51 protein-coding genes and 1 tRNA gene (2 of these 52 cut by a window edge) are annotated in these 56,739 nt (G+C 67.1%); 34 read left to right on the top strand and 18 right to left on the bottom strand.

Annotated elements, in window-relative coordinates:
* The 3 genes from modB to KY49_RS26300 form a co-directional block, all read right to left on the bottom strand.
* A protein-coding gene (gene modB / locus KY49_RS26290; protein WP_042587363.1) for a molybdate ABC transporter permease subunit crosses the window boundary here: on the bottom strand, positions 1-202 show its 5' end (the start). It extends 473 nt beyond the left edge of the window; the window shows 202 of its 675 coding nt (coding positions 1-202); the start codon lies at positions 200-202; its stop codon lies beyond the left edge, outside the window.
* A 15-nt stretch (positions 203-217) separates the two neighbouring features.
* Positions 218-1,018: a molybdate ABC transporter substrate-binding protein gene (modA, locus tag KY49_RS26295; RefSeq protein ID WP_042587364.1), complete on the bottom strand. Its 801-nt coding sequence runs from the start codon at positions 1,016-1,018 to the stop codon at positions 218-220.
* 143 nt (positions 1,019-1,161) lie between these two features.
* A complete protein-coding gene (locus tag KY49_RS26300) occupies positions 1,162-1,860 on the bottom strand; it encodes a phosphatase PAP2 family protein (protein WP_042587365.1) in 699 nt (232 codons plus the stop codon).
* A 248-nt stretch (positions 1,861-2,108) separates the two neighbouring features.
* Here KY49_RS26300 and KY49_RS26305 point away from each other — a divergent pair, with 248 nt between their 5' ends.
* Both KY49_RS26305 and KY49_RS36305 read left to right on the top strand, forming a co-directional pair.
* A complete protein-coding gene (locus KY49_RS26305; protein WP_042587366.1) occupies positions 2,109-3,221 on the top strand; it encodes an extracellular catalytic domain type 1 short-chain-length polyhydroxyalkanoate depolymerase in 1,113 nt (370 codons plus the stop codon).
* A gap of 81 nt (positions 3,222-3,302) precedes the next feature.
* Positions 3,303-3,479 (top strand): DUF3563 family protein, encoded by a 177-nt coding sequence (locus tag KY49_RS36305; RefSeq protein WP_010089117.1) that lies wholly within the window; start codon positions 3,303-3,305, stop codon positions 3,477-3,479.
* A gap of 129 nt (positions 3,480-3,608) precedes the next feature.
* On the opposite strand, the gene KY49_RS26310 is transcribed toward KY49_RS36305, so the two are convergent.
* From KY49_RS26310 to KY49_RS26330, 5 genes are all read right to left on the bottom strand, one after another.
* A complete protein-coding gene (locus tag KY49_RS26310) occupies positions 3,609-4,028 on the bottom strand; it encodes an organic hydroperoxide resistance protein (protein WP_010089118.1) in 420 nt (139 codons plus the stop codon).
* 139 nt (positions 4,029-4,167) lie between these two features.
* On the bottom strand, positions 4,168-4,620 hold the full coding sequence (locus KY49_RS26315; RefSeq protein ID WP_042588749.1) for a MarR family winged helix-turn-helix transcriptional regulator: 453 nt from the start codon (positions 4,618-4,620) through the stop codon (positions 4,168-4,170).
* Positions 4,621-4,735: 115 nt separating this feature from the next.
* On the bottom strand, positions 4,736-5,560 hold the full coding sequence (locus KY49_RS26320; protein ID WP_042587367.1) for a BPSS1780 family membrane protein: 825 nt from the start codon (positions 5,558-5,560) through the stop codon (positions 4,736-4,738).
* Positions 5,551-6,549, bottom strand: coding sequence for a homoserine kinase (locus KY49_RS26325; protein ID WP_042587368.1), 999 nt, complete (start codon positions 6,547-6,549; stop codon positions 5,551-5,553). The genes KY49_RS26320 and KY49_RS26325 overlap by 10 nt, the downstream gene beginning before the upstream one ends.
* Before the next feature lie 111 nt (positions 6,550-6,660).
* Positions 6,661-7,056 (bottom strand): hypothetical protein, encoded by a 396-nt coding sequence (locus tag KY49_RS26330; RefSeq protein ID WP_042587369.1) that lies wholly within the window; start codon positions 7,054-7,056, stop codon positions 6,661-6,663.
* Between the two features lie 131 nt (positions 7,057-7,187).
* Between KY49_RS26330 and KY49_RS26335 the strand changes: the two genes are divergently transcribed.
* Positions 7,188-8,714 (top strand): AMP nucleosidase, encoded by a 1,527-nt coding sequence (locus KY49_RS26335; RefSeq protein ID WP_042588750.1) that lies wholly within the window; start codon positions 7,188-7,190, stop codon positions 8,712-8,714.
* Between the two features lie 119 nt (positions 8,715-8,833).
* Here KY49_RS26335 and KY49_RS26340 read toward each other — a convergent pair whose 3' ends face one another.
* Together KY49_RS26340 and KY49_RS26345 are read right to left on the bottom strand one after the other, a co-directional pair.
* Positions 8,834-9,124: a hypothetical protein gene (locus tag KY49_RS26340; RefSeq protein ID WP_042587370.1), complete on the bottom strand. Its 291-nt coding sequence runs from the start codon at positions 9,122-9,124 to the stop codon at positions 8,834-8,836.
* A gap of 392 nt (positions 9,125-9,516) precedes the next feature.
* Positions 9,517-10,269, bottom strand: coding sequence for a TIGR00730 family Rossman fold protein (locus tag KY49_RS26345; protein WP_042587371.1), 753 nt, complete (start codon positions 10,267-10,269; stop codon positions 9,517-9,519).
* 1 nt (position 10,270) lies between these two features.
* Here KY49_RS26345 and polA point away from each other — a divergent pair, with 1 nt between their 5' ends.
* The 3 genes from polA (at position 10,271) to KY49_RS26360 (ending at position 15,865) form a co-directional block, all read left to right on the top strand.
* Positions 10,271-13,024, top strand: a complete 2,754-nt coding sequence (gene polA, locus KY49_RS26350; RefSeq protein WP_042587372.1) for a DNA polymerase I — start codon at positions 10,271-10,273, stop codon at positions 13,022-13,024.
* A 278-nt stretch (positions 13,025-13,302) separates the two neighbouring features.
* Positions 13,303-14,649: an NAD(P)/FAD-dependent oxidoreductase gene (locus KY49_RS26355; RefSeq protein WP_042587373.1), complete on the top strand. Its 1,347-nt coding sequence runs from the start codon at positions 13,303-13,305 to the stop codon at positions 14,647-14,649.
* Between the two features lie 340 nt (positions 14,650-14,989).
* Positions 14,990-15,865 (top strand): dienelactone hydrolase family protein, encoded by an 876-nt coding sequence (locus KY49_RS26360; RefSeq protein WP_042587374.1) that lies wholly within the window; start codon positions 14,990-14,992, stop codon positions 15,863-15,865.
* A 54-nt stretch (positions 15,866-15,919) separates the two neighbouring features.
* Here KY49_RS26360 and KY49_RS26365 read toward each other — a convergent pair whose 3' ends face one another.
* Both KY49_RS26365 and KY49_RS26370 read right to left on the bottom strand, forming a co-directional pair.
* The gene (locus tag KY49_RS26365) at positions 15,920-16,789 is read right to left on the bottom strand and encodes a sulfurtransferase (protein ID WP_042587375.1); all 870 of its coding nucleotides are present in this window, start codon (positions 16,787-16,789) and stop codon (positions 15,920-15,922) included.
* A gap of 110 nt (positions 16,790-16,899) precedes the next feature.
* Positions 16,900-18,006: an aromatic ring-hydroxylating oxygenase subunit alpha gene (locus tag KY49_RS26370; RefSeq protein WP_042587376.1), complete on the bottom strand. Its 1,107-nt coding sequence runs from the start codon at positions 18,004-18,006 to the stop codon at positions 16,900-16,902.
* A 270-nt stretch (positions 18,007-18,276) separates the two neighbouring features.
* Between KY49_RS26370 and KY49_RS26375 the strand changes: the two genes are divergently transcribed.
* From KY49_RS26375 to folE2, 4 genes are all read left to right on the top strand, one after another.
* Positions 18,277-18,570 carry an exodeoxyribonuclease VII small subunit gene (locus KY49_RS26375; RefSeq protein ID WP_042587377.1) on the top strand — a complete coding sequence of 98 codons (294 nt, stop codon included), beginning with the start codon at positions 18,277-18,279 and terminating at the stop codon, positions 18,568-18,570.
* Positions 18,567-19,451, top strand: a complete 885-nt coding sequence (locus KY49_RS26380) for a polyprenyl synthetase family protein (protein ID WP_042587378.1) — start codon at positions 18,567-18,569, stop codon at positions 19,449-19,451. The genes KY49_RS26375 and KY49_RS26380 overlap by 4 nt, the downstream gene beginning before the upstream one ends.
* An 81-nt stretch (positions 19,452-19,532) precedes the next feature.
* Positions 19,533-21,437, top strand: coding sequence for a 1-deoxy-D-xylulose-5-phosphate synthase (gene dxs / locus KY49_RS26385; RefSeq protein ID WP_042587379.1), 1,905 nt, complete (start codon positions 19,533-19,535; stop codon positions 21,435-21,437).
* 157 nt (positions 21,438-21,594) lie between these two features.
* Complete coding sequence (gene folE2, locus KY49_RS26390; RefSeq protein WP_042587380.1) at positions 21,595-22,404, top strand: GTP cyclohydrolase FolE2; 810 nt, start codon at positions 21,595-21,597, stop codon at positions 22,402-22,404.
* A 116-nt stretch (positions 22,405-22,520) separates the two neighbouring features.
* Here folE2 and tsaD read toward each other — a convergent pair whose 3' ends face one another.
* Positions 22,521-23,561 (bottom strand): tRNA (adenosine(37)-N6)-threonylcarbamoyltransferase complex transferase subunit TsaD, encoded by a 1,041-nt coding sequence (gene tsaD / locus KY49_RS26395; RefSeq protein ID WP_010089144.1) that lies wholly within the window; start codon positions 23,559-23,561, stop codon positions 22,521-22,523.
* A 116-nt stretch (positions 23,562-23,677) separates the two neighbouring features.
* Between tsaD and KY49_RS26400 the strand changes: the two genes are divergently transcribed.
* From KY49_RS26400 to KY49_RS26430, 7 genes are all read left to right on the top strand, one after another.
* Positions 23,678-24,904, top strand: a complete 1,227-nt coding sequence (locus KY49_RS26400; protein WP_256250301.1) for an NAD(P)/FAD-dependent oxidoreductase — start codon at positions 23,678-23,680, stop codon at positions 24,902-24,904.
* A 75-nt stretch (positions 24,905-24,979) separates the two neighbouring features.
* On the top strand, positions 24,980-25,192 hold the full coding sequence (gene rpsU, locus KY49_RS26405) for a 30S ribosomal protein S21 (protein ID WP_004190342.1): 213 nt from the start codon (positions 24,980-24,982) through the stop codon (positions 25,190-25,192).
* 163 nt (positions 25,193-25,355) lie between these two features.
* Positions 25,356-25,802: a GatB/YqeY domain-containing protein gene (locus KY49_RS26410; protein WP_042587382.1), complete on the top strand. Its 447-nt coding sequence runs from the start codon at positions 25,356-25,358 to the stop codon at positions 25,800-25,802.
* Between the two features lie 74 nt (positions 25,803-25,876).
* Complete coding sequence (dnaG, locus tag KY49_RS26415; RefSeq protein WP_042587383.1) at positions 25,877-27,754, top strand: DNA primase; 1,878 nt, start codon at positions 25,877-25,879, stop codon at positions 27,752-27,754.
* Between the two features lie 88 nt (positions 27,755-27,842).
* Complete coding sequence (gene rpoD, locus KY49_RS26420) at positions 27,843-30,254, top strand: RNA polymerase sigma factor RpoD (protein WP_071738010.1); 2,412 nt, start codon at positions 27,843-27,845, stop codon at positions 30,252-30,254.
* Positions 30,255-30,388: 134 nt separating this feature from the next.
* Positions 30,389-30,464 (top strand) — tRNA-Ile (locus tag KY49_RS26425).
* 173 nt (positions 30,465-30,637) lie between these two features.
* Positions 30,638-32,320: an adenylate/guanylate cyclase domain-containing protein gene (locus tag KY49_RS26430; RefSeq protein ID WP_042587385.1), complete on the top strand. Its 1,683-nt coding sequence runs from the start codon at positions 30,638-30,640 to the stop codon at positions 32,318-32,320.
* Between the two features lie 55 nt (positions 32,321-32,375).
* Here the strand turns inward: KY49_RS26430 and KY49_RS38270 are convergent, their stop codons facing one another.
* Together KY49_RS38270 and KY49_RS26435 are read right to left on the bottom strand one after the other, a co-directional pair.
* Entirely contained in the window at positions 32,376-32,561 is a 186-nt protein-coding gene (locus KY49_RS38270; RefSeq protein ID WP_197083607.1) for a hypothetical protein, read from the bottom strand.
* A 65-nt stretch (positions 32,562-32,626) separates the two neighbouring features.
* The gene (locus tag KY49_RS26435) at positions 32,627-32,968 is read right to left on the bottom strand and encodes a DUF4148 domain-containing protein (protein WP_042587386.1); all 342 of its coding nucleotides are present in this window, start codon (positions 32,966-32,968) and stop codon (positions 32,627-32,629) included.
* Positions 32,969-33,482: 514 nt separating this feature from the next.
* Here KY49_RS26435 and KY49_RS26440 point away from each other — a divergent pair.
* Positions 33,483-34,316, top strand: coding sequence for a hypothetical protein (locus KY49_RS26440; protein ID WP_231636489.1), 834 nt, complete (start codon positions 33,483-33,485; stop codon positions 34,314-34,316).
* Between the two features lie 357 nt (positions 34,317-34,673).
* Positions 34,674-36,500, top strand: coding sequence for an acyl-CoA dehydrogenase (locus tag KY49_RS26445; protein ID WP_042587387.1), 1,827 nt, complete (start codon positions 34,674-34,676; stop codon positions 36,498-36,500).
* Positions 36,501-36,525: 25 nt separating this feature from the next.
* On the opposite strand, the gene KY49_RS26450 is transcribed toward KY49_RS26445, so the two are convergent.
* Positions 36,526-37,344 (bottom strand): IclR family transcriptional regulator, encoded by an 819-nt coding sequence (locus KY49_RS26450; protein ID WP_042587388.1) that lies wholly within the window; start codon positions 37,342-37,344, stop codon positions 36,526-36,528.
* A 159-nt stretch (positions 37,345-37,503) separates the two neighbouring features.
* Here KY49_RS26450 and KY49_RS26455 point away from each other — a divergent pair, with 159 nt between their 5' ends.
* From KY49_RS26455 to KY49_RS26490, 8 genes are all read left to right on the top strand, one after another.
* Positions 37,504-39,189 (top strand): long-chain fatty acid--CoA ligase, encoded by a 1,686-nt coding sequence (locus tag KY49_RS26455; RefSeq protein WP_042587389.1) that lies wholly within the window; start codon positions 37,504-37,506, stop codon positions 39,187-39,189.
* A complete protein-coding gene (locus KY49_RS26460) occupies positions 39,186-40,166 on the top strand; it encodes an NADPH:quinone oxidoreductase family protein (protein WP_042587390.1) in 981 nt (326 codons plus the stop codon). The genes KY49_RS26455 and KY49_RS26460 overlap by 4 nt, the downstream gene beginning before the upstream one ends.
* A 124-nt stretch (positions 40,167-40,290) precedes the next feature.
* The gene (locus tag KY49_RS26465; protein WP_042587391.1) at positions 40,291-41,220 is read left to right on the top strand and encodes a LysR family transcriptional regulator; all 930 of its coding nucleotides are present in this window, start codon (positions 40,291-40,293) and stop codon (positions 41,218-41,220) included.
* 1,064 nt (positions 41,221-42,284) lie between these two features.
* On the top strand, positions 42,285-43,187 hold the full coding sequence (locus KY49_RS26470; protein ID WP_042587392.1) for an NAD-dependent protein deacetylase: 903 nt from the start codon (positions 42,285-42,287) through the stop codon (positions 43,185-43,187).
* Complete coding sequence (locus KY49_RS26475) at positions 43,184-43,822, top strand: DUF938 domain-containing protein (protein ID WP_042587393.1); 639 nt, start codon at positions 43,184-43,186, stop codon at positions 43,820-43,822. Before KY49_RS26470 ends, KY49_RS26475 begins: the two co-directional genes overlap by 4 nt.
* 97 nt (positions 43,823-43,919) lie before the next feature.
* Entirely contained in the window at positions 43,920-45,332 is a 1,413-nt protein-coding gene (gene gndA / locus KY49_RS26480; protein ID WP_042587394.1) for an NADP-dependent phosphogluconate dehydrogenase, read from the top strand.
* Between the two features lie 201 nt (positions 45,333-45,533).
* Positions 45,534-45,887 carry a DUF4148 domain-containing protein gene (locus KY49_RS26485; RefSeq protein WP_042587395.1) on the top strand — a complete coding sequence of 118 codons (354 nt, stop codon included), beginning with the start codon at positions 45,534-45,536 and terminating at the stop codon, positions 45,885-45,887.
* 389 nt (positions 45,888-46,276) lie between these two features.
* Positions 46,277-47,011 carry a peptidoglycan DD-metalloendopeptidase family protein gene (locus KY49_RS26490; RefSeq protein WP_042587396.1) on the top strand — a complete coding sequence of 245 codons (735 nt, stop codon included), beginning with the start codon at positions 46,277-46,279 and terminating at the stop codon, positions 47,009-47,011.
* Positions 47,012-47,063: 52 nt separating this feature from the next.
* Here the strand turns inward: KY49_RS26490 and KY49_RS26495 are convergent, their stop codons facing one another.
* Positions 47,064-47,705: a Pr6Pr family membrane protein gene (locus KY49_RS26495; protein WP_042587397.1), complete on the bottom strand. Its 642-nt coding sequence runs from the start codon at positions 47,703-47,705 to the stop codon at positions 47,064-47,066.
* 227 nt (positions 47,706-47,932) lie between these two features.
* On the opposite strand from KY49_RS26495, the gene KY49_RS26500 reads away from it, so the two are divergent.
* The 5 genes from KY49_RS26500 (at position 47,933) to KY49_RS26520 (ending at position 53,598) form a co-directional block, all read left to right on the top strand.
* Positions 47,933-48,469, top strand: a complete 537-nt coding sequence (locus tag KY49_RS26500; RefSeq protein WP_042587398.1) for a cytochrome b — start codon at positions 47,933-47,935, stop codon at positions 48,467-48,469.
* Between the two features lie 158 nt (positions 48,470-48,627).
* Positions 48,628-48,993, top strand: coding sequence for a DUF2946 domain-containing protein (locus KY49_RS26505; protein WP_042587399.1), 366 nt, complete (start codon positions 48,628-48,630; stop codon positions 48,991-48,993).
* 83 nt (positions 48,994-49,076) lie between these two features.
* On the top strand, positions 49,077-51,248 hold the full coding sequence (locus KY49_RS26510; protein ID WP_082062446.1) for a TonB-dependent copper receptor: 2,172 nt from the start codon (positions 49,077-49,079) through the stop codon (positions 51,246-51,248).
* A 220-nt stretch (positions 51,249-51,468) separates the two neighbouring features.
* Positions 51,469-52,563 (top strand): triacylglycerol lipase, encoded by a 1,095-nt coding sequence (locus tag KY49_RS26515; RefSeq protein ID WP_042587400.1) that lies wholly within the window; start codon positions 51,469-51,471, stop codon positions 52,561-52,563.
* A gap of 3 nt (positions 52,564-52,566) precedes the next feature.
* Entirely contained in the window at positions 52,567-53,598 is a 1,032-nt protein-coding gene (locus KY49_RS26520) for a lipase secretion chaperone (RefSeq protein WP_042587401.1), read from the top strand.
* Positions 53,599-53,617: 19 nt separating this feature from the next.
* Here KY49_RS26520 and pdxR read toward each other — a convergent pair whose 3' ends face one another.
* Positions 53,618-55,147 carry a MocR-like pyridoxine biosynthesis transcription factor PdxR gene (pdxR, locus tag KY49_RS26525; RefSeq protein ID WP_042587402.1) on the bottom strand — a complete coding sequence of 510 codons (1,530 nt, stop codon included), beginning with the start codon at positions 55,145-55,147 and terminating at the stop codon, positions 53,618-53,620.
* A gap of 109 nt (positions 55,148-55,256) precedes the next feature.
* Here pdxR and KY49_RS26530 point away from each other — a divergent pair, with 109 nt between their 5' ends.
* Both KY49_RS26530 and KY49_RS26535 read left to right on the top strand, forming a co-directional pair.
* Positions 55,257-56,363 (top strand): ABC transporter ATP-binding protein, encoded by a 1,107-nt coding sequence (locus KY49_RS26530; protein ID WP_010089166.1) that lies wholly within the window; start codon positions 55,257-55,259, stop codon positions 56,361-56,363.
* Positions 56,364-56,434: 71 nt separating this feature from the next.
* Positions 56,435-56,739, top strand: partial view of an ABC transporter substrate-binding protein gene (locus tag KY49_RS26535; RefSeq protein ID WP_042587403.1) — the 5' portion only. Its footprint extends 742 nt past the window's final position; the window shows 305 of its 1,047 coding nt (coding positions 1-305); its start codon is at positions 56,435-56,437; the stop codon falls past the right edge of the window.

Here is a 56,739-nt window from a genome sequence, read left to right on the forward strand (position 1 = left end):
CGAGCAGCACGAGCAGGTAATAGCCGAGCACCGTCGGCGGCAGCACGAGCGGCAGCGTCAGCAGCGAGTCGACCACGTCGCGCGCGGGCGAGCGCCAGCGCGACAGCCCGAACGCGGCGGCGACGCCGAGCACGATGTCGAGCGCGGTTGCCCAGCCGGCTACCTTCAGAGACAGCAGCAGCGGAATCCACGCGTCATGCATGTCGCAACTCGCTTGTTACTTGCCGGCGGCCGGCTTGAAGCCGAACGTCGCGAGCACCGCCTGACCTTGCGGCGACGTGACGAAATCGACGAACGATTGCGCCTGCGCGGCATGACGGCTGTCCTTGACCACCGCGATCGGGTAGGTGATCGCGGTCTGGGTCGGCACCGTCAGCGCGACCTTCACGCGGCCGGGCATGACCGCCGCGTCGGTGCCGAACACGAAACCGGCGTCCACCTCGCCGCGCGCGACGTAATCGAGGCTCTGGCGCACGTTGGCCGCCAGCACGCCCTTCGCGCTGATCGCGTCCCAGACGCCCGCCGCACGCAGCGCGCCTTCGGTGTAGCGGCCGACCGGCACCGATGCCGGATCGCCGTACGCGACGCGCTTCACGCCAGGCGCGGCCAGGTCGCGCAGCGACGCCGGCGCGGGAGTGCGGCTGTCGGCCGGCACGATCAGCACGAGCGAGTTCGCGGCGAAATCGCGCCGCGTGCCGGGCGCGATCACTTTCTCGTCCGCCGCGCGGTCCATCGCCTTCTGGTCCGCGGACGCGAACACGTCGGCCGGCGCGCCCTTGACGATCTGCTGCATCAGCACGTCCGATGCACCGAAGTTGAACAGCACCTTGGTCTCCGGATGCTGTTTCTCGTACGCGTCGCCGACGGCCTTGAACGCATTCGTCAGGCTGGCGGCCGCCGACACGACCAGTTCGTCGGCGGCGCAGGCGGGCGCGTTGAGCGCGATGCCGGCGGCGAGCGCGGCGAGCGGCAGCAGGCGAATCAGGGTGCGACGGAGCGGGCGGACGGGTGAGCGCATGACGAATCTGGTTCGGATGACGGAAACCGTAATCGTAATATAGGGCGGGTTATAACGCTCGGCATAATGCACATGCGGCGAACGGCATGGTCACGTTGCGGAGCGGGAAGTGTGTGGGCCCGGCGGCGGCGACGTGTCGCGGGCTACGCGTGCAGCGCGCCGGGCAGTGAGTCGGTACGCTGCAGCGACGATGGCTGAGACGCGGGGCGGTAGTTCGGATTGGCCTTCCAGCGCGCGCGCACGAACGGCCGCTCGTGGCCGGACAGGTGCAGCGCGACCTGGGTCACCCAGCGATGCGACGGCACGGTGACGCCGTGCAGCGCGACGGTGACGAGCACGAGGCTTGCGATGACGGCCGGCGCCGACCAGCGGTGCGGCTCGGCGCGCCAGGAAGCGGCGATGAAGACCAGCGCGGCGAGCGCGCCGACGATGCAGCCCGTGACCGACTCGGACGGCGAATGCGCGGCGAGCGCGACGCGCGACACGCCGACCGCAACGCCCGCCGCCAGCCCGAGCGCGACGCCGAGCAGCCGCAGCGGCGTGCGCGCGCGGATCAGCGCCAGGAAGATCGCAACCGGATAGACCGACGTGGACAGCATCGCGTGGCCGCTGAAGCCGGTGAAATCCCACGTGCGGATGCCAATGCCCCAGCCGAGGAACGCGATCTTCGTGAGGGCGACGATGCCGATCGCGCACGCGAGGACCGCGAGCCATCCGGCCGCGCGTTGCCACGAATAGCCGAGTGCGAGCCAGACGGCGATCGTGATGGCGAGCGGCAGCGTCAGGCCGGCGCCACCGAACGCGGTGATCGAGATCCACAGGTGAGACGGCAGGTCGAACATCGGGGCAGGAGAGCAAGCAGGGGCGGGACGAATGCTTAATTAACGCGCGAGCCGGGGAGAGCGACTACAACGGATACAAGCGGCGAAACACCAGTATAGCGTCGCGTATGCATGGCGCCCGATTTTTGCGCGGGCGGGAACTCTCCCTGCGCAGGATAAATCCCACAAAGAGTGTTATTGTGCATTGCACAAACCCAGAACGATGCGCTCTTTGTAGCGTCCCCAATTTCTGACTGCGAGCCCGATCGATGACCAAAAGTCTGACGAAGATGTGGCTGGGCGGCATCAAACGCATGCTGTCCCCGCCCGCCAAAGGTGCGGCGCGCGGCGCGCAGCGCATGGCGCTCGACGTGATCGAAGCCGCCGCGCCGCCCGCCGCCGCCGATTTGCCGCCCGTGCGCGAGTCGCGGGTCCGGCCACGTGCGGCCGCGTGGGCGGCCGGCGAGTGGATGCGCGGCGAACATCCGATGGCGCCCGCGATCGGGCGCCTCGTCCAGCAGCTCGCGTACGCGCTGTACGTGCCGCTCGGCCGCCGGCGCGGCGGCATGCCGCTCGTCGTGATGCTGCACGGCTGCACGCAGACCGCCGACGGATTCGCGCAGGGCACCCGGATGAATCTGCTGGCCGACCGGTACGGATTCGCGGTGCTGTATCCGGAACAATCGCCGCGCGCGCATTCGCACGGCTGCTGGCACTGGTACGAGGACACCGACCGCGCGGGCCGCGGCGAGGCCCACGCGGTCGCGTCCCTCGTCGATGCGCTGGTCCACGAGCGCGGCTTCGACGCGTCGCGCGTCTACGTCGCCGGGCTGTCGGCCGGCGCGGGCCTTGCGTCGCTGCTCGCACTGCATTTCCCGGACCGCTTCGCGGCGATCGCGCTGCATTCCGGGCCGGCGTTCGGCGAAGCGAATTCCGGCATCACCGGGATGGACGTGATGCGGCGCGGCCTGCGCCAGAACCCGGTCGCGGCCGTGGACGCACTGATCAGCGCGAACGACGCGCATCCCGGCATGCCCGCGCTGATCGTGCACGGCGACGGCGATCGCGTGGTATCGCCGAAGAATGCCGATCAGCTTGCGATCCAGTTCCTGCGGCTGAATGGGCTCGCGGACAGCCGCGGCGCATTGCGGGGCGGCGAGCGGGTCGACATGCCCGAGCGCGGCGCGCAGATCCGCGACTATCGCCGCGGCGGCGCCTCCGTCGTCCGGCTGTGTCACGTCAAGGGGCTCGACCACGCGTGGGCGGGCGGCGACGAAGCCGTGCCGTTCCATGCGGCGGTCGGTCCTGACGCGAGCGAGATGATCTGGTCCTTCTTCGACGCCCATCGCCGCACTGTGGTGGCAGAACGACGCACCGTATGATCGGTGCTGGTCAGATGCTAGGGTTTTCCCTATAATTCGGGAAAACCCTAGTCCAAGACCTTTAGATTTGCGAGATCGATCATGTTCATGCTGAGCCGTCTGTTCCTGATGCTGACCAAGAATGCCGAGCAGGCCGCCAAAGAGCGCGCCGATGCTTACCTCGCCGGCGCTTCCGACCTGTATGACCTCGAGTTCCGCATGCGCAAGCTCGATCGCGAAGGCGTGTCGGGCCGTCCGTCCTGGATGACCGCGCGTTAATCGTCGTCGGGCGGGGCGCAACCCGCCATCCGATCCGGCATTGCGCAAAAAGGGCGCGTGCGGCATGCAAGCCGCACGCGCCCTTTTTGCATTTGGCGCCGCGGGCGTCAGACAGCCATCAAACGGCCGTCAGATGACCGTCAGGCGCACCGGCACGTTGTTGCGCGTCGCGTTCGAGTACGGGCACACCTGATGCGCCTTGTCGACGAGCGCCTGCGCGGCGGCCTTGTCGAGGCCCGGCAGCGACACGCGCAGTTCGACGTCGAGCGCGAACCCGCCCGCGTCGTTCGGGCCGATGCCGACTTCGGCGGTAACCTGCGTGTCGGCCGGGATCGCTTGCTTGCTCTGGCCGGCGACGAATTTCATCGCGCTCAGGAAGCAGGCCGAATAGCCTGCCGCGAACAGCTGCTCGGGATTCGTGCCCTCGGCGCCGGTGCCGCCCAGCTCGCGCGGCGCGGCGAGCTTCACTTCCAGCTTGTTGTCTGCGGATACTGCGCGGCCGTCGCGGCCGCCCGTGCTCGTTGCGCTCGTCTTGTACAGAATGTTCATGGTGCAGCTCCTGTCGGGATAGAGGGAAGCGGTCCGGTCAGATGCGTGACTACCGGCCACGGACAAAATATAGAACACAAATGATTTGTGTGCAAATTAAATTTCAAAAAAATTGCCCGGCGAGGCCGGGCTCGGAAGGTCAGCGGTCGTTGGAGGCCGCCAGCGCGTCGCGCAGCTGCTTCAGATCCGTGCGCAGCCGGACCAGGAATTCCGGCGTCTGCTGCATTGCGCAAAACAGGTCGGCGGGGACCGAGCGCGCCTTTTCCCTGAGCGCGCGGCCGTCCGTTGTCAGGCGCACGTTCACGACGCGCTCGTCGGCCGCGCTGCGCACGCGTTCGACGTAGCCGAGCGCTTCCAGCCGCTTGAGCAGCGGCGTGACCGTGGCCGGATCGAGATCGAGCCGGGCGGCGATGTCCTTGACCGCGATGTCGTCGCGTTCCCACAGCACGAGCATCGCGAGATATTGGGGATAGGTCAGCGACAGCTTGTCGAGCAGCGGCTTGTACGCTTTCGTCATCGCGTGCGAGGTCGAGTAGAGCGCGAAGCACAATTGCTCGTCGAGCGTCTGCGGCAGGGTGGGTGGGCGGTCCATGATGCGGCGTGCGGTGTCGGCGCAAAAGATTTGCATGCAAATGATTTTGCGCGCAAATGATTCGCTTGAACAGGGGAGCGAAGCCGGCGACGGATGCGCCGGCCGTGGGGGAGGATCAGCGGCCCGACGACGGCGTGACCGGCGCATTCGGCTCCTGCACGCCGAAGCAGCCGCGATAGGTCGCGTAGAACGAGCAATAGACCATCGCGCCGATGATGGCCATCAACACCGGCATCATGAGCTTGAGCGTATCGATGCCCGCGCCGACCGCCTGCAAGACCAGCGACAGGACGAGCGACGTGCCGAGCATGACGCCGAACCACACCAAGCCGTAGACGACGAACGCGCCCCGGTTGCGCCAGCAGCTGACGATGCTGAAGAACATCGCCTTCACGGGCGGGATGTCGTGCCATGCGCTGAGCACGGGCGCGAACCAGAACAGCATCGAGACGGGCACGTAGACCAGCGACGCGACCAGCAGCGAGAGGAGCGAGCCCGGCGGCACCACGAGCGCGTCCGGGCTCGTGTTCGTGCTTGCGTCGCTCGTTGCGCCGACCATCGCGTTCAACATCGCGCCGCTGTCCACCATCGCCGCCGCCGCGACCACGAGCACCATCGCCGCGACATAGATCGCGCCGAGCACCAGCAGCCGCTGGGTCGCGACGGCGCCGTAGGAATGGAAGCCGTCGACGAGAATCGTCGGCAGCACGTGCTTGCCGGCCACGGTGTCGCGGCACGCGGCCATGAAGCCGACCGCGAGGCCGGGAATGAGCAGCGGCGGCAGCGCCGCGCCGATCACGGGCACTCTCGATACGAGCGCAATGGCCAGCATGTACGTCACGAACAGCGTGATGAATGCCAGCGGGTTCCGGCGGAACAGCCAGATGCCTTGACGGAACCAGACGTAGCCGGTCTTCGCGGGAACTTCGATCAGTTGCATGCGGGTTGGGTCTCGGGAAGCGCGGGCATATGCGCGATACGCTCGCGCAGGATGCGTTCGAAATGGCCGGGATCGTGCGGCTTCAGCATTTCGGCCGCACGGGGCAGGTAGAAGTCATACAGGCGCGACACCCAGAAGCGGTACGCGCCGGCGCGCAGCATGTCGCCCCAGTGGCGGCGCTCCTCGGCCGTGAACGGCCGCACCGTCTGGTACGCGCGCAGCAGCGCGTCGGCGCGTGCGTGGTCGAGGACGCCCGTCGCGAGGTCGACGCACCAGTCGTTGACGGTCACCGCGACGTCGAACAGCCACTTGTCGCAGCCGGCGAAATAGAAGTCGAAGAAGCCGCCGAGCCGCACGTTGTGGCCCGTGTCCGGCGCCGCGTGCGCGAACAGCGCGTTGTCGCGGAACAGGTCGCAGTGGCACGGCCCGCCCGGCAGCGCCGCATAGTCGGCGGACGCGAAGAAGCGCGCCTGATGCGCGAGTTCGCCTTCCAGCAGCGCGAGCTGCCCGGCGTTCACGAACGGCGCGATCGCCGGCACGTTCTCCTGCCACCACGGCAGGCTGCGCAGGTTCGGCTGCGTGCGCGGATAGTCGCGGCCCGCAAGGTGCAGCCGCGCGAGCATCTGCCCGACCTCGATGCAGTGCTCGACGCCCGGCGCCAGCTCGGCCGCGCCGTCGAGCTTCGTGACGATCGCGGCCGGCTTGCCGTGCAGCTCGCCGAACAGCGCGCCGTCGTTGCGCGGGACCGGGTCCGGCACCGGCACGCCGTGGCCGGCCAGGTGGCGCATCAGGTCGAGATAGAACGGCAGTTGTTCGGCCGTGAGCTTCTCGAAGATCGTGAGGACGTATTCGCCGCGGGTCGTCGTCAGGAAGAAGTTGCTGTTCTCGATGCCGGACGGAATGCCGCGGAACGCGACGACGTCGCCCAGTGCGTAGTGGCGCATCCAGTGCGCGAGATCGGAGTCGGAAACAGCGGTGAATACAGCCATGCGAGATGCGTCGAGTCAGGTTGGGCGGGCACGCGTGCCGCGTGCGGCGCGAAAGGGAAGCGGGGAGAGCCCGTGCGCCGCCGCCGGGGCCGGCGCGGCGCGGGCGGAGCGTCAGTAGTGCAGGTTGATCGACGGCAGGCGCGTGATCGGAATGCTCGCGTCGTGCGGCTTCGGCGACGTGTCCGGCGACGCGCTCATCTGGTAGCGGGTGCCGAAGTTCGATTTCACGTCGATCTCGACGGGCTTGCCGCGATCGCGATACTCGGTGACTTCGGTGCCGTTCTTGCTTTTTTCATGGAAGCTCGGCGTGCGGCGGACGTCGGCGAAATCGACCTTCGACGTGACTTCGGCGCCGGGCCGGTTGATCTTCCGGAGATCCGGCAGGCCGGCGGCTTCGTTGGCGTCGGCCTGGGCCTGAGCATCGGCGCTCGGCGTGCCGCCGGCGGCGTGGGCGACGCTGGCGACGGCAAACGCGGCGGCAGCGGCGACGAGAATGAGCGGCTTCATTGTGACTCTCCCAATTAACTGCTCAATTTTAGCAAATACTGCGCGCTGTCCGGCTGTCGGCTTGGCGGGGCGCGACCGTCTGCGCGACAAGGTTCCGTGGTAATGTCGGCTGATCAGACGAGGTGATGAACATGAAGAACGATTTGAGCCGCAGACACCGGATGCTGACCCCGGAAAGCCCGCCCGTCGAGGGATTCGACGACCCGATCGCCGCCGTCGCCCGGCTGTCCGCGATCTACGAGGCCAACGCCGGCTTCCTGCGCGACGCCTTCGCGCGCTATCGACGCCACGAACCGATCACCGAGCGCGTGCGCGCATGCTATCCGTTCGTGCGCGTTCGCACCGAGGTCAACACGCACGTCGATTCGCGCCGCTCGTACGGCTTCGTCGCCGGCCCGGGCGTGTTCGAGACGACGGTGACCCGCCCCGATCTTTTTGCGAACTACTATCGCGAGCAACTGCGGCTGCTTGCGAAGAACCACCAGGTCAAGATCGAGGTCGGCGTGTCGTCGCAGCCGATTCCGATCCACTTCGCGTTCCCCGAAGGCATCCACCTCGAAGGCGAGCTCGACCGCGACAGCCTGCTCGCGATGCGCGACGTGTTCGACACGCCCGACCTGTCGTATCTCGACGACCGCATCGTGAACGGCACGTTCGAGCCGGCGCCGGGCGAGCCGCATCCGCTCGCGCTGTTCACGGCCGCGCGGGTCGACTTCTCGCTGCACCGGCTGCGCCACTACACTGCGACGTCGCCGACGCACTTCCAGAACTACGTGCTCTACACGAATTACCAGTTCTACATCGACGAGTTCGTGAAGCTCGGCCGCACGATGATGACGGAAAGCGACGATCCCGAGGTGCGCGCGTACCGCAGCCAGTACAGCGCGTTCGTCGAGCCGGGCGATGTCATCACGTACAACGAGAACCTCGGCAGCGAGCCGTCGGAAGGCGCTGCGCCGCCGCGTCTGCCGCAGATGCCCGCCTACCACCTGAAGCGCGCGGACGGCAGCGGGATCACGATGGTCAACATCGGCGTCGGCCCGTCGAACGCGAAGACGATCACCGATCACATCGCGGTGCTGCGTCCGCATGCGTGGGTGATGCTCGGCCACTGCGCGGGCCTGCGCAACACGCAGCGCCTCGGTGACTACGTGCTCGCGCACGGCTATGTGCGCGAGGATCACGTGCTGGATGCCGACCTGCCGCTGTGGGTGCCGATTCCGGCGCTCGCCGAAGTGCAGCTTGCGCTCGAGCGCGGGGTCGCGGACGTCACGCGGCTCGACGGCGCGGAACTGAAGCGCGTGATGCGAACCGGCACGGTCGCGAGCGTCGACAACCGCAACTGGGAGTTGCGCGATCATCGCGAGCCGGTGCAACGCCTGTCGCAAAGCCGCGCGATCGCGCTCGACATGGAAAGCGCGACGATCGCGGCGAACGGCTTCCGCTTCCGCGTGCCGTACGGCACGCTGCTGTGCGTGTCCGACAAGCCGCTGCACGGCGAGCTGAAGCTGCCGGGGATGGCCGATCAGTTCTATCGCGCGCAGGTCGACCAGCATCTGCAGATCGGCGTAAGGGCGATGGAGATCCTGCGGACCAACGGGCTCGACAAGCTGCATAGCCGCAAACTGCGGAGCTTTGCGGAAGTGGCGTTCCAGTAACGGCGGACGCACCGGCATTCCGACCGCGCAATGACGAAGGCCGCTCGCGAACCTCGGTTCGCGAGCGGCCTTGTTGCTGGAGCACCGGGCGCGCACGGCGCCCGGGCGTCAACGGCGACTCAGCACTCGCCCTTCTTCGCGTGTCCCGGCGGGCAGTGGTAGCCGCCGTGGCCGCGATGGCGCTCGTGATCTTCCCATTCGCGGCGTTCCCAATAGCGGCGGCCGTCCCAGTAGCGGTCGCCGTGCCAGCCGATCACGACCGCGGGCGCCGGCGCGACCACGACGGGCGCAGGGGCAACGACGACCGGGGCGGGCGTGCCGATGTTCACGTCGACGTTCACGGCATGGGCGATGCCGGACAGCGAGATGCCGAGACCTGCGAGGGCGGCGGCGAGCAGCGAGCGTTTCATGTTGTTTTCCCGAATGGTGTGGAGATCGCGGGCGACGAAGCGGATCGCCGGAGGCAGCGGACCTGTTCCGAGCCGCAATGCGCACCGCTGGATCGCAGTGTGCCGTTGCACTGTGGGAAAAGCGAGCAGGTTCTGTTACCGCAGATTGACGGAGCGTCGCCGACGCGGGGCCGGGCGGGATCAGGTGATTTGACAATGGCGCGCGGCAACGCTGCATTTGCTGTAGCGCAGCATGCGGCGAACGGCAGCCGGATTTGACGTTTTCGCGCCGAACGGCTTCGCGCGGCGTTACAAAATGACGCAAATCGCCCGCTGCCGGGCGCGGCGTGGCGGGCGACCACCATGCCGCGCGTGCCCGGCGAGCCCCGGTAGCGAGGCTCGGGCCGGGCGATTTACAGGTAGAACATCCGGTCTTCTTCCGGACGCGGCGGATGCGCTTCCTCGCCTTCCTCTTCGCCGCGGTCCTCGTAGAATGCGAGCACGGCGTCGAGCACCTGGTCGGGATCGTCGATCACCTGCATCAGGTCCATGTCTTCCGCATTGATGAGGCCGTTCGGGATCATCTGGTCGCGGAACCACTGCAGCAGCCCCTGCCAGAACGTGCTGCCGACGAGGATGATCGGCACGAGGCGCGACTTCTTCGTCTGGATCAGCGTGAGCACTTCGGACAGCTCGTCGAGCGTGCCGAAACCGCCCGGCATCACGATCACCGCATCGGAATTCTTCACGAACGTGACCTTGCGCGTGAAGAAGTGGCGGAAGCGCAGCGAGATGTCCTGATAGTGGTTGCCGGCCTGCTCATGCGGCAGCTCGATGTTGAGGCCGACCGACGGCGCCTTGCCGGCGTGCGCGCCCTTGTTCGCCGCTTCCATGATGCCGGGGCCGCCGCCGGAGATCACCGCGAAGCCGGCGTCGGACAGCTTGCGCGCGATCTGCACCGCGAGCTTGTAGTGCGGCGTATCGGGCTTGAGACGGGCAGAACCGTAGATGCTGACGGCCGGGCGGATCTCCGACAGGTACTCGGTCGCCTCGATAAACTCTGCCATAATCGTGAACATCTGCCACGATGCGCGCGCCTTCTTGGCGGTCGCGCGTTCTTGATCTGCGAGCGAACGCAGACTCGGAATCACTTTTCTCTTGTTCATAATGCCTGAAGAACGAAATCTGGAAGGTAAGACCCTGCTATTGGTTGACGGTTCGAGCTATCTGTATCGGGCTTACCATGCGATGCCTGATTTGCGTGGCCCTGGCGGGGAGCCGACCGGAGCGCTCTACGGAATCATCAACATGCTGCGCCGTATGCGCAAGGAAGTCAGTGCAGAGTATAGCGCTTGCGTGTTCGATGCAAAGGGCAAGACGTTCCGCGATGACCTCTATGCCGACTATAAGGCAAACCGCCCGTCGATGCCGCCCGATCTCGCGTTGCAGGTCGAGCCGATCCATGGCGCCGTGCGCGCGCTCGGCTGGCCGCTGCTGATGGTCGAGGGCGTCGAAGCCGACGACGTGATCGGCACGCTCGCGCGCGAAGCCGAGCGGCACGGGATGAAGGTGGTCGTGTCGACGGGCGACAAGGATCTCGCGCAGCTCGTCACCGATCGCGTCACGCTCGTCAACACGATGACCAACGAGATACTCGACCGCGACGGCGTGACCGCGAAGTTCGGCGTGCCGCCGGAGCGGATCGTCGACTACCTGGCGCTGATCGGCGACACCGTCGACAACGTGCCGGGCGTCGAAAAGTGCGGGCCGAAGACGGCCGTGAAGTGGCTGACGCAGTACGACAGCCTCGACGGCGTGATCGAGCACGCGGGCGAGATCAAGGGCGTCGTCGGCGACAACCTGCGCCGCGCGCTCGACTTCCTGCCGCTCGGCCGCAAGCTCGTGACCGTTGAGACCGCCTGCGATCTCGCGCCGCACCTCGAATCGATCGAGGCGACGCTCGCGACCGACGGCGAGGCGCGCGAGCTGCTGCGCGACATCTTCGCGCGCTACGGTTTCAAGACGTGGCTGCGCGAGATCGACATCGCGCTCGAGCAAAGCGGCGACGCCGATGCGGCGGAAGGCGAGCCGGCGCCGGTCGTGACGGCGGGCGCCGTCCGCGAATACGACACGATCCAGACCTGGGCGCAATTCGACGCATGGTTCGCGAAGATCGACGCGGCCGCGCTGACCGCGTTCGACACCGAGACGACGTCGCTCGACCCGATGGTTGCGCGGCTCGTCGGCCTGTCGTTCTCGGTCGAGCCCGGCAAGGCCGCCTACCTGCCGGTCGCGCACCGCGGCCCCGACCTGCCCGAGCAACTGCCGCTCGACGACGTGCTTGCACGCCTGAAGCCGTGGCTCGAATCGGCCGATCGCAAGAAGGTCGGCCAGCACCTGAAGTACGACGCGCAGGTGCTCGCGAACTACGGGATCGAACTGAACGGCATCGAGCACGACACGCTGCTCGAATCGTACGTGCTCGAATCGCACCGCACGCACGACATGGACAGCCTCGCGCTGCGTCATCTGGGCGTCAAGACGATCAAGTATGAAGACGTCGCGGGCAAGGGCGCGAAGCAGATCGGCTTCGACGAAGTCGCGCTCGCGCAGGCCGCCGAATACGCGGCCGAAGACGCGGACATCACGCTGCAGCTGCATCACGCGTTGTACCCGCAGGTCGCGCGCGAACCGGGCCTCGAGCGCGTGTACCGCGAGATCGAGATGCCGGTGTCGATCGTGCTGCGCAAGATGGAGCGCACGGGCGTGCTGATCGACGACGCGCGCCTGCAGGCGCAGAGCACCGAAATTGCGACGCGCCTCATCGAGCTTGAAGCGCAGGCGTACGAACTGGCCGGAGGCGAATTCAATCTCGGTTCGCCGAAGCAGATCGGCCAGATCTTCTTCGAGAAGCTGCAGCTGCCGGTCGTGAAGAAGACGCCGAGCGGCGCGCCGTCGACCGATGAAGAGGTGCTGCAGAAGCTCGCGGAGGATTATCCGCTGCCGAAGCTGCTGCTCGAGCATCGCGGGCTGTCGAAGCTGAAGTCGACCTATACCGACAAGCTGCCGCGGATGGTCAACCCGGAAACGGGGCGCGTGCACACGAACTATGCGCAGGCTGTCGCGGTCACGGGCCGCCTCGCGTCGAACGATCCCAATCTTCAGAACATTCCGGTGCGCACCGCCGAAGGCCGGCGGATTCGCGAGGCGTTCATCGCGTCGCCGGGCCACCAGATCGTGTCGGCCGATTATTCGCAGATCGAACTGCGGATCATGGCGCACATCTCGGGCGACGCGTCGCTGCTGCGCGCGTTCTCGAACGGCGAGGACATCCACCGCGCGACTGCGGCGGAAGTGTTCGGCGTGACGCCGCTCGAAGTGACGACCGACCAGCGCCGGATCGCGAAGGTGATCAACTTCGGGCTCATCTACGGGATGAGTTCGTTCGGGCTCGCGTCGAACCTCGGCATCACGCGCGATGCGGCGAAGCTGTACATCGACCGGTATTTCGCGCGCTACCCGGGCGTCGCGCAATACATGGAGGACACGCGCGCGATCGCGAAGGAGAAGGGCTACGTCGAAACCGTTTTCGGCCGCCGTCTGTGGCTGCCGGAGATCAACGGCGGCAACGGTCCACGCCGCCAGGCGGCCGAGCGCGCGGCGATCAACGCGCCGATGCAGGGCACCGCGGCCGACCTGATCAAGCTGTCGATGATCGCGGTGGACGACTGGCTCACGCGCGACGGCCTCGCGTCGCGGATGATCATGCAGGTGCACGACGAACTGGTGCTCGAGGTGCCCGAGGCCGAGCTGCCGCGCGTGCGCGAGAAACTGCCGGAAATGATGTGCGGCGTCGCGAAGCTGAAGGTGCCGCTCGTCGCCGAGGTCGGCGCCGGCGCGAACTGGGAAGAGGCCCACTGACCGGCGCCGCTACGCGCCCCCTGTGACCTGCGACATATTGTTGCAGAGGCGTCACTTCTTGAAACTGTTTGCTTGTGGTCAACGCGCAGGCTCCCGGACAATGCATGTCAGGCATCGCCTGACGGCGAAGCGCGGCGCGCTTCGTGCGCCAGGAGCGGGCGCGCGGATGTCGTTCGAACTGCACATCAATGATGTTCGAACTGGTTCGCCACGGAGTCGCCCAGCCGCGATCGGTATCGCGCGGCCGAGGCCGGTTTTGAACAGCAAGGGGGAATCAGATGCATCGGATCATCATCGTAGGCGGGGGCGCGGGCGGCCTGGAACTGGCGACACGGCTCGGCGATCGGTATGGCGCGCGCGGCAACCGTCCCGCGCAGACGCTCGTCACGCTCGTCGATCGTTATCCGACGCACATCTGGAAGCCGCTGCTGCATGAGGTGGCGGCCGGCAGCATGGATCCCTTCACGCAGGAGCTCGAATATGCGGCGCAGGCGCGCTGGCACGGCTTCGAGTTCCAGCAGGGCGAACTGGTCGGCCTCGATCGCGCGACGAAGCGGATCACGCTGTCGCCCGTCAACGACAGCGACGGCGCGGAACTGCTGCCGCAGCGCACGCTCGACTATGACACCCTCGTGATCGCGATCGGCAGCACGACGCACTTCTTCGGCGTGCAGGGCGCGCAGGAGAATGCGATCGCGCTCGACACCGTCGCGGAGGCAGAGCGGTTCCGCAAGCGGCTAATCGCCGCGTGCATGCGCGCCGAGCATCAGAATCCCGCGCCGGTGGAGGTGTCGGGCGACCCGTCGGCGCCGGCCGAGCCGCGCATCCAGGTGGCGATCGTCGGCGGCGGCGCGACCGGCGTCGAGCTGTCGGCGGAACTGCGCAATACCGCGCAGGTGCTGTCCGCGTACGGCCTGCACAAGCTCGACCCGCGGCACGACGTCGGCATCGTGCTGATCGAATCCGGCCCGCGGATTCTCCCGGCGCTGCAGGAGCGCGTGTCGACCGCGACGGCCGAGCTGCTCGAAAAGCTCGGCGTGCGGCTGATGTTGAGCGAGCGCGTGACTGAAGTCGCGCCGGGCGTCGTGCGCACTGCAAGCGGCAAGTCCGTGCGCGCCGACCTGACCGTCTGGGCGGCCGGCATCAAGGCGCCGGCCGTGCTGGCGCGGCTCGACGGCCTGCAGGTCAACAAGCTCGGCCAGCTGGACGTGCGCCGCACGCTGCAGGCCGCCAATGACGACAACGTGTTCGCGCTCGGCGATTGTGCCGCATGCGCGTGGCCCGGCAACGAACGCAACGTGCCGCCGCGCGCGCAGGCCGCGCACCAGCAGGCGAGCTTCCTGCTCAAGGCGATCGGGTGCAAGCTGGAGGGGCGGCCGCTGCCCGAGTTCACCTATCGCGACTTCGGCTCGCTCGTGTCGCTCGGCCACTTCAGCGCGGTGGGCAATCTGATGGGCGGGCTGATCGGCGGCAACATGCTAATCGAAGGGCTGTTCGCGCGCTTCATGTACATGTCGCTGTACCGGCTGCACATCGCGGCGTTGCACGGCTATCCGCGGATGATGCTCGATACCGTCGCGCACTGGCTGCGGCGTACGACGCTGCCGCGCGTCAAGCTGCACTGACGCGCGGCGTGATGCGGTCCTGGCGGGCGGGGAATGCGCGACGAGCGGATTCCCCGCCCGCCGCCGTTTGAGGGCGTACGCGCGCGGCCGGCTTCAGTCGTTCCGGCGACGCGTGCCGAGTGCGTCGAGCCTGATCGGGCGATACGTCGATTGCACGTATCGAGATGGTCTCTTGCGTTCGGACAGTTGACGTGACAACCGATTATTGGGCATCGTGTGCGGGTTTCCGCTTGCGGCGTGTGCCAACAACCGCAGCGCCCGCGTCGTGGGCCGGCGCGATGCCCCGTCATGTCGAAGCCGTCGTCGGCGTGATGGCGGCGCTCAATCGAGGAGTGCATTCATGTTGAAACCCGAAGTCGACAGCCTGGTTCCCCACGTTCCGTTTTCGCGCCGCAAGTTCATGCAGGCTACGCTCGGCGGCGCCTTCGCGGCGGCGGTGCTGCCCGTGTCGGCGCAGACGATCATGACCGACAGCGCCGGGCTGGACGCCGGCGCCATCGAGATTCGTTCGGGCGACTCGAGCGTGCCGGCCTATCGCGCGCAGCCGGCGGACAAGACCAATCTGCCCGTGGTGATCGTGATTCACGAGATCTTTGGCGTGCATGCGCACATCGCCGACATCTGCCGCCGCTTCGCGAAGCTCGGCTATCTGGCGATCGCGCCCGACCTGTTCGCGCGGCAGGGCGATGCGTCGAAGTATCCGACGATCAAGGAACTCGTCGACCACGTCGTCAGCAAGGTGCCGGACCGGCAGGTGACCGAGGATCTCGATGCGACGCTCGCGTGGGCGGGCAAGAACGGCGGCGACCTGGCGCGCGTCGGCGTGACGGGGTTCTGCTGGGGCGGCCGTCAGGCGTGGCTGTATGCGGAGCACAATCCGAGCGTGCGCGCGGCGATCGCGTGGTACGGGTTCGTCGAAGGCAAGACCGACGAGATGACGCCGTTCAATCCGGTCGATCATGCGTCGATGCTCAAGGTGCCCGTGCTCGGCCTGTACGGGGAGAAGGACGCGAACATCACGCAGGCATCGCTTGCGGACATGCGTGCGCAGATCCGGAAGAGCGACTCGAAGCTTGCGCGCGAGTCGGAGATCGTCGTGTATCCCGATGCGGGCCACGCGTTCTTCGCTGATTACCGGCCGAGCTATGTGAAGGCCGATGCCGAGGACGGCTGGAAGCGCGCGATCGCGTGGTTCCGCAAGTATGGCGTGATGTAAACGAAACGCGGCGGCCGAGGCCGCCGCGTCGTCGACGTGCGTCCGTCGGATGGCTTACGGATTCGGGCCGGTCGCGATCGGTCGCGACGGATCGGCGCACCATTCGCTCCATGAGCCGGGGTAGAGCGACGCGCCGTGCAGGCCCGCGATTTCCATTGCGAGCGCGTTGTGGCAGGCGGTCACGCCCGAGCCGCATTGCAGGATCGCGAGGTTCGGCTCGGTGCCGGCCAGCAGCGCGGAAAACGTCTCGCGCAGTTCGTGGCCGGTCTTGAAGCGGCCGTCCGCGGCCAGGTTGTCCTTGAAGAAGCGGTTGCGCGCGCCCGGGATGTGGCCGCCGACCGGATCGATCGTTTCGTTCTCGCCGCGATAGCGGTCCGCCGCGCGCGCATCGATCACGACGCGCGCATGCGACGTCAGGTTCGCGAGCACGGCCTGCGCATCGACCGTCGATTCGAGCGGCGCCTGCGCGCGGAAGTCGCCGCGCGACGGATGCTGCGTTTCGGTCGTCAGCGGCTGGCCGGCTGCCTGCCACGCCTGCAGCCCGCCGTCGAGGACGGCAACCGAATCGTGGCCGAGCCAGCGCAGCAGCCACCACAGGCGCGCCGCATAGGAGCCGCCCTGCGCATCGTAGGCGACGACCTGCTGGCCTTGGTTGAGCCCCCGGTCGACGAGCGTGGCGACGAGCGCGTCGCGCGTCGGCAGCGGGTGGCGGCCGTTGGTGCCGGTCTTCCGGCCGGACAGGTCGCGATCGAGATGCAGGTACTGCGCGCCCGGGATGTGTCCGGCTGCATACGCGGTTTCGCCCGCGCCGGTATCGGCGAGATCGAAGCGGCAATCGAACAGCGCGACGCTGGCGGGCGCGGCCGCGAGGCGTTCGGCGAGATTGGCCGCGGAGATGAGCGTGGTGTAATGGGTATGTGGCATGACGGCTCCTGATTGAGCAAACGGCCTGATGTTCTAAGTCTAAACAAAAAAAGACGGGTCGCAGCCCGTCTTTTCGTCATGCATCGTGATGCTTGAACAGCATGCCGGCGTCAGATGTCGCCCAGCTGGCGCCGCAGGAATTCGTGGAAGTGCTGCATGCCGTCTTCCATCGGGCTCTGGTACGGGCCGACCTGCGATTCGCCGCGCTCCATCAGCGCGCGGCGGCCGGCGTCCATGCGCATCGCGATCTCGTCGTCCTCGATCGCCGTTTCCATGTATGCCGCGAGTTCCGCCTCGACGAACTCGCGCTCGAACAGCGCGATTTCCTCGGGATAATAGAATTCGACGATGTTGGTCGTTTTCTGAGGCCCGCGCGGAATCAGCCACGACACGACGAGCACGTGCGGATACCACTCGATCATCAGGCCCGGGTAGTAGACCATCCAGATCGCGCCGAACTCCGGCGGCACGCCGTTGCGGAACTTCAGCACCTGCTCGTGCCACTTCTTGTACGTCGCGCTGCCCGGCTTCGCGAGCGCGTTGTGCACGCCGACCGTCTGCACGCTGTACCAGTCGCCGAACTCCCACTTCAGGTCGTCGCACGACACGAAGCTGCCGAGGCCCGGGTGGAACGGGACGACGTGGTAGTCCTCGAGGTAGACCTCGATGAAGGTCTTCCAGTTATAGTCGCACTCGTGGACTTCGACGTGATCGAACTGGTACTCCGAGAAATCGAAGTGGTGTTTCGTGCCGAGGTTCGCGAGATCGCGCGCGACGTTGCGGCCTTCCGCCTCGAACAGCAGCCCCTGCCAGTTCTGCAGCGGCGACTTGCCGAGGTTCAGGCAAGGCTTGTCGGGGAAGTGCGGTGCGCCGAGCAGCTGGCCTTCCAGGTCGTACGTCCAGCGGTGCAGCGGGCACACGATGTTCTGCGCGTGGCCGCGTCCGTTCAGCATGATCGCCTGCCGGTGACGGCACACGTTCGACAGCAGTTCGACCTGGTTCGCCGGGTTGCGGACCAGCACGCGGCCTTCCTTCTCGGACGGCAGCGCAAAATAATCCCCCGCCTCGGGCACCATCAAATCGTGCCCGACGTAGCGAGGTCCTTTCTTGAAGAGTGTTTCGATTTCGCGCGCTAGCAGCGCCTCATCGAAGTATGCAGTGACTGGAAGCTGGCTGTGAGCCGACTTCAACTGAAGCGCATCGCTCAGATTGGACATTCCCACTCCCGGTGATAGCGTGAAAGCAGTGAACAACCCAACCATCGAAAAATCGATTTAGGGAAACGGAGAATTATACCCGGTTCCCTCGGCAAGGCCAGTATTAAGTGCCTGATTTGTGTCAATTTTTTGTCGGGCGGCCATCCGGAGGAGCACAATTTGCACCAAAGGTGGGGCCGGAGCGTGCGCCTGGCGCACCAAGTCGGCAGGTCGGAAAATTCTCTTTTGCCGTAGAATGTCCGACTTGTTTTGAAATTTGACACTTTGTCCATGGCGAAAACCGCATCCTCAGGCGCCACGCCGCCCGGCAATGGCAGCGAGCCGTTGCCGGACAATTACGAGATGGCGCTCGCGGAACTCGAGACGCTGGTTGCCCGGATGGAAGGCGGCGCGCTGAGCCTCGAGGATTCGCTCGCGGCCTATCGCCGTGGGGCCGCACTTGTTGCGTTTTGCCAACAGCAGCTCGAAAAAGTAGAGCAGCAGGTGCGCGTGCTTGACGGCGCGACCCTGAAGCCGCTTTCGGCCGGAGCGGCCGCCACGGACGGCGAAGACGACGATCTATGACATTCGAACAATGGATGCGGTCTGTGCTTGACCGTGTCGAGGATGCACTCGGCCATTACCTGCCGGCCGAAACTGTGGTGCCCGCACAACTCCACGAAGCGATGCGCTACGCGGTCCTCGGGGGCGGCAAGCGCGTGCGTCCGCTGCTGTGCCATGCAGCGGGCGAGCTGACCGGCGCCACCGAGGCGGCGCGCAACGCGGCTGCGGCGGCGCTGGAGATGATCCACGTCTATTCGCTCGTGCACGACGACATGCCCTGCATGGACGACGACGCGCTGCGGCGCGGCAAGCCGACCGTGCACGTGCGGTACGACGAGCCGACCGCGCTGTTGGTCGGCGACGCGCTGCAGTCGCAGGCGTTCGTCGCGCTGACGGATGCCGACGCGCTGGCGCCCGCGCAGCAGGCCGCGCTCGTGCGCGAGCTGGCGCTGGCGAGCGGCTCGATCGGCATGGCCGGCGGGCAGGCGATCGACCTGGCGAGCGTCGGCATGAAGCTCACGCGCGAGCAGCTCGAGACGATGCACCGGATGAAGACGGGCGCGCTGCTGCGCGCCGCCGTGCGGATGGGCGCGCTCGCGGGCGAGGCCCCGTCCGCGGACGCGATGGCCGCGCTCGACGTCTACGCTGCCGCGGTCGGCCTGGCGTTCCAGGTCGTCGACGACATTCTCGACGTGACGACCGATTCGGCGACGCTCGGCAAGACGGCCGGCAAGGACGCCGCGAACGACAAGCCGACCTACGTGTCGATTCTCGGCCTCGATGCGTCGCGCGAGCTGGCTGCACAGCTGCGCGCCGACGCGCACGCCGCGCTGCAACCTTTCGGCGCGCGCGCACAGCGTCTCGCCGAACTTGCCGACCTGGTGGTGAACCGGGTCAGCTGACGCGAAAGCCCGCCGCCGCGCACACGCTACGGTGCGTGCAAAAGAATGCGGGCGCGTTTGATTTCCTACAATGGAACGACGATGTACGACTTGCTGAAAACTATCGACGATCCGGCCGACTTGCGCCGTCTCGATCGCCGCCAACTTCAACCGCTCGCCGACGAGCTGCGCGCGTTCGTCCTCGACAGCGTGTCGAAGACGGGCGGCCATCTGTCGTCCAACCTCGGGACGGTCGAGCTGACGATCGCGTTGCACTACGTGTTCAACACGCCGAACGACCGCATCGTCTGGGACGTGGGTCACCAGACCTATCCGCACAAGATCCTGACGGGCCGCCGCGACCAGATGCATTCGCTGCGCCAGCTCGACGGCATCTCGGGCTTCCCGCGCCGCTCGGAATCGGAATACGACACGTTCGGCACCGCGCACTCGAGCACGTCGATCTCCGCCGCGCTGGGCATGGCGATCGGCAGCCAGCTGAACGGCGACGACCGCTTCTCGATCGCGGTGATCGGCGATGGCGCGATGACCGCCGGCATGGCGTTCGAGGCGATGAACAACGCCGGCGTGAGCGAGGACGCGAAGCTGCTCGTGATCCTCAACGACAACGACATGTCGATCTCGCCGCCGGTCGGCGCGCTGAATCGCCATCTCGCCCGCCTGATGTCGGGCCGCTTCTATGCGGCCGCGCGCGCGGGCGTCGAGCGCGTGCTGAGCGTCGCGCCGCCGGTGCTCGAGCTCGCGCGCAAGCTCGAGGAGCACGCGAAGGGCATGGTCGTGCCCGCGACGCTGTTCGAGGAGTTCGGCTTCAACTACATCGGGCCGATCGACGGCCACGATCTCGATTCGCTGATCCCGACGCTGCAGAACATCAAGGAACTGCGCGGTCCGCAATTCCTGCACGTCGTGACCAAGAAGGGGCAGGGCTACAAGCTTGCCGAGGCTGATCCGGTGCTGTACCACGGCCCGGGCAAGTTCAATCCGGCCGAAGGCATCAAGCCGTCGGCGACGCCCGCGAAGAAGACCTACACGCAAGTGTTCGGCGAATGGCTGTGCGACGAGGCGGAACGCGATTCGCGCGTCGTCGGCATCACGCCCGCGATGCGCGAAGGCTCGGGCATGGTCGAGTTCGAGAAGCGCTTCAAGGATCGCTACTACGACGTTGGCATCGCCGAGCAGCATGCGGTGACGTTCGCGGGCGGCCTCGCGACCGAAGGGCTGAAGCCCGTCGTCGCGATCTACTCGACGTTCCTGCAGCGCGCGTACGACCAGCTGATCCACGACGTCGCGCTGCAGAACCTGCCGGTCGTGTTCGCAATCGACCGTTCGGGCCTCGTCGGCGCGGATGGCGCGACGCACGCGGGTGCATACGACCTCGCGTTCATGCGCTGCATCCCGAACATGACGGTCATGGTGCCGTCCGACGAGAACGAATGCCGCCAGATGCTGCACACCGCGCTGCTGCAGCCGAACCCGACCGCGGTGCGCTATCCGCGCGGCGCGGGCACGGGCGTCGCGACGGTGAAGGAATTCACCGAGATCCCGCTGGGCAAGGGCGAAGTGCGCCGCCGCACGTCGCAGCCGCAAGGCAAGCGAATCGCGATCCTCGCGTTCGGCACGATGGTCGCGCCGTCGCTCGCCGCGGCAGAGGAACTCGATGCGACCGTCGCGAACATGCGCTTCGTGAAGCCGGTCGACGCCGCGCTCGTGCGCGAGCTGGCCGAGACGCACGACGCGCTCGTCACGATCGAGGAAGGCTGCGTGATGGGCGGCGCGGGTTCCGCGTGCGTGGAAGCCCTGATGGAGAGTGGGGTTATCCGACCCGTACTACAATTGGGCCTCCCTGACCGCTTCATCGATCACGGTGACCACGCGAAGCTGTTGTCGCAATGCGGCCTCGACGGCGCGGGCATCGCGAAATCGATTCGTGAACGCTTCCTGAGTCCGGCGGCCGACGTCGCCGACCAGGCCAAGCGCGTCGCGTAAGCCGGCGCCGCCGCAAGGCGGCGTCGACGCGACTGGCGCAGCACGGTCTTTCATTGATGCGGAAAACATGGGCCTGCGGGCCCATGTTGTTTTTCCGGCCTGCCGCTTGCGGCGGCGCGCGCGAAGTCCCGCGCGCGGCTTAAAAGGATTGAACAAGATGAACCAGATGAATCCCGCCTTCGTGATGCCCGACGTGCAGAGCACGGTGGATACCCGCCAGATTCCGATTCAGCGCGTGGGCGTGAAGGCGGTCCGGCATCCGTTGACGGTGCGCACGGAGAGTGGCGACGTGCAGCCCTCCGTCGGTCTCTGGAATCTCGACGTCCATCTGCCGGCCGACCAGAAGGGCACGCACATGTCGCGTTTCGTCGCGTTGCTGGAAGAGCATCGCGCGCCGCTGACGACCGGGTTGTTCCGCACGATGCTCGCGTCGATGCTGGAGAAGCTCGAGGCCGAGGCGGGCCGCATCGAGGTGACGTTCCCGTACTTCGTGAACAAGACGGCGCCGGTGTCGGGCGTGCAGAGTCTGCTGGACTACGAAGTGACGCTCGCGGGCGAAAGCCGCGGCGGTGTGACCCGGCTGTTCCTGAAGGTGCTGGTGCCGGTCACGAGCCTGTGCCCGTGCTCGAAGAAGATCTCGCAGTACGGCGCGCACAATCAGCGTTCGCACGTGACGATCGATGCCGAGCTCGCGGCCGACGTGCCGGTCGAGGCGCTGATCCGGATGGCCGAGGAAGAGGCGTCGTGCGAACTGTGGGGGCTGCTGAAGCGTCCGGACGAGAAGTTCGTCACCGAGCGCGCGTACGAGAACCCGAAGTTCGTCGAGGACCTGGTGCGCGACGTCGCGCAGCGGCTCGATGCCGACGAGCGCATCGTGGCCTACGTGCTCGAAGCCGAGAACTTCGAGTCGATCCACAATCACAGCGCGTATGCGCTGATCGAGCGCGACAAGCGGCTGGCCGCATAACACGCCGTTTCGCGCCGTTTCGCGCCGTTTCTTTCGCTCAGGCAGAAAGAGAAAGGCCGCTCGTTCGAGCGGCCTTTCGTTTGTGCGGGCAGCGTGCGCGACGCGGGTCGGCGCGCTCAGCGCGCGAGCGACGCGAGATCCCAGCGCGGCTTCACGGTGAACGCATAGTCGGCGTTCGCCTGCTCGGGCCAGCGCGCGAGCCGCAGCGCGCCCGCGAGCGCGATCATCGCGCCGTTGTCGGTGCACAGCGCGAGATCCGGGTAGTGCACGTCGAAGCCGCGCTTCGCGGCGGCGGCCGACAGCGCGGCGCGCAATTGTCGGTTCGCGCCGACGCCGCCTGCGACCACGAGACGCTTGAGCTTCGTCTTCTTGAGCGCCGCCAGCGACTTCGCGACGAGCACGTCGACGGCCGCGTCGACGAAGCCGCGCGCGAGGTCGGCCTTCGCGCGCTCGAGTGCGTCGCCGGTCAGTTTTGCGGCCTCGAACTTCTTCATCTGCGTCAGCACGGCGGTCTTCAGGCCGCTGAAGCTGAAGTCGAGATCGCCGGAGTGCAGCATCGGGCGCGGCAGCACGACGGCGCCCGGCGTGCCGGTTTCCGCGAGCTTCGACACTTCCGGGCCGCCCGGGTAGCCGAGGCCGATCAGCTTCGCGGTCTTGTCGAATGCTTCGCCGGCGGCGTCGTCGAGTGTCTCGCCGAGCGTTTCGTACACGCCGACGTCGGTCACGCGCATCAGTTGCGTATGGCCGCCCGACACGAGCAGCGCGACGAACGGAAACGGCGGCGGCTCCGCGACGAGCAGCGGCGACAGCAGGTGGCCTTCGAGATGATGGATGCCGACGGTCGGCTTGTTCCACGCGAGCGCGAGCGCATTCGCGATGCTCGCGCCGACGAGCAGCGCGCCGGCCAGCCCCGGGCCCTGCGTGAAGGCGATCGCGTCGATGTCCTCGCGCTTCGTGCCGCTTTGCGCGATGACTTCCTCGAGCAGCGGCAGCGCGCGGCGGATGTGGTCGCGCGATGCGAGTTCGGGCACGACGCCGCCGTAGTCGCGATGCATCGCGATCTGCGAATGGAGGGCGTGCGCCAGCAGCCCGCGCTGCGTGTCGTAGAGCGCGAGGCCGGTTTCGTCACAGGAGCTTTCGATGCCGAGAACGAGCATGGTATGGGGCAGGGCGTGCCGTGTCGCGCGGCGTCGCCGGAATGTCAACGTAACCGAAAAGTATAGCAGGCACGCGCTTCCCGCCGCTGGCCGCGGCGCGGGCCGGGCCGGGTACAATCCGCGCCATGGAAACTTTTGATATCGCCGTGATCGGCGCGGGCGCCGCCGGCATGATGAGCGCGGCGGTGGCCGGGCAGCTCGGCCGCCGCGTCGTGCTGGTCGACCACGCGCCGCGACTCGCCGAGAAAATCCGCATCTCGGGTGGCGGCCGCTGCAACTTCACGAACCTGTACGCGGGCCCCGACAATTACTTGTCGGCCAATCCCCATTTTTCCCGCTCGGCGCTCGCGCGTTATACGCCGCGCGATTTCCTCGGCCTGCTCAAGCGCCATCGGGTGACCTGGCACGAAAAGCACAAGGGCCAGCTGTTCTGCGACCACGGCAGCGACGCGATCATCGACGTGCTGAAGCACGAGTGCGACGCCGGCGGCATCGCATGGCGCCGGCCGGTCGTCGTCGACGCGGTGCGTCATGCGCCGGCCGACGGCTTCACGCTGGACACGCAAGCGGGCCCGATCGCGGCGCGCGCGCTGATCATCGCCACCGGCGGCCTGTCGATCCCGAAGATCGGCGCGACCGACTTCGGCTACCGGATCGCGAAGCAGTTCGGCCACAAGCTCGTCGATACGCGGCCCGCACTCGTGCCGCTCACCTTCGCGCAGCAGGACTGGGCGCCGTTCGCCGCGCTGTCCGGCGTGTCGCTCGAGGTGCGCGTGTCGACCGGCGAGCGCAAGCGCGGCGGCGAATTCGTCGAGGATCTGCTGCTGACGCACCGCGGGCTGTCCGGGCCCGGCATCCTGCAGATTTCGAGCTACTGGCAGCCCGGCGAGCCGATACGCGTCGACCTGCTGCCGCAGCGCGACGTCGTCGCCGATCTGCTCGAGGCCAAGCGCGCGTCGAAGCGCCAGGTCGGCTCGCTGCTCGCGGAGTGGGTGCCGTCGCGCCTCGCGCACGCGTGGCTCGACACGCATCGGGTGGCCGCCGACATGCGGCTCGCCGATCTGCCGGACAAGGTGCTGCGGCAGGTCGGGGAGGCGCTCGGCGGCTGGACGCTGACGCCGAACGGCACCGAGGGCTACAAGAAGGCCGAGGTGACGCGGGGCGGCGTGGATACCCGCGAGCTGTCGTCGGCGACGCTGATGAGCGCGCGGGTGCCAGGCCTGTTCTTCGTCGGCGAAGCGGTGGACGTGACCGGCTGGCTGGGCGGCTACAACTTCCAGTGGGCGTGGGCGTCCGGCGTGGCCGCCGGGCAGGCGGCGGCGGAGTTCGCACGCGGCGCTTGACGCAATAATGCGTTTGTGTAAAGGGTCTGCTATACTCAATAATCTTTCCCTGCAAACTTTTTTACGTGTCGGGTCATGACGATCATTCGCGTTAAAGAAAACGAGCCGTTTGAAGTTGCCATGCGTCGCTTCAAGCGCACGATCGAAAAGAACGGTCTGCTGACCGAACTTCGTGCGCGCGAGTTCTACGAGAAGCCGACGGCCGAACGCAAACGCAAGAAGGCTGCAGCAGTGAAGCGTCACTACAAGCGCATCCGCAGCCAGATGCTGCCGAAGAAGCTGTACTGAATGATGTAGCGCCGCGCGGTTCGCTGAGCGGCGCACCGGCGGTTCCGTCGCGAGTCGCCGATGCCGGATTCGAGCAACCCGCTTGAGACAGTGTCCCAAGCGGGTTTTTGTGTTGACGTCCGTCAATGGGCGTCGAATTCACGTTTCCATTCCCGGGTGAAAGATGAGTTTGAAAGACCAGATCAGCGAAGACATGAAGGCGGCGATGCGCGCGAAGGAAGCCGAGCGTCTCGCGACGATTCGCCTGCTGTTGGCCGCGATCAAGCAACGTGAGGTCGACGAGCAGATCACGCTCGACGATGCCGCCGTCACGGCCGTAATCGACAAGATGATCAAGCAGCGCAAGGATTCGATCAGCCAGTTCCAGGCGGCGGGCCGCGACGATCTCGTTGCGAAGGAGCAGGCCGAGCTGACGGTGCTGAGCGGCTACATGCCCGCGCAGCTGTCGGAGGCCGAGGTGGCCGCCGAAGTCCAGGCCGCGGTCGCGCAGACCGGCGCGGCAGGCCCGCAGGACATGGGCAAGGTGATGGGCGTGCTGAAGGGCAAGCTCGCCGGCCGTGCCGACATGACCGCCGTTTCCGCGCTCGTCAAGGCCGCGCTCTCGAAGTAAAGTCCGTGCCCGGCGCGCGCTGACATCGTGCGCGCCGGGTCGCTCCGCATCGTTTTTTTCCGTTCGATCCCACGGTGATTCCGCATTCGTTCCTGCAGGATTTGCTGAACCGCGTCGATATCGTCGACGTGGTGGGCCGGTACGTGCAGCTCAAGAAGGGCGGCGCCAATTTCATGGGGCTGTGCCCGTTCCACAACGAGAAGAGCCCGTCGTTCACCGTCAGTCCGACCAAGCAGTTCTATCACTGCTTCGGCTGCGGCGCCCACGGCACGGCAATCGGTTTCCTGATGGAGCATGCGGGGCTGTCGTTCCCGGAAGCCGTGCAGGAGCTCGCGCAGTCGGTCGGCCTGACCGTGCCGCACGAACCGTCGCCGATGCGTGGCGGCGGTGGGGGCGGTGGCGACTACCCGTCGCAGCCGGCCGTATCGAAATCGGTGGCGACCGCGCTCTCCGACGTGATGGCCGCCGCGTGCGACTACTACCGCAAGCAGCTGCGCGGCGCGCCCACGGCGATCCAGTATCTGAAGAAACGGGGGCTGACCGGCGAGGTCGCGGCCCGGTTCGGCCTCGGCTATGCGCCGGACGGCTGGCAGAACCTCGAGGCGGCGTTCCCCGACTATCGGGACGATGCGCTGGTCGAGTCCGGGCTCGTGATCGTCAGCGAGAAGACCGACGCGCAGGGCGTCGCGCGGCGCTACGACCGCTTCCGCGAACGGATCATGTTCCCGATCCGCAACGTGAAGGGGCAGGTGATCGGCTTCGGCGGCCGCGTGCTCGGCAGCGGCGAGCCCAAGTATTTGAATTCGCCCGAAACGCCGCTATTTAACAAGGGCAGCGAGCTGTACGGGCTGTTCGAGGCGCGGCTCGCGATCCGCGAGCGCAAGTACGTGCTCGTCGTCGAAGGCTACATGGATGTCGTCGCGCTCGCGCAGCTCGGCTTCCCGAACGCGGTCGCGACGCTCGGCACCGCGTGCACGCCGATCCACGTGCAAAAGCTGATGCGGCAGACCGACACGGTGATCTTCAGCTTCGACGGCGACGCGGCCGGGCGCCGCGCAGCGCGGCGGGCGCTCGAGGCATGCCTGCCGCACGCGGCGGACAACCGGACGATCCGGTTCCTTTTTCTGCCGACCGAGCACGACCCGGACAGCTACGTGCGCGAATTCGGCGCGGACGCGTTTTCCGAGCAAGTCGAGCGGGCGATGCCGCTGTCGCAGTTCCTGCTGAACGAGGCGATCGCCGGCAAGGCGCTCGACCAGCCGGAAGGCCGCGCGAAGGCGCTGTTCGATGCGAAGCCGCTGCTGCAGGCGCTGCCCGCGAATGCGTTGCGCGCGCAGATCATGCACATGTTCGCGGACCGGCTCGACATTCCGTTCGAGGAGGTCGCGGGGCTGTCGGACGTCGATACGCGGCTCGCTGCGCCGCCGCGCCAGGCGTCCGCGCGCAGCGATCGGCGCCGCGTGACGGACAACGAGAAGCGCGCGTTGCGCAACCTCGTGATGCATCCGCGCGTCGCCGTGCAGCTCGACGACGAGCAGGTTGCGACGCTGCGGGCGCTGCCGCGCATCGGCGAGCTGTTCGGCGAAGTCGTCGACCATGCGCGTGCGCTGGGCGACGGGGCGGAGTTCAGATTGTTGTCGGATGTGCTGAGGACATCCTCGAACGCGGCGACTTACGAGGAAATCTTCCGCGAAATTCTGGACTATGATGAAAACGTCCGCGATCTGCTGTTACAGAATCCGGACGACGAGACGGTGCCCGAGCGGCAGCGTGAGCAGGAACGGATCGCGGGGGAGGAGCTTCAGGCGGCTGTGCTCAAGATGCGCTACGACGCATGTTGCGACCGGCTCGACCGGCTTTCGCGGCAATCCACCTTCACACCCGAGGAGCTGGCTGAATTGACGGAATTGAACCAGCAGCGGGCCGACATGAAGCGTCGGCTCGGGCTGTAGGCGGCCGGGGCGCCAAGAGAGGGCTCCCCAGCGTGCTATAATATAAGGTTTCCAGCGGTTTGTTTTCTAAGCAGAGGCGAGATTCGCGATGGCAAAGACGACAGGCGGAAAGAAAGCAGCAGGCAAGGGCTCGACGGAGCCGACCAAGAAGGTCACAGCGGCCAAGTCTGCTTCTTCCGCCAGAACGGTGTCTTCCGCCACGACGGCCACAGCAAGAAGAAAAACCGCGGCCGGCACCGCTCAGGCTGCGCCGGCGCAGGCAGCCAGAACACGGGCTGCCGCCAGACCCGACTCCGGGCCGGCCAAGCCGGTGGCGAAGCGGGCAAGTGCGAAAAGCGCAAGGGACGCGGCTGCCGCGGCGGACGAAACGGCAGTACGTAATACTCATGCACCCACGGTTCAACCGGCTGTCGTCCAGCAGCCGCGAGTCGATTTAGCCGGTACGGCGAACTCCATGACGAAAAAGCTGAACGAAGTATCCGTCGATGACGACGCAAATCAGAGCGACGAGCAGCCGGCTGCGGCTGCCGCTGGCAAATCCAAGGTGCGCGATCGCCGCGCCAAGGAGAAGGCGCTGCTGAAGGAAGCGTTCGCGACGAGCACGCCCGGCACGGCCGAGGAGCTCGAAGAGCGTCGCGTGAAGCTGCGCGCGCTCATCAAGCTCGGCAAGGAGCGCGGCTTCCTCACGTATGCCGAAATCAACGACCACCTGCCGGACAACTTCACCGAGACCGAAGCCCTCGAAGGCATCATCGGCACGTTCAACGACATGGGCGTGGCGGTCTACGAGCAGGCGCCGGACGCGGAAACGCTGCTCTTGAACGACAACGCGCCGGCGGCGTCGTCGGACGATGAAGTCGAAGAGGAGGCGGAAGTTGCGCTGTCCACCGTCGATTCCGAATTCGGCCGCACGACCGATCCGGTCCGGATGTACATGCGCGAAATGGGCACGGTCGAGCTGCTCACGCGCGAAGGCGAAATCGAGATCGCGAAGCGGATCGAGGACGGCCTGCGCCACATGGTGATGGCGATTTCCGCGTGCCCGACGACGATCGCCGACATCCTCGCGATGGCCGAGCGCGTCGCGAACGAAGAGAGCCGTATCGACGAGCTCGTCGACGGCCTGCTCGACCCGAATGCGTCGGACACCGACACCGACGGCTTCTCCGCGAAGGCGGCGGAAGAGATCGAGAACGAGGACGACGAAGCCGAAGAGGAAGAGGAAGAAGAGGAAGAGGAGGACGATGACGGCGCCGCGCAGGCGACCGCCAACGCCGCCCAGCTCGAAGCCCTCAAGCGCGCATCGCTCGAGAAGTTCGCGCAGATCAGCGAATGGTTCGACAAGATGCGCCGCGCGTTCGAGAAGGAAGGCTACAAGTCGAAGTCCTACCTGAAGGCGCAGGAAACGATCCAGTCCGAGCTGATGACGATCCGCTTCACCGCGCGTACCGTCGAGCGCCTGTGCGACACGTTGCGTGCGCAAGTGGACGAGGTGCGTCAGGTCGAGCGTCAGATCCTGCACATCGTCGTCGACAAGTGCGGGATGCCGCGTTCGGAATTCATCGCGCGCTTCCCCGGTAGCGAGACGGATCTCGACTGGGCCGAGAAGGTCGCGGCCGAAGGGCATTCGTACAGCGCGGTGCTGTCGCGCAACATCCCGGCGATCCGCGAACAGCAGCAGCGCCTGCTCGACCTGCAGGCGCGCGTCGTGCTGCCGCTGAAGGACCTGAAGGAAACCAACCGCCAGATGGCGGCGGGCGAACTGAAGGCGCGTCAGGCGAAGCGCGAGATGACCGAGGCGAACCTGCGTCTCGTGATCTCGATCGCGAAGAAGTACACGAACCGCGGCCTGCAGTTCCTGGACCTGATCCAGGAAGGCAATATCGGCCTGATGAAGGCGGTGGACAAGTTCGAATACCGTCGCGGCTACAAGTTCTCGACGTATGCGACGTGGTGGATCCGCCAGGCCATCACGCGTTCGATCGCGGACCAGGCGCGCACGATCCGGATTCCGGTTCACATGATCGAGACGATCAACAAGATGAACCGCATCTCGCGGCAGATCCTGCAGGAGACCGGTCTCGAGCCGGATCCGGCAACGCTCGCCGAGAAGATGGAAATGCCGGAAGACAAGATCCGCAAGATCATGAAGATCGCGAAGGAGCCGATCTCGATGGAAACGCCGATCGGTGACGACGACGATTCCCATCTCGGCGACTTCATCGAGGACAACAACACGGTCGCGCCGGCGGATGCCGCGCTGCATGCGAGCATGCGCGACGTCGTGAAGGACGTGCTCGATTCGCTGACGCCGCGCGAGGCGAAGGTGCTGCGGATGCGATTCGGTATCGAGATGAGCACCGATCACACGCTCGAGGAAGTCGGCAAACAGTTCGACGTCACGCGTGAGCGGATCCGTCAGATCGAGGCGAAGGCGCTGCGCAAGCTGCGCCACCCGAGCCGTTCCGACAAGCTGAAGTCGTTCCTCGAAGGGAACTGATCTCCGGCGCTTCCCCTCTGAACGCCACCGGTATCGATACGGTACCGGTGGCGTTTGTCCCTTTTATTGATACAATGCCGGCCCGGCGTCTTCGCCCGGGTGGCGTGCAGCACGCTTCGCTTCTCTTCTCATCAGGGCCTGTAGCTCAGCGGTTAGAGCAGTCGACTCATAATCGATTGGTCGCGGGTTCGAACCCCGCCGGGCCCACCATCTCCTTCTTTCGCCGGGTTTCACAGCATTCCGCCAGGGGTTCCCAAGCCCTTGCTGCAAATGCGTTTTCGGGCATCCCCGGTTCTCGGGACGATTGGCTGGCTCCGTTGATTTCCTCCATTCGATGGGGGTAGCTTTAGCGGTAACTCGACGCGGTGGAAAGGAGTTGCCCCATGCGTCAACGGCTGCGGCAGGTGGGTATTCGATCGGTCCGGCTGACCACGGGGCTGGTCGTGTTCACCTACGTCGGTACGCACCTGGTGAATCATGCGCTGGGGAACGTCTCGCTCGCGTGGATGGAGCGCGATCTGCTCGTGCAGAAGTTCGTCTGGCAGGGATGGCTTGGCACGACCGTGCTGTATGGCGCACTGGCAACGCATTTCTTCCTCGGTCTATGGGCGCTATACGAGCGGCGCGCGTTGCACTGGACGCCGGCCGAGCTGGCGCAACTCATGCTCGGCCTGTGTATCCCGCCGCTGCTCGCCAACCATCTCGTGAACACGCGGATCGCCTTTGCCGAGTTCGGCCTGAACAAGGGGTATGCGCAGCTGCTATACGCATTCTGGATCGATTCGCCGTTCTTCGGCGGCGTGCAGCTGACGCTTCTGGTTGTCGCATGGCTGCATGGATGCTACGGCATCTGGTTCTGGCTGCGATTGAAGCCATGGTTTGGCGCATGGCGGAGCGTGCTGCCGAGCGCCGCCGTTCTGCTCCCGGTGCTCGCACTGCTCGGCTTCCTGCAGGGCGGACGGGAAGTGGTAGCGCTTGCGCGGGATCCCGTCTGGCGTGCCGTGGCGATTCGGCCGGCCAAGGTCGGCACCGGATTGCAGAACCGGTGGCTCGCCGAATTGCGCAACGACTTCCTGATATTCGATGGCGGGGCGCTGTTGCTGGTGCTCGGTGCGAGACTGGCGCGCACGGTGCGTGAACGCCGCGCAGGACGGTTCAGTGTCCTCTATCCGGATGGGCGAAAGGTGCGGGCGCCACTCGGATTCTCGGTGCTCGAGGCAAGCCGCATGGCCGGCATTCCCCATGCCAGCAGTTGCGGCGGGCGCGCCCGATGTACGTTGTGCAGGGTGCGCGTACTCAGCGATGTGCAACTGCCCGAGCCCGGCGAGACCGAGCGTCGCGTACTGGAGCGGCTGGGCGCCGATTTGCGGGCCGTGCGCCTTGCCTGCCAGTTGCGGCCAACCCACGATCTCTCCGTGTGGCCGCTGGTGCCGCCGGCGGCCTCTGCGGCCTTCCTGCAGCGGCGCCAGCGGGATGTCATGCCGCAAGAGCGATTCGCGGCGTTCATGTTCGTGGATATGCGAGATTCCACGAATCTTGCAGCGGCGCAACTGCCGTTCGACAGCCTGTTCGTGGTCAGCCGCTTCCTGAGCGCGGTCAGCTCCGCGGTGGTCCAGGCCGGCGGCCTGCCGAACCAGTTCATGGGGGATGCGGTGCTCGCGATATTCGGCTTGAGCAGCGATCCGGCCGCCGCGTGCCGCCAGGCGATCGACGCGGTGCCGCTGGTGGCGGCCAATATCGACGCGCTCAACGCAGCACTCGAGCAGCAGCTGAATGCGAAGATCCGGTTCGGCATCGGATTGCATTGCGGTCGCGCGGTCATGGGCGAGATCGGTTTTCGCGAGCATGTCACCTTCACCGCAATCGGCGATCCGCTGAACGTGGCGTCGCGACTCGAGCAATTGACCAAGGAAGTCGCCTGCGAGGCGATCATCTCGGACCTGGTCTTCGTGCATGCCGGAATTTCAGCCGAGGGTCTGCCGCAGCTTGCCGCGCGCGTAAGAGGCCGCGATGACCCGGTGCCCGTGCGGGTGCTGTCCAGGGCGGCGCAGATGCCTCGACGCTGATCCTTGATCGGCAGCACCGAGGCGATTTCGCGACGTCGCCCCGAGCGCGGCAAGGTCAATGGCCGGAATGGATGGAACGCACCGGACTCCTCACCGTTGGTTTCCCGGCTTCGGATGTGCCGTGCTCCGGCATTCCGCCCATCGATTCAGCCGCCACCTGCTGGTCGCTGCTGACAGCGTCTTGAGCGGCTGCCTTTGCCTCCGCGGCCTGGATATCCGCAGGATAGTTCGCGTCGTTCATGATACGGACTCCTTCCAATCAAGTGCTCAATTTTCAAGGAGATGAGCGGAACAGTGGCGTGCGGCTCAAGACCCGGAATATATGTCGCAGAAGCTGACCGGTCCGACGCAGGTCGCCGGATCGGACGGAGGCGTTTGCCGTTTGACGCGACCGGTCTCGCTTGTGCCAGTCATGGCGGCGCCCATGCCGCTATCGCTGTTTTGCTGCTTGAGCCGGTTGACTTGTTGTTCGAAGATCGGTGCAACGACGGGGTACGACGTGTCTGTTATGAAATTCAGGCCGTTGCGCTGAGCGTCGATCAGTTCCTGGCGTACCTGCGCTCGGGTCTTTTCCTGAGCGGGTGCGCCGACGGCAATTCCCGCTCCGGCAAAGAGAATCAGGGATGCAATCATGGTTCGCTTGTTCATTGTGGACTCCGATATAGACAACGGAAAGGTGGAAACTTTGAAACAGGAAGTGCGCGGAAAACACGAGCGGCTGCGCCTATAAAAGACAGACCCGACGCAAAGAGACCGTTCGCTGATACACGGATTGATTGAGCCACGGCACAAACACATATTCGTCGTATGCGTCGCAACCGATCAGAATCCAGTGGGACAGAACGTTGGACACGGCGGTCTCCTTTTCTCTGCGCGCATCGATGTGAGGAGCCGAAACGCTGCAGTCGTCATCCGGCGTGCTCACACGACGGTATACCCAGCACGGTCGCCACTTATTCCTTCAGTTCCGTGGGCATGTACAAGACTTAACGCGTGGTCCTGTCGATGCGGCCCGCAGTGCCGGCACATGAAAAATGCGCCAACACGTGCGACGGACGCCTTGGGTGCGAACTTCGTGCGCGGGACGCCGCACATCGCTGGAATAAATCGGCCCGCTCTCCGGTATGTCGATCAGGTGCCGAGAGCACTGGGGGATATGCCGATGAGCGACGAAAAGAGGCTGGCCGCCATGAAGCACGCGAATGGCTCCGATGCCGGAAAGCCGACATCGAGCCATGGAGTGATACGACAGGCCGCAAGAAGGCTGCAGCTCGGTTCGGGCATCTTGCTGTGGATTTATATTTCCGTTCACCTGATCAACCACGCGCTCGGCATCTGGTCGATCGATATCGCGGAGCGCGGCCTGACCCTGGCGATCGGACTCTGGCAAAGCCTGCCCGGGACGATCCTGCTATACGGCGCGGCCGGGCTGCATTTTGCGCTGGCGATCCGCACCATCTACAGCCGACGGCATTGGGCGCTGCCGCCCGCCGAATGGCTCCGCCTCTGGGCGGGACTCAGCCTGCCCATGCTGTTGATACGCCATGTAGTCGGAACGCGCGTCGCCACATCGTTTTACGGCTTCGATCCAAGTTACGAACGGGTCATTGTGTCGCTGCTCACGAGCGGCACGCAGGGCTTGCAGATCGCACTGCTCGCGCCAGGCTGGGTGCACGGCAGTCTTGGACTCTGGTTTCATTTGCGCCGCCAGGCGCTTGTGCGTCGCGCGAAGTTCGTGCTGCTGGCCGTGCTCGTTGTCTTGCCGCTGTTGTCGGCGGCGGGATTCGTTCACATGGCGCGCGCGATCGCGCCGGGAAGTCTCGCCGTACCGGCGCCCGACGCGGTGCTGGTCGCGCACCGCGCCGTGCTCGACACGTGGCGACATTTTCTCGTCATCGGCTATCTGTCGCTGATTGGGGCTGCCTTCGCAGCAGGCCTGCTGCGAAACGGGTTCTCCAGAGTCGATTCGCACGACGTGCGCAGCGAGCAACGGTGATCGGCGATTAGCAGGATAGTTTCGACAGACAAAACTAAAACGCTGCCGCGAGCTCTCATCCAGCTGGCCAAGAGAGGGTCAGCGGAATAATTGCAAAAGCGAAAATATCGTCGTGGTGAATCGAGCGTTGCGATTTTCGAACGACAGTGCTAAATTTTTCGCCAGCACTTCCAGCCGAAAAGCCATTCAAGAAGTTTCGACAAGCGGAACTATCAGGCCGTACGCCACCGTACCGCCCGACAGGAGACAACTGATGGAACATGCCCCGATCGAGCGCATGCAGGCCGACTCGTATGCCCATAGCGCACGATGCGAGCGACGGTCCGCAGCGATTCAGGCACGCCAGGAGGCTGCGCAATGAGCCTGCTGATGTCGCGGCGCGATCTCGCGTTCCTGCTGTACGAATGGCTCGATGCCGAAGCGCTCGCGGCGTTGCCGCGCTACGCGGAGCACAGTCGCGAGACCTTCGATGCGGTGCTCGACACCAGCGAGCGGATCGCGACCGACCTGTTCGCGCCGCACGCGGCGCGCGGCGATCGCGAGGAGCCGTATTTCGACGGAGAGCACGTCACGCTGATTCCCGAAGTCGAGCCGGCCGTGCGCGCATTTGCAGACGCCGGCCTGATCGCCGCGGGCCATGACGAGGCGCTCGGCGGCATGCGGCTGCCGAAGCTCGTCGAAGCGGCGTCGTTCCTGTTCTTCCAGGCAGCGAACGTCGCGACGTCGGCCTATCCGTTCCTGACCGCCGCCAACGCGAACCTGCTCGTCGCGCACGGCAGCCCCGCGCAGATCGACGCGTTCGCGCGCCCCGAGCTGGATGGGCGCTTCTCCGGCACGATGTGCCTGTCCGAACCGCAGGCGGGGTCGTCGCTGTCCGACATCGCGACGCGCGCGGACTTCGAGTGCGAATCGCCGCTCGGCCCGCGCTACCGGCTCACCGGCAACAAGATGTGGATCTCGGGCGGCGAGCACGAACTGACGGAGAACATCGTCCACCTGGTGCTCGCGAAGATTCCCGACGAACATGGCCGCCTGATGCCCGGCACGCGCGGCATCTCGCTCTTCATCGTGCCCAGGTACCTGCCTGGCGCCGGCGACACGCGCGGCGAGCACAACGACGTGGTGCTCGCGGGGCTGAACCACAAGATGGGCTATCGCGGCACGACCAACTGCCTGCTGAACTTCGGTGAAGGCACCCGGTATCGTCCGGAGGGCCGCGCGGGCGCGGTCGGCTATCTGGTCGGCGCGCCGAATCACGGCCTCGCGACCATGTTCCACATGATGAACGAGGCGCGCATCGGTGTCGGCGCGGGCGCGGTGGCGCTCGGCTACACGGGCTACCTGCATGCGCTCGACTATGCGCGCAACCGGCCGCAAGGGCGTCCGCTCGGGCCGGCCGGCAAGGATGCCGCCGCGCCGCAGGCGGCGATCGTCGCGCATCCGGACGTGCGCCGGATGCTGCTCGCGCAGAAGGCCTATGTGGAAGGCGGCCTTGCGCTGGTCCTGTACTGCGCACGGCTCGTCGACGACGGGCGCGCGCATCTCGATGCGGATGCCCGTGCCGAAGCCGGGCGCCTGCTCGACATCCTGACGCCGATCGCGAAGAGCTGGCCGTCGCAGTGGTGCCTCGCCGCGAACGACCTCGCGATCCAGGTGCACGGCGGCTACGGCTATACGCGCGACTATGCGGTCGAACGGCTCTATCGCGACAATCGTCTCAACCCGATCCACGAAGGCACGCACGGCATCCAGGCGCTCGACTTGCTGGGCCGCAAGGTCGTGCAGGACGACGGCGCCGCGTTGCGCGCGCTCGACGCGCGCATCGCCGCGACCGTCGCGCGCGCACGGGTGACGGACGGCGACGCGCGTGCGCAGGCCGATGCGCTGGCGCGGCGCTGGGCCAGGCTCTGCGCCGTCACGCATCAACTGGGCGCGCTCGGCGATCCGCAGGTGCGGCTCGCGAATGCGAGCGTCTATCTGGAGGCGTTCGGCCATCTCGTCGTCGCGTGGCTGTGGCTCGACGTGACGCTTGCCGCGCATGGGCGCAACGGCGACTTCCACGACGGCAAGCGTGCCGCCGCCCGCTATTTCTTCCGCTGGGAGCTGCCGAAGGTGGACGCACAGCTCGATCTGCTCGCGAGTGTCGACACGACGACGCTCGACATGCGCGATGAATGGTTCTGAGCGCGCGCCGATGCCTGCACGGCGATTAGAAATGCCCGCCGACGCGCGCGAACACCTCGTCGCGCAGCGCGACGAGCCGAGGGCCGAAATCGTCGATCAGGCGCGCGCGCGTGACGGTCGACACGCGGCCGCTGCAACTGAAGGCGAGGATGCGCGAGCGATCGGCCGACACCATCGGCACGCCCACCGCGAACAGGTCGGGCATCCAGTCGCCGAGCGACAGGCAGAAGCCGAGCTTTTCGTAGTCTTCGCGTGCGGCGACGATCCCGGCCTCGAGTTGCGGCCACTGGTCCGGCGGGCTGCTCGCGCGGGTGGTTCGCAGATAGCGCTCGAACAGCTCGTCCGGCAGCGCCGCGAGATGCGCGCGGCCGAGCGCGGTCGCGCCGTGCGGAACGCGCGAGCCGGGTTCGAACCGCAGCTGGAACAGCGGATCGCCCTGGCATACGTCGAGCAGGATCATCTGCTTGCCGTCGAACTCGCCGAGCATCGCTGCCGCCTGCGTGTACTCCGCATAGGACTGCAGGAACGGGCGCGCGATGTCGACGACCTCGTTGCTCTGCAGGAACGCGTGCCCGAGATTCAGCACGCCGATGCCGAGCGAGTATTTCTCCAGCTCGGCCGAGTAATGCAGGTAGCCGAGTTGCGTGAGCGTGAACGTGACGCGCGACACGGTCGGCTTCGGCAGGTGCGTGCGCCGGGCGATGTCCTGGTTGCCGAGAAAGCGCTCGCCGCGCGTGAAGCAACGCAGCACCGCCATCCCGCGCGCGAGCGCGGTGATGAATTGCGGATGGTCTTCGTTGGGGGCGGACAGCAGCGTGATGGCGTCGCGCTTCGGATTACCCATGCGTGTGCGGTGCGGGATCGAGATGGCCCGGCGCGGCCGGCGAGTGCCGGGCGGCGGGCTGCGAGGATTCTACCGGAAAGCGTCCGGCACGCGCGCGGGCGCCGTCGCGACGTCCGCGCTGCGATCGATCGCGCCCGCTACTGAAACAGGAGCCGAACCATGCCCATCGAAAGGTCGCCGAACTGGCCGGCGCATCTGCCCGGCCATCTGACGTTGCCGGAAACGAACCTGTTCCACAACGCGGAGGTGGCGGCGGCGCGCTATCCCGACAAGCCGTTCATCGTCTTCTACGACACGGCGGTCACCTTCGCGGAGTTCAAGGGCGAGGCCGAGCGCATCGCGGGTTTTCTGCAGCAGCGCTACGGCGTGCGCACGGGCGACCGGGTGCTGCTGTACATGCAGAACAGCCCGCAATGGATGATCGCCTACTACGGCATCCTGCGCGCCGGTGCAGTCGTCGTGCCGATCAATCCGATGAACCTGACGGACGAACTGCAGCATTACATCGAGGACAGCGGCGCGCGCGTGATGTTCGCCGCGCAGGACCTGTATCCGCGCGTGCGGCCGCTCGTCGGCGCGAGCGGGCTCGAACACGTGGTCGTCGCGACCTACAGCGATTACCTCAAGCGGCCGCCGGGCCTCGTGCCGCCGGATTTCATCACGGCGCCGCGGAACGCGAGCGGTCCCGGCGTGACGCACTGGTGCGACGTACTGGACGCGCAGCTCGCGCCGGGGCCGCTTACCACCGGGCCGGACGACCTGTGCGTGATGCCTTATACGTCGGGCACGACCGGCAGGCCGAAGGGCTGCATGCATACGCATCGCGGCGTGATGTGCACGGCCGTGGGCGGCGTTCAGTGGTTCGGCTGCACGCAGGACGCGACCATGCTGTCGGTGCTGCCGCTGTTCCACGTGACCGGCATGCAGGGCGGCATGAACGCGCCGCTGTACAGCGGCGCGACGGTCGTCGTGCTGCCGCGCTGGGACCGCGACGCGGCCGCATGGGCGATCGAGCGCTACCGCGTGACCAACTGGCAGTCGATCTCGACGATGGCGGTCGACTTCCTGTGGAACCCGCGGCTCGACGAATTCGACCTGTCGAGCCTGCGCTGGATGAGCGGCGGCGGCGCGGCGATGCCGGACGCAGTCGCGCAGCGACTCGCGGAGCGCATCGGTATCGACTACATCGAAGGCTACGGGCTGTCGGAGACGATCGCGGCCACCCATATCAATCCGCCGCAGCGGCCGAAGCGGCAATGCCTCGGCATTCCGGTGTTCGACGTCGACGCGCGGGTCGTCGATCCCGTCACGTTCGACACGATGCCGCGCGGAGAGACGGGCGAGATCATCGTGCACGGCCCGCAGGTGATGCGCGGCTACTGGGGGCGCCCCGACGCGACGCGCGATGCATTCGTCGAGATCGACGGGAAAGCGTTCCTGCGTACCGGCGATCTCGGCTACATGGACGAGGACGGCTACTTCTTCATGGTGGACCGCCTCAAGCGGATGATCAACGCGTCAGGCTACAAGGTGTGGCCGGCGGAAGTGGAGGCGATCCTGTACGGCCATCCGGATATCCGGGAGGTCTGCGTGATCGGCTCGGTCGACCCGTATCGCGGCGAGACGGTCAAGGCGGTCGTCGTGGCGGACCCGGCGCGGCGCGGGTCGCTGAACGAAGACGCGATCGTCGCGTGGGCGCGCGAGCACATGGCGTCATACAAGGCGCCGCGCATCGTCGAATTCGTGGATGCGCTGCCGAAGTCGGGCACCGGCAAGATCCAGTGGCGCCAGTTGCAGGAACAGGAAGCGGCTCGTCGGGCCGCGCACGAAGAGAGGAAGGCATGAAAGCTCTGTTGTGTACCGCATTCGGTCCGATCGACCGCTTGCGGATCGAGGATGTGGCGATTCCCGAACCGGCCGCGGGCCAGGTGCGGATTCGCGTGAAGGCGGCATCACTCAATTTCCCCGATGCGCTGATCGTGCAGGGGCTGTACCAGGCGAAGCCGGCGCTGCCGTTTTCGCCGGGCGCGGAGCTGGCCGGCGTGATCGACGCGGTCGGCGACGGCGTGACCGCGTGGCGGCCCGGCGATGCGGTGATCGCGTCGACCGGCCACGGCGGCTTCGCGCAACAGTGCGTGGCCGACGCGCGCCAGATCGCCGCACTGCCGCCGGGGATGGCGTTCGACCAGGGCGCGGCGTTCGTGCTGACCTACGGCACGTCGCTGCACGCGCTGCAGCAGCGCGCGCGCCTGCAGCCCGGCGAGACGCTGCTCGTGCTGGGCGCGGCGGGCGGCGTCGGGCTCGCGGCGATCGAGATCGCGAAGGCGCTCGGCGCGCGCGTCATCGCGGCGGCATCGACGGCCGACAAGCTGGCGCTGTGCCGCGAGGCCGGCGCCGACGAGACGATCGACTACGCGACCGAGGACTTGCGCCGCCGCGTGGACGAGCTGACCGGCGGGCGCGGCGCCGACGTCGTCTACGACCCGGTGGGCGGCGCGTACAGCGAGGCGGCGCTGCGCGCGACCGCGTGGCGCGGCCGGTATCTCGTGGTCGGTTTCGCCGCCGGCGCGATTCCGAAGATCGCGCTGAACCTCGCGCTGCTCAAGGAGCGCGACATCCTCGGTGTGTTCTGGGGCGACGCGGTGCGCCGCGACCCGGCGCAGCACGCGGCCAATATGCGCGTGCTCGCCGAATGGTTCGCGGCGGGCAAGGTGCGGCCCGTGATCACCGAGCGCGTGCCGCTCGCCGGCGCGGCCGACGCGATTGCCCGGATGGCGAACCGGCAGGTCAAGGGCAAGGTGGTGATTCTGCCGGACGCGTGAGCCGGTTTCGTCGCGCGGCCGGGCGATCCGCCGCGTGCGAGGGCGCGTTTCCTGTCGTAGTGCGTGCTTTACTTTTGCACAAAAGCTGAAATATAAAAGAGCCTGTTTTGATTTCAGGTCAACAATGAAAGTCACGCTCGACGAACTCCAGGCGTTCGCGACCGTGGTCGACACCGGATCGATCACGTCGGCCGCGCAGCAGCTCGACCTCACCGTGTCGGCGACGAGCCGCACGCTCGCGCGGCTCGAGGAAAAGCTGAAGACCACGCTGCTGCGCCGGACCACGCGGCGGCTCGAACTGACCGAGGAGGGGCAGGCGTTCCTGCAGAATGCGCGCGCGATCATCGAATCGGTCGAGAGCGCCGAAGAGCAGATGACGGCGCGGCGCGAGAAGCCGTCGGGGCGCCTGCGGGTCGATGCCGCGTCGCCGTTCATGCTGCACGTGATCGTGCCGCTCGTGCGCGGCTATCGCGAGCGGTTTCCGCAGGTCGAACTGGAGCTGAACAGCAACGAAGGGATCATCGACCTGCTCGAAAAGCGCACCGACGTCGCGATCCGGATCGGCCGGCTCAAGGATTCGACGCTGCACAGCCGGCACCTCGGCAACAGCCGGTTGCGCTTGCTCGCGAGCCCGGCCTATCTCGATGCGCACGGACACCCGCGCAAGGTCGAGGACCTCGCGAAGCACGCGCTGCTGGGCTTCAATCAGCCGGAGTCGCTGAACGTGTGGCCGATCCTCGGCACGGACGGCGAGCCGTATCGGATCGCGCCGGCGATCTGGTCGTCGAGCGGCGAGACGCTCAGGCAACTCGCGCTCGACGGCGCGGGCATCGTCTGCCTGTCGGACTTCATGACCGTCCACGATCGCGAAGCGGGGCAGCTCGTGCAGATCCTCGCGCGCCAGACGCAGGACGTGCGGCAGCCGATCAATGCGGTCTATTACCGGAACACGGCGATTTCGTCGCGGATCGCGTCGTTCGTCGATTACCTGATCAACGCGATCGACGCCAACGGGGCGACGCGGCAGCCGTCCGGATGGGCGTCGCGTCCGTAAGCCGGATCGCGAGAAAGGCCGGCTTGCGCGAGCCGGTCGACGGCGGCCCGCCACGTCGCGTGACGGGCGTGCCACGGCCCGCCGCGACGCGTTCCCGAAACGATTTTTCCGGCACCGTGTTTCAACTCTGAAACATTCCGCCCCTTCGGCCCCCCGCGTTCCGCGGCGTCCGATCGCGGAGGCCCGCCAGGCATGGCGCTGCGCCAGATGGTGCGTTCCTTGCGTATATCCGGATGCCGCCAGCGTGCATGTCGACCGAACCGGATCGACGATCGCAAGCCGGCGGTCAGGGAGTACTTCCAATCGGGGACAAGATAATGAAAAAAGATCGAGTCGCAAGGCACTGCGTTGCAAGCATGAACCGCCGAAAACCTCGGGTGCCCGTGTCGCCTCCGTCCGAAGTGACCTGATCACGCTCGGCACCGAATCCCGTCCGACGATCCGCGTCCGTTTCATCCGTTCGCCACGCGCATGCGTCGCGCGCATGACCATCCGGCCAGGCGCACATCGCCGGCATCGACGGACATCGAAGCAGGCTCCGGCCGACGGACGGCCAACCACGAAATTTGATTTGTCATCCTGATGAACTGGGTGCGGGTCTCGCATGCCGTACGCCATGCCGGCGGGCGGCGCGGCAGACCCGAACCGGCATCGAGCGCGACGGCCGGGCGGTGTGATTCAAAACCGAAACCGAACGCGCCTGCCGAAGGGAGGCACCTTGAAAGACATCGGGAGACGACAACCGGAGCGAGCAGGGAGGGTAGGCAGCGTGCGGCGACGCGCATGACACACAAGAATTGGCGTTGACCGGGGATCATCCGCCGGGCACGGCTTCGCGGATTCAACAACGCCAGGTTTCCAGTTGATCCACAACCCCGATGGATCAATTGTTCAAGCGCCCATCACCCTTTGGAGGATGGGCGCCTTTTTTTGCGGCGCGCGGTTCGGGTGTGCCGCGGACCGCCGGCACCGGGCGCGTCGCGGTTCGGTATCATGTGCGGACATGCAGGCCCGCCGGTGCGCGTTCCCGGCCGGCCGATCCCGCCCGCTCATCCGCCGCCGTCATGACCGATCCCGCCGCGCCCGGCCCGTCTTCCACTGTTTCCATCGATCCCGCTGCGCTCGATGCGCTCCACGCGTTCGTCGAGCGCCATCCGCGCCTGCTCGTGCTGACGGGCGCGGGCATCAGCACGGATTCCGGCATTCCCGGCTATCGCGACCGCAACGGACAGTGGATGCGATCGGCGCCGATCCAGCTTCACGAATTCCTCGGTTCCGACGCCGCGCGGCGGCGCTACTGGGCGCGCAGCATGATCGGCTGGCCGGTCGTCGGCAACGCGCGGCCGAACCGGTCGCACGCCGCGCTCGCGCGGCTCGGCGCGGCCGGCCGGATCGAGCGCCTCGTCACGCAGAACGTCGACGGCCTGCATCAGCGCGCGGGCAGCACGGACGTGATCGAACTGCACGGCGGCATCAACGGCGTGACCTGTCTCGATTGCGGCGCACATCATGCGCGGGCCGCGATCCAGGCCGTGCTCGAAGCGGAGAACCCCGAACTGCTGGGCGCGCAGGCGCAGCCCGCAGCCGACGGCGATGCGCATCTCGAATGGCACGCGCTCGACGCCTTCCGCATCCCGGCCTGTCCGGCGTGCGGCGGCCTGCTCAAGCCGGCGGTCGTGTTCTTCGGCGAGAACGTGCCGCGCGAGCGCGTCGCCGTGGCCGCCGCGGCGCTCGACGCGGCGGATGCGCTGCTGGTCGTCGGCTCGTCGCTGATGGTGTATTCCGGCTACCGTTTCTGCGTATGGGCACAGGCGCAGCACAAGCCGGTCGCAGCGCTCAATCTCGGCCACACGCGCGCCGATCCGATGCTGACGCTGAAGGTCGAGGCGCCGTGCGCGTCCGCGCTCGACGCGCTGAACGCGCGGCTGGGCATTGCCGATTCCGAAACGGAGTGTTGCGCACCATGACCGGCACGACCCCTGACGATCCGTCGATGCGGCTTTCCGCGCCCGCGGCCGAGCGCAACCGCGGGCCGATCCTCGACGTGCTGCGCCGCGTGCTGCCGGCCCGCGGCGACGTGCTCGAAATCGCCAGCGGCACCGGCCAGCACGTCGTGCATTTCGCGGCGGGGCTGCCCGGCCTGCATTGGCGCCCGAGCGACCCCGACGCGCAGGCGCGGCGCTCGATCGCCGCGTGGATCGCGCAGGCGGGGCTGTCGAACGTCGACGCGCCGCTCGCGTTCGACGTGCGCGACGCGGCATGGCCGTTCGCGGCGCTCGACGCGATCGTCTGCATCAACATGATCCACATCGCGCCGTGGGCATGCGCCGAAGCGCTGTTCGCGGGCGCGTCGCGCGTGCTGCGGCCGGGCGGCGTGCTGGTCCTGTACGGCCCGTATCGCCGCGAAGGCCGGCACACCGCGCCGTCGAACGCGGCGTTCGACGCGCAGCTCAGAAGCCGCGACCCGTCGTGGGGCGTGCGCGATCTCGAGACGGTCGTCGCGCTCGGCCTCGATCGCGGGCTCGACTGCATCGAGGTCGTCGAGATGCCCGCCAACAACCTGAGCGTCGTGTTCCGGCGCTTGCCGCACGTCGACCAATGACACTTGCCCGCGCATCGCGGCCGGGTTTCCCTTATCCTTTCGCCTGTGCGCGCGACCCCGATCGGGTCGCGCCCTGTTTTTTCCGGAGAATTGACTAATGGGCAAACAAGCAATCGGTGTGATCGGACTCGCGGTGATGGGCCGCAATCTCGCACTCAATATCGAGAGCCGCGGCTACGCGGTATCGGTGTACAACCGCAGCCGCGAGAAGACCGACGAACTGATCGCCGAATTCCCCGGCCGCAACCTGGTGCCGACCTACACGCTCGAGGAATTCGTCGCGTCGCTCGAAACGCCGCGCCGGATCCTGATGATGGTGAAGGCGGGCACCGCGACCGACGCGACGATCGCCGCGCTCAAGCCGCTGCTCGAGAAGGGCGACGTGCTGATCGACGGCGGCAACACGCACTTCACCGACACGATCCGCCGCAACCAGGAACTCGCGCAATCGGGCCTGCATTTCATCGGCACCGGTGTGTCGGGCGGCGAAGAGGGCGCGCTGCGCGGCCCGTCGATCATGCCTGGCGGCCAGCGCGACGCGTACGATCTCGTCGAGCCGATCCTCAAGCAGATCGCCGCAAAGGCGCCGTCGGACGGCGAGCCGTGCGTCGCGTACATGGGGCCGGACGGCGCGGGCCACTACGTGAAGATGGTCCACAACGGGATCGAATACGGCGACATGCAGCTGATCGCCGAGAGCTATGCCGTGCTGAAGGACGTCGCCGGCCTCACGAACGACGAGCTGGGCGCGGTCTACACCGACTGGAACCAGGGCGAGCTGGACAGCTACCTGATGGAGATCACGTCGAAGATCTTCGGCAAGAAGGACGACGAAACCGGCAAGCATCTGGTCGACGTGATCCTCGATCGCGCGGCGCAGAAGGGCACCGGCAAGTGGACGAGCCAGAACGCGCTGGATCTCGGCGTGCCGCTGCCGCTGATCACCGAGTCGGTGTTCGCACGCGTGCTGTCGTCGCTGAAGACGGAGCGCGTGGCGGCCAGCAAGGTGCTGTCGGGCCCGTCCGCGACACCGCTGCAAGGCGATCGCGCGGCGTTCGTCGAGGCCGTGCGCCGTGCGCTGTACCTGAGCAAGGTGATCTCGTACGCGCAGGGCTTCGCGCAGCTGCGCACCGCGTCGGAGGAATACGGCTGGAACCTGGATCTGGGCACCATTGCGAAGATCTTCCGCGCGGGCTGCATCATCCGTGCGCGCTTCCTGCAGAAGATCACGGATGCGTATGCGAAGGATCCGGCGCTCGCGAATCTGCTGCTCGATCCGTACTTCCAGGATATCGCCGCGAACTACCAGGCGTCGCTGCGCGAGGTCGTGATCGCGGCGGTGAAGGCCGGGGTGCCGGTGCCGGCGTTCGCGTCGGCGGTCGCGTACTTCGACAGCTACCGCTCGGAACGGCTGCCGGCGAACCTTGTGCAGGCGCAGCGCGACTTCTTCGGCGCGCATACGTTCGAGCGCACCGACAAGCCGGGCAGCTTCCACGCGAACTGGTCGTAACGGACCCGCGAGGGCGGCAATTGTTGCGAAAACCTATCGTATCGATAGGGTCTTTTCGCACTAGATCGTGACATTGTTGGCTCCGGCGAAACAGTGTTTTCGCGGTTTCATGGTTTTCCCTAAGTGATCTCGGGACTAGACTCTGTTCCATCGCTGCAGACATGGTGTGTGCGGCGGAGCAAAAAATCACGGAGGTAAGTCATGAAATCGCTGATCGCAACGTTCGCAGCCGCTGCCGTCCTCGCTGTTCCGGCCGTCTCGTTCGCCCAACAAAACGGCCCGGTCACCCGCGACCAGGTCAAGGCCGAGCTGTCGGCGCTGCAACAGGCCGGCTACAAGCTCGGCAGCGACCGCACCACCTATCCGGAAGGCATCCTCGCGGCCGAAGCGCGCGTGCATCCGCAGCAGAACGTCGCCGCGGCCGACACGAGCGGCTACGGCGCGCAGCCGGCAGCCCAGCAGGAATCGGGCGCGCCGTCGGGCGCCCCGGCCGCCGGCTGGCCGAACGGGATCAAGCGCGTCGCCGACGGCGCGCCGGTCTACAAGGGTCATTGATCGACGCGGCCGCGAGGCCGCGACCGGCTGCCCGCCGGATTCGATCCCCGCCCCGGTCGTCTCCCGCAGCCCATCGTTCCAGGATAAGGAACGGTGGGCTGTTCTCTTTTGCGGCGCGTGCGCGGGCTGCGACGACCCGGCGCACCGCAAGACTGTTGCCGGCCGCAGGCGCCTGACGCAGTCCCGACCGCCGCAAATGGTATCTTTGCCGGTCGGGACGACGCAAAACGGGCTCACGAACCCGCGCGCCGTTTCCGATTCGGAAACTGCCGGCCGCATCCGCGGTCGGATACTGGTTGGTCCGGCCGCTGCGCCGGACACCGTGCGACGCACGCCGGAGGGCGGTGGGCGGCGCACGAGGCAAATCCGGGCAAATCCGGGAGGTACGCTTGAGAGAACATGATCCCATCCACTTTTCCCCGCGACGCTGGCTGCCGCGGCTGGCGCTGGCCGCGGCGGCCGTCGCGCTGACGGGCTGCACGATGACGCCATGGACCGATACCTGGCAGCCGTACCGGCCGTCGACGTCGGCCGCGCCGGCGGGCAGCGTGATAGCGGGCTACTACCGCGTGAACCCGGGCGACACGCTCGCGGGCATCGCGGGCGCGTTCGGCCAGCGCGTGCAGGACGTGGCCAGCTGGAACCACATGGCGCCGACCGACGCGGTCAGGCCCGGCCAGGTGCTGCGCGTTGCGCCGCCGCCCGCGGCCACGTCGATCACGCCGCCTGCTGCCGCGGCGGCGGCCCAGCCGGGTACGCTGGCGTGGCCCGCATCCGGCGTCGTGGTGGCGCCGTTCTCGGCCGGCAAGTCGCGCGGGATCGTCATCGCCGCGTCCGGGCCCGATCGGACGGTGCGCGCGGCGGCGAACGGGCGGGTCGTCTATGCGGGGTCCGGCGTCAAGGCGTACGGTCCGCTCGTGATCCTGAAGCACGAAAACGGCCTGATCACGGCCTATGGCCACAACGGCAAGCTGCTCGTCAACGAAGGCGACGCGGTGCGGACCGGGCAGCCGGTCGCCGAGATGGACACCGATGCGAGCGGGCGGGCGACGTTCGAATTCGAAGTCCGGCAAAACGGCAAGGTGGTCGATCCGATGGGCTTCCTGCCGAGGAACGGCGGCTGACCGGGCTGGCCGGGGCGTGCGCGCCGCAGCGTGCGCATGCGCCGGCCGCCGCTCATCCGTCCTCCGTCGCCGGTGCCACGGCGGCCGGTTTCGACCGGTTGCCGAGCCAGCAGATCATCAGTGCGAGGGCGGCCGAGCCAAGCGCGATCAGCGTGCATTGCATCGCGACGGGCAGATAGCCGTGCGGTCGAGGGTCGACGAACGGGTACGGATACCAGTTTTCCCAGGCGCCGCGCAGCAGCGTGTACGCGAGGTAGACGATCGGAAAGCCGAGCCACGTCACCGCGCTCTGCCACGGGATCGGCGAGCGCGGCTCCACATACAGCCAGTCGCCGAGCATGACGAGCGGCACGATGCGGTGCAGCACCCAGTTGTGGTAGGCCGGCGTGATGTGCAGGAGCGCGTCGGGCCGCGCGAGCAGCAATTCGTAGACGATTGCGGTGATCAGCATGTACAGCACCGCCGCGCCGCGCATCGATTCGTAGCGCGCGGACCCGAGGCGAGCCGCCCGCCGCAGCCCCGCGAACAGCATCGCGGCTGCGTACAGGCTGCTCAGCTGGGTGAAGTAGCTCAGATAGTTGCCGACGTGAGACATCGGCATGTCCAGGCGGCCTGCGATGCCGTGCAGCGTCGTCGAAAGCGCGAGCAACGCGGCCGTCAGCCGGTAGGCTGCAACGAAGAACGCTTTGCTCATGATGCGGTACGACGGACGACACTGAAGACTCCATCGTGCCACAGTCGCATCCGCATGGCGCACGATTCTGCACCCTCGTCGCGCGAGGCCGGCGCGACCGAATCGTCGGATATTTGATCCCGCCCGTCGAATCCCGCCGCCCGTGCCGCTACAATCGCTGCAGCATGCCGTGCACCGGCCGGCCCACGGCAAGCTGTCCCACCCCCGCATACGATACGAGACCGAGCATGAGAAACATCCTCGCGAGACGGGCGCGCTACAGCAGCCCCGCCATCTTCTTTCATTGGGTCATCTTCCTGCTCGTGGCGCTCGCCTACCTGGCGATCGAGATTCGCGGGCCGAAGGGCAGCGACAGCCGCGCGTTCTGGATGAACGTGCATCTGACCGCGGGGACGCTCGTGCTGGTGCTGTCGGCGCTGCGGATCGTCTGGCGGGCGGTCAGCCGCGTGCCGGAGCCGATGCGGCAGCCCGCGCTGCTGCAATGGCTCGCGCGGCTGACCCACGTCGCGCTGTACGCGTTCATCATCGCGCAGCCGTTGCTGGGCATCATCATGATCAACCTGGGCGGCAAGCCGGTCTCGCTCGACTGGCTCGGCATCTCGTTCACGCTGCTCGGGCCCGACAAGGCGCTGCGGCCGGCCATCAAGGATGCGCACGAGCTGATCGGCAACGCGTTCTATTTCGTGATCGGCCTGCACACGCTGGCCGCGCTCTACCATCACTTCTTCCTGCGGGACGGCATGCTGAAGCGCATGGCGCCCTGATCTGCGGTCGCGGCCACCGCACAAGCGAACCCGGGGGCGCATGGTTGTTCATGCAACCATGCGCCCCCGGTTCGCATTGTGGATGCACAGGCTGGCCATTGCGCTGAACATTCTGTAACATCCCGTCTGATTTACATTCCGCTTACCCGACGCCACGCATGCCGAACCGACATCGCACACTGACTGCCTGGCTGGGCATGCTCGCGATCTGGTTCGCGATCGTCGCGCCGCTGGTGTCGCAGTGGCGCGTCGCCGACGCAGCGACACCCGACGCGGTCGTCTGCAGTGCAGAGCATGGCGGCCATCGCACATTCGGCGCAGGCAATGCGCACCATGCGCTGCACCTCGATGCGTGCGGCTACTGCAGCTTCTTCACGCACAGCCCGGCGATCGGCGGCGTTTCCGCCGCGCCGGCGTCTCTCTCCGTCATTTCCGCCACGCTCGCGGCCGCGCCTGTCGCCGTCGCCGCGAGCGTCGCACGCTATCCGCGCGCCTATCCACGCGCGCCGCCCGAGAACGCCTGACGCGTTTTCTTCCGTTCACGTTTTCTTGCCGCCATCCGTGCGATCCGTCGATCGCGTGGAGGGCGTTACTCGGGCTTTCGATCATGATTCACTTCCCCTTGCGTGCGCAATCGGCGTCGCGCAATGCTTCGCGCATTACCTGCAATACGACTCGCAATACCACTACGCGGCGCCTGCCGCTGATGCTGAAACTCACGATGCCCGCGCTGGCCGCCAGCGCGATGACGGCCGCCTGCGCGGCAACCGGCGCCGCGCGCGCGGACGACGCGGGGCTGGCTGCGCAAGCCGGCGCGGCCGACCTGCTGCCGCCCGTCGAGGTCGTCGCGTCGCCGCTCAGAACGCCGCTGGTCGTCGTTACGAATCCTAAGACGCCGCGCCAGCCGCTGCCCGCCAGCGACGGCGCGGATTACCTGAAGACGATTCCGGGCTTCGCGTCGATCCGCAGCGGCGGCACGAACGGCGACGCGGTGCTGCGCGGCATGTTCGGCTCGCGGCTGAACATCCTCGCGAACGGGATGCCGACGCTCGGCGCCTGTCCGGGCCGGATGGACGCGCCGACGTCGTACATCGCGCCGGAAAGCTACGACAAGCTCACCGTGGTGAAAGGGCCGCAGACGGTGCTGTACGGCCCCGGCGCATCGGCCGGCACGGTGCTGTTCGAGCGCACGACGCGGCGCTTCGACAAGCCCGGCATGCGTTTCGACGGCAGTCTCGTCGGCGGCTCGTTCGGGCGCAACGACCAGAACATCGACGTGACGGCCGGCACGCCGGACGTGTACGGCCGCGTGACCGCGAATCACGCGCATTCGGACGACTACAAGGACGGCAACGGCCGCACCGTGCCGTCGCAGTGGGACAAGTGGAACGCGGACGCGGCGCTCGGCTGGACGCCGGACGACCATACGCGCGTCGAGCTGACGGCCGGCGGGGGCGACGGCTATGCGCGCTACGCGGGGCGCGGGATGGACGGCGCGCATTTCCGCCGCGAGACCTTCGGCCTGTCGTTCGACAAGCAGCACATCGGCGACGTGCTCGACCGCGTCGAGGCGCGCGTGTACTACAACGAAGCCGATCACGTGATGGACAACTACACGTTGCGGCAGCCCGACCCGACGAGCAGCATGCCGATGCGGATGGCGTCGGAAGTGCGGCGCCGCACGCTCGGCGCGCGGGCCGCGGCGACGTTCCGCTTCGGCGACGACTTCAAGCTCGTCGCGGGCGTCGACGCGCAGTCGAACCGGCTCGATTCGCGCTCGGCGATGGGGCGGCAGAACTATGCGGACAAGCCGTGGAATGCGCAGACGACGATGTGGAACGCGGGCGCGTTCGGCGAGCTGACCTGGTACGCGAGCGACGCGTCGCGCGTGATCGGCGGCGCGCGCGTCGACTATGCGAGCGCGCGCGACAAGCGGCCGACGACGGGCGGCATGATGGGCAAGCCGAATCCGACGTTCGACGACGACCGCTCGCGCGTGCTGCCGAGCGGCTTCATCCGCTACGAGCGGGATCTTACGGCGCTGCCGGTCACGTGGTACGCGGGGATCGGCCATGCGGAGCGCTTTCCCGACTACTGGGAGCTGTTCTCCGCGAAGCGCGGGCCGGCCGGCGCGGTCAATGCGTTCTCGGCGGTCAAGCCCGAGAAGACGACGCAGCTCGACATCGGCGCGCAATACCGGAGCGAGCGGCTCGATGCGTGGGTGTCGGCGTACGCGGGCTACGTGCAGGACTTCATCCTGTTCAATTACGCGGCCGGCATGATGGGATCGACCACGCAGGCGACCAACGTCAATGCGCAGATCATGGGCGGCGAGGCCGGCGTCGCATGGCGGCCGGTCGCGCCGTTGCGCGTCGAGACGTCGCTCGCGTATGCGTGGGGGCGCAACGTGGCGACAGGCGATCCGCTGCCGCAGATGCCGCCGCTCGAGGCGCGCTTCGGGATCGAGTACACGCGCGGCGCGTGGTCGGCGGGCGGCCTGTGGCGCGTCGTTGCATCGCAGCATCGCTACGCGCTCAACGAGGGCAACGTGGTGGGCAAGGACTTCGGTCCGAGCGCCGGGTTCGGCGTGCTGTCGCTGCATGCGCAATACAACGTGAGCAAGACCGTGCAGGTGTCGGTCGGCGTCGACAACGTGCTCAACAAGGCTTATACGGAGCACCTGAACCTCGCCGGCAATGCGGGCTTCGGCTACGCGGCCAACACGCCCGTGACCGAGCCGGGGCGCACTGCGTGGGTGCGCGTCAGCGCGAAGATGTGAACGGTGCGCATGCTGTGTGCAGCGCAGCATGCGCATCCGCGGGCGGCGGCCCGCCGGTTTCGGCCGCCCGCGTCAACCGACTAGAGAGCCGTATCTAAAGGGGGCGCAAACGTTCGTCAGCCGTGCTTAACTCCCGCATTCGACGCGCGGGCCGGACGAGGGCGCCGTCGCGCCGAGACAATCTCTCTCGCACCAGCAGGATATAAACAGGAGAACAAGCATGGCCAGATCAATGCGTTCCAGGGTGGTGGCAGGGGCAGTGGCATGCGCGATGAGCGCCGCGCCGTTCGCGGGCATGACCGCGCTCGCGACGGTTGCGACGACACGCGCGGCGGTGGCGGCAACCGCACCGGCCGACGATTACGCGACGACGCGTTATCCGATCATTCTCGTGCACGGGCTGACGGGCACCGACAAGTACGCGGGCGTGCTCGATTACTTTTACGGCATCCAGCAGGACCTGCAGCAGCATGGCGCGACCGTGTACGTCGCGAACCTGTCCGGCTACCAGAGCGACGACGGCCCGAACGGGCGCGGCGAGCAATTGCTCGCGCAAGTGAAGCAGGTGCTTGCGCAGACCGGCGCGGCCAAGGTCAACCTGATCGGCCACAGCCAGGGCGGCCTGTCGTCACGCTATGTCGCCGCCGTCGCGCCGGAGCTGGTCGCGTCGGTGACGACGATCGGCACGCCGCACCGCGGCTCGGAATTCGCGGATTTCGTGCAGGGCGTGCTCGCGTACGATCCGACCGGTCTTTCGTCGACGGTGATCGCGGCGTTCGTCAACGTGTTCGGCATGCTGACGAGCAGCACCCACAACACCAACCAGGATGCGCTCGCCGCGCTGCAGACGCTGACCACGGCGCGCGCCGCGACCTATAACCAGAACTTCCCGAGCGCGGGGCTCGGCGCGCCCGGCTCGTGCCAGAGCGGCGCGCCGACGGAGACGGTCGGCGGCAACACGCACCTGCTGTACTCGTGGGCCGGCACCGCGATCCAGCCGACGCTCTCCGCGCTGGGCGTGACGGGCGCGAAGGATACGAGCACGATTCCGGTCGTCGATCCGGCGAATGCGCTCGATGCGTCGACGCTCGCGCTGCTCGGCAGCGGCACGGTGATGATCAACCGCGGCGCGGGCGAAAACGACGGCGTCGTGTCGAAATGCAGCGCGTTGTTCGGGCAGGTGCTGAGCACGAGCTACAAGTGGAACCACGTCGACGAGATCAACCAGCTGCTGGGCGTGCGCGGCGCGTATGCGGAAGACCCGGTCGCGGTGATCCGCACGCACGCGAACCGGCTGAAGCTCGCAGGCGTGTAAGCGATGGCCGCACGTGACGATCGCGCGCCGCGCTGGCGGCGCGCCACAGCGGTGGCCGTCGCGGCGCTGGTCGTCGCGGGCGGCGTGTGGATCGGGCGCGGCGCCGCGTTGCATCACGACGCGGGTTCCGCGCGCGCATCGGCGGATGCAATGACGCTCGGCGGCGCGGCCCCGGCGCTGCCGCCGGACGCGGGGAGCGCGGGCCTGCCGTCGTCGCTGGCCGGCTCGAGCGCGCCGCGCCTGCCGCTCGAGGCGGGCGGCCATCTGGCGAAAACGCGCGCGGTGCGCGATTTCTTCGACTATTGCCTGAGCGCGCAGAGCGACCTGAGCGCGAACGCGCTCGACGCGCTGGTTGCGCGCGAGATCGCCGCGCAGCTCGACGGCACCGTCGCGCAGCCGGAAGCGCTCGACGTCTGGCACCGGTATCGCACGTACTTGGCCGAATTGGCGAAGCTGCCGGCCGCGGGCGCCGTCGCCGACAAGTCCGATATCGGCGCGCTGGAGCTCGCGCTCGACCAGCGCGTGTCGATCGCGCGGCGCACGCTCGGCGAATGGAACGAACCGTTCTTCAGTGACGAACAGTGGCGGCAGCGCTTCGATCTCGCGCGGCTGAAGATCGCGCAGGACCGCACGCTGACCGACGCGCAGAAGGCCGAGCGGCTTGCCGCGCTGGAGCAACAGCTGCCGCCCGGCGCACGCGCCGAACGGCAGCGCGTCGCGCAGCAGCAGGCTGCGATCGCGCAGATCGCGCAGCTGCAGAAGTCGGGTGCGACGCCGGACGCGATGCGCGCGCAATTGACCCAGTCGCTCGGCCCGGAGGTGGCGGAGCGCGCCGCGCGCATGCAGCAGGACGACGTCGCGTGGCAGCGCCGTTACACCGACTATGCGGCGCAACGCGACCAGATCTCCGCATTGGGGCTGCCGCCGCAGGAGCGCGACGCGGAGATCGCGGCGCTGCGTCAGCGGCTGTTTACGAAACCGGGCGACGCGCTTCGTGCGGCGTCGCTCGATCGCGGCGCGGCGGCCCCTCGGTAACCGCGCCGCGCGAGGGCGCTCATGCCGCGCGCGTCGCCCGCCGTGGCAGGTGCCGTTCGATCGTCGTCGCGAGCGTGTCGAACGCGGGGCCGATGCTCTCGTGCGCGACGCATGCATAGCCGAGCAGCAGGCCCGGCCGCGCGGCGTCCGCGCTGCTGTAGTAGCTCGTGAGCGGGCGCACGATCACGCCGGCGTCGAACGCGCTCTGCGTGACCGCGCGATCGTCGCAGGCGTCGGGCAGGCCGAGCACGAGATGCAGGCCCGCCTCGTCGCCCATCACCGGCAGCGCGTCGCCGAAGCGGGCATGGATCGCGTCGATCAGCAACTGCCGGCGCTCGCCGTACAGCGTGCGCATGCGCCGCACGTGCGAGGTCAGGTAGCCGTCCATGATGAATTCGGCGAGCACGGCCTGCTGCATCAGCTGGCCCTCGCGATACAGCTCCGACAGCCCGGTGCGGAACGTGTCGACCAGGTGCTCCGGCACGACCATGTAGCCCATCCGCAAGCCCGGGAACAGCATCTTGCCGAGACTGCCGACGTAGATCACGCGGCCGCCGTCGTCGAGCCCCTGCAGCGACGCGAGCGGCCGGCTGCCGTAGCGGAACTCGCTGTCGTAGTCGTCCTCGATGATCCAGCAGCGGTGCTGCCGCGCGTATTCGAGCAGCATCCGGCGCCGCGCGAGGCTCATCACCATCCCGAGCGGATATTGATGCGACGGCGTGACGAGCACGAGCCGCGGCGGATGCTGCAGGTCGCTCACGCGCGGGTCGAGCCCTTCCTGGTCGACCGGCACCGGCGTGAGCGTCAGCCCGGCCGCCTGCAGCACGCTGCGCACGCCCCAGTAGCACGGCTCTTCCACCCACGCGCGATCGCCGATGTCGGACAGGAGGCGCACCGCGAGATCGATCGACTGGTGGATTCCCGTCGTGATGATCAGCTGGTCCGGCGAGCATTTCACCGAGCGCGCGACGCGCAGGTAGTCGGCGAGCGCGCGCCGCAGCGGCCGGTAGCCGCCGCCGGGCGCGTAGGTCAGCAGCTCCGGGTTCGCTTCCTTCCATAGCCGCGCCTGCAGGCGGCTCCATGTGCGGCTCGGGAATTCCGCCACGTCCGGCACGCCCGGCATGAACGCGCCCCACTGGCGGCGCGACACGCCCGCATGTTCGATCAGTTGCCGGCCGCGCATCGACAGGCCGCCCTGCGCGTCGTCCTGCCGCGCCGCCGCATCGACGGCGGAAGGCGACGGCGGCGGGCTGCCCGGCGCGAGCATCGCCGCGGCGTCCGGGCGCGTGTCGGCGACGTAGGTGCCGCTGCCGGTGGTCGTCAGCACGTAGCCTTCGGCCGTCAGCTGGTCATACACGTGCAGCACGGTATTGCGCGCGATCGACAGGTCGGCGGCGAGCGTCCGTGAACTCGGCAGCTTGGTTCCTGGCCCCAATTCCCCGGTCAGGATGGCCTGCTGCATCAGCTGCAGCAACTGGCGATACATCGGCTCGGACGAGCTGCGGTCGAGGCGCGCGGAGAGCCAGTCGGCAAGGATCACGGTATCCAAAGTGGTCCTACTAGGAATATTGAAATGGTTCCCTAGTATAGAACCGTGCCAGCCGTATAGTCGTCTGCATCTCAATAAATGCATGTCGCGTTGCAAGGGGACAGCCACGATGAAGACCGATGAAGTGATCGTCAGCTTTCGCGGCGTGCGGAAGACCTACGACGGCGAGACGCTCGTCGTCAAATCGCTCGACCTGGACATCCGCCGCGGGGAATTCCTGACGCTGCTCGGGCCGTCCGGCTCCGGCAAGACCACCTGCCTGATGATGCTGGCCGGCTTCGAGTTTCCGACGGGCGGCGAGATCCGCCTCGAAGGCGAGCTGCTGAACAACGTGCCGCCGCACAAGCGCAACATCGGCATGGTGTTCCAGAACTACGCGCTGTTCCCGCACCTGACCGTCGAGCAGAACGTCGCGTATCCGCTGACGGTGCGCAAGCTGCCGGCCGGCGAGCGCGCCGAGCGCGTCGCGCATGCGCTGAAGATGGTGCAGATGGAGCGCTTCGCGAAGCGCTACCCGGCGCAGCTGTCGGGCGGCCAGCAGCAGCGCATCGCGCTGGCCCGCGCGCTCGTGTTCGAGCCGAAGCTCGTGCTGATGGACGAGCCGCTCGGCGCGCTCGACAAGCAGCTGCGCGAACACATGCAGTACGAACTGAAGGCGCTGCACGAGAAGCTCGGCGTGACCTTCGTGTACGTGACGCACGACCAGGGCGAGGCGCTGACGATGTCGGACCGCGTCGCCGTGTTCGACAAGGGCATCGTGCAGCAGCTCGACACCGTCGACCGCCTGTACGAATCGCCGTGCAACGAATTCGTCGCGAACTTCATCGGCGACAGCAACCGGCTGCGCGGCAGGGTCGCGCGCGTCGACGGCGAGTTCTGCGAGTTCCGGCTCGACGACGGCACGACGCTCGTCGGCCGCAACATCGGCAACGCGGAAGCGGGCGCACCCGCGGTCGCGTGCATCCGTCCCGAGCGCATGAGCCTCGCGCTGCAGCACGGCAACGGCCACGCGAATGGCGCTGCCGCGAACCTGCTGGCGGGCGAGGCCCGCAGCCTCATCTATTTCGGCGATCACGTGCGCATGCGCTGCGCGGTGCCGGGGCAGGACGAATGCTTCGTGAAGGTGCCGCTCGGCACCGGCGCGCTCGATGCGTTCTCGCCCGGCGCGCCGGTCGGGCTGGCATTCGCGCCCGAGCACCTGCGCGTATTCGCCTGAACACGGCAACAAGGTTTTCTGCAGCACGTCGTCCATAACAACGGCGCACTTCCACCACGAGAGGAACCATCATGAATCGAGCAAGCTTTACCGCGCGCCGCACCGCCTTCGCGCTGGCGCTGGCCGTGTTCGGCGCATCCGCGTCGGCGGCGGAGATCACGGTCGTCAACTTCGGCGGCGCGAACGGCGATGCGCAGAAGGTCGCGTTCAACCAGCCGTTCGAGAAGTCGACCGGCACCAAGGTCACGGCCGTCGAATACAACGGCGAGCAGGCCAAGGTGAAGGCGATGGTCGAGGCGAAGCACGTCAACTGGGACGTGGTCGAGGTCGAATCGGGCGACCTGAACCGCGGCTGCGACGAAGGGCTGTACGAGAA

It is taken from the genome of Burkholderia sp. MSHR3999 (genome assembly GCF_000833595.1).
Lineage (GTDB): Bacteria > Pseudomonadota > Gammaproteobacteria > Burkholderiales > Burkholderiaceae > Burkholderia > Burkholderia ubonensis.

Excerpts from the sequence above, each read along its gene's own strand:
- modA (WP_042587364.1), bottom strand. The coding sequence starts at position 1,018 with ATGCGCTCACCCGTCCGCCCGCTCCGTCGCACCCTGATTCGCCTGCTG.
- KY49_RS26300 (WP_042587365.1), bottom strand. The coding sequence starts at position 1,860 with ATGTTCGACCTGCCGTCTCACCTGTGGATCTCGATCACCGCGTTCGGT.
- KY49_RS26305 (WP_042587366.1), top strand. The coding sequence starts at position 2,109 with ATGACCAAAAGTCTGACGAAGATGTGGCTGGGCGGCATCAAACGCATG.
- KY49_RS36305 (WP_010089117.1), top strand. The coding sequence starts at position 3,303 with ATGTTCATGCTGAGCCGTCTGTTCCTGATGCTGACCAAGAATGCCGAG.
- KY49_RS26310 (WP_010089118.1), bottom strand. The coding sequence starts at position 4,028 with ATGAACATTCTGTACAAGACGAGCGCAACGAGCACGGGCGGCCGCGAC.
- KY49_RS26315 (WP_042588749.1), bottom strand. The coding sequence starts at position 4,620 with ATGGACCGCCCACCCACCCTGCCGCAGACGCTCGACGAGCAATTGTGC.
- KY49_RS26320 (WP_042587367.1), bottom strand. The coding sequence starts at position 5,560 with ATGCAACTGATCGAAGTTCCCGCGAAGACCGGCTACGTCTGGTTCCGT.
- KY49_RS26325 (WP_042587368.1), bottom strand. The coding sequence starts at position 6,549 with ATGGCTGTATTCACCGCTGTTTCCGACTCCGATCTCGCGCACTGGATG.
- KY49_RS26330 (WP_042587369.1), bottom strand. The coding sequence starts at position 7,056 with ATGAAGCCGCTCATTCTCGTCGCCGCTGCCGCCGCGTTTGCCGTCGCC.
- KY49_RS26335 (WP_042588750.1), top strand. The coding sequence starts at position 7,188 with ATGAAGAACGATTTGAGCCGCAGACACCGGATGCTGACCCCGGAAAGC.
- KY49_RS26340 (WP_042587370.1), bottom strand. The coding sequence starts at position 9,124 with ATGAAACGCTCGCTGCTCGCCGCCGCCCTCGCAGGTCTCGGCATCTCG.
- KY49_RS26345 (WP_042587371.1), bottom strand. The coding sequence starts at position 10,269 with ATGAACAAGAGAAAAGTGATTCCGAGTCTGCGTTCGCTCGCAGATCAA.
- polA (WP_042587372.1), top strand. The coding sequence starts at position 10,271 with ATGCCTGAAGAACGAAATCTGGAAGGTAAGACCCTGCTATTGGTTGAC.
- KY49_RS26355 (WP_042587373.1), top strand. The coding sequence starts at position 13,303 with ATGCATCGGATCATCATCGTAGGCGGGGGCGCGGGCGGCCTGGAACTG.
- KY49_RS26360 (WP_042587374.1), top strand. The coding sequence starts at position 14,990 with ATGTTGAAACCCGAAGTCGACAGCCTGGTTCCCCACGTTCCGTTTTCG.
- KY49_RS26365 (WP_042587375.1), bottom strand. The coding sequence starts at position 16,789 with ATGCCACATACCCATTACACCACGCTCATCTCCGCGGCCAATCTCGCC.
- KY49_RS26370 (WP_042587376.1), bottom strand. The coding sequence starts at position 18,006 with ATGTCCAATCTGAGCGATGCGCTTCAGTTGAAGTCGGCTCACAGCCAG.
- KY49_RS26375 (WP_042587377.1), top strand. The coding sequence starts at position 18,277 with ATGGCGAAAACCGCATCCTCAGGCGCCACGCCGCCCGGCAATGGCAGC.
- KY49_RS26380 (WP_042587378.1), top strand. The coding sequence starts at position 18,567 with ATGACATTCGAACAATGGATGCGGTCTGTGCTTGACCGTGTCGAGGAT.
- dxs (WP_042587379.1), top strand. The coding sequence starts at position 19,533 with ATGTACGACTTGCTGAAAACTATCGACGATCCGGCCGACTTGCGCCGT.
- folE2 (WP_042587380.1), top strand. The coding sequence starts at position 21,595 with ATGAACCAGATGAATCCCGCCTTCGTGATGCCCGACGTGCAGAGCACG.
- tsaD (WP_010089144.1), bottom strand. The coding sequence starts at position 23,561 with ATGCTCGTTCTCGGCATCGAAAGCTCCTGTGACGAAACCGGCCTCGCG.
- rpsU (WP_004190342.1), top strand. The coding sequence starts at position 24,980 with ATGACGATCATTCGCGTTAAAGAAAACGAGCCGTTTGAAGTTGCCATG.
- KY49_RS26410 (WP_042587382.1), top strand. The coding sequence starts at position 25,356 with ATGAGTTTGAAAGACCAGATCAGCGAAGACATGAAGGCGGCGATGCGC.
- rpoD (WP_071738010.1), top strand. The coding sequence starts at position 27,843 with ATGGCAAAGACGACAGGCGGAAAGAAAGCAGCAGGCAAGGGCTCGACG.
- KY49_RS26430 (WP_042587385.1), top strand. The coding sequence starts at position 30,638 with ATGCGTCAACGGCTGCGGCAGGTGGGTATTCGATCGGTCCGGCTGACC.
- KY49_RS38270 (WP_197083607.1), bottom strand. The coding sequence starts at position 32,561 with ATGAACGACGCGAACTATCCTGCGGATATCCAGGCCGCGGAGGCAAAG.
- KY49_RS26435 (WP_042587386.1), bottom strand. The coding sequence starts at position 32,968 with ATGAACAAGCGAACCATGATTGCATCCCTGATTCTCTTTGCCGGAGCG.
- KY49_RS26440 (WP_231636489.1), top strand. The coding sequence starts at position 33,483 with ATGAGCGACGAAAAGAGGCTGGCCGCCATGAAGCACGCGAATGGCTCC.
- KY49_RS26445 (WP_042587387.1), top strand. The coding sequence starts at position 34,674 with ATGAGCCTGCTGATGTCGCGGCGCGATCTCGCGTTCCTGCTGTACGAA.
- KY49_RS26450 (WP_042587388.1), bottom strand. The coding sequence starts at position 37,344 with ATGGGTAATCCGAAGCGCGACGCCATCACGCTGCTGTCCGCCCCCAAC.
- KY49_RS26455 (WP_042587389.1), top strand. The coding sequence starts at position 37,504 with ATGCCCATCGAAAGGTCGCCGAACTGGCCGGCGCATCTGCCCGGCCAT.
- KY49_RS26460 (WP_042587390.1), top strand. The coding sequence starts at position 39,186 with ATGAAAGCTCTGTTGTGTACCGCATTCGGTCCGATCGACCGCTTGCGG.
- KY49_RS26465 (WP_042587391.1), top strand. The coding sequence starts at position 40,291 with ATGAAAGTCACGCTCGACGAACTCCAGGCGTTCGCGACCGTGGTCGAC.
- KY49_RS26470 (WP_042587392.1), top strand. The coding sequence starts at position 42,285 with ATGACCGATCCCGCCGCGCCCGGCCCGTCTTCCACTGTTTCCATCGAT.
- KY49_RS26475 (WP_042587393.1), top strand. The coding sequence starts at position 43,184 with ATGACCGGCACGACCCCTGACGATCCGTCGATGCGGCTTTCCGCGCCC.
- gndA (WP_042587394.1), top strand. The coding sequence starts at position 43,920 with ATGGGCAAACAAGCAATCGGTGTGATCGGACTCGCGGTGATGGGCCGC.
- KY49_RS26485 (WP_042587395.1), top strand. The coding sequence starts at position 45,534 with ATGAAATCGCTGATCGCAACGTTCGCAGCCGCTGCCGTCCTCGCTGTT.
- KY49_RS26495 (WP_042587397.1), bottom strand. The coding sequence starts at position 47,705 with ATGAGCAAAGCGTTCTTCGTTGCAGCCTACCGGCTGACGGCCGCGTTG.
- KY49_RS26500 (WP_042587398.1), top strand. The coding sequence starts at position 47,933 with ATGAGAAACATCCTCGCGAGACGGGCGCGCTACAGCAGCCCCGCCATC.
- KY49_RS26505 (WP_042587399.1), top strand. The coding sequence starts at position 48,628 with ATGCCGAACCGACATCGCACACTGACTGCCTGGCTGGGCATGCTCGCG.
- KY49_RS26510 (WP_082062446.1), top strand. The coding sequence starts at position 49,077 with ATGATTCACTTCCCCTTGCGTGCGCAATCGGCGTCGCGCAATGCTTCG.
- KY49_RS26515 (WP_042587400.1), top strand. The coding sequence starts at position 51,469 with ATGGCCAGATCAATGCGTTCCAGGGTGGTGGCAGGGGCAGTGGCATGC.
- KY49_RS26520 (WP_042587401.1), top strand. The coding sequence starts at position 52,567 with ATGGCCGCACGTGACGATCGCGCGCCGCGCTGGCGGCGCGCCACAGCG.
- KY49_RS26530 (WP_010089166.1), top strand. The coding sequence starts at position 55,257 with ATGAAGACCGATGAAGTGATCGTCAGCTTTCGCGGCGTGCGGAAGACC.